Genomic DNA, 56244 nt, shown 5'->3' on the forward strand with positions numbered 1-56244 from the left:
CATCTGAGAATGACAACCCCATTTGGCCCCGCTGTGCTGTTTTGATTTGGCCCCACCCTCGTGATGGGTTGGGGGTGGGCGCGCCGGTGGTTGGCGTCCCGGGCGGTCAGGTGGTCGCGGGTTCCTTTCGGTGTTGGGCCGCGGTGGTGGCCAGTCGGTAGGAGGCGGTGCCGGTCTGGATGATGTGGGCGTTGTAGGTCAGGCGGTCGACCACGGCTGCGGCCAGTCGGGGGTCGGTGAAGGTGGTGCCCCATTCGCTGAACGGAGCGTTGGAGGCGCAGGCGATGGAGGCTCGTTCCTCTCGCGCGGTGATGATCTGGAAGAGGAGTTCGGCCCCACGTGGGTCGAGGTGGACGTAGCCGACCTCGTCGAGGCACAGCAGGTCCAGTCGGGCGTAGCGGCCGACCACGCGGGACAGTTGCTTGTCGTCGGCGGCTTCGACGAGCTCGTTTACCAGGGCCGCGGTGGTGATATACCGGACTCGGCGTCCTTGCTCGGCTGCCGCGGTACCCAGGGCGATGAGCAGGTGGGTTTTGCCGGTTCCGGAGTCGCCGAGCAGGACCAGTGGTTCTCCGGCGTCGATCCACGCCCCGCCGGCCAGGTGCGCCAACGTTGCTGGTGGTAGGTCGGGCAGGCGGGCGGGATCGAAGTCGGCGAGCCGTTTGGTCCGCGGGAACTTGGCCTCGTTGACCCTGCGCATCCGTCGGCGGGCATCGCGTTCGTCGCACTCGGCCGACAGCATCTCGGCCAAGAACGCCTTGTGGGTCAGACGCTGCTTGGCGGCCGCCTCGGCCATGGGTATCGCCTGGTCACGGATGGTGGGTAGGCACAGGGTCTTGGCTGCGGCACCAATGGCGGCTTCGGCGGCCGCGTCGGTCAGCGCAGTCATCGCCGGCGGGGTCTTGCTACTGCTCATGCGATGGCCTCCTCGAGCTGGCGCCCGCTTGAGGTCAGGAGTTGGTCGTAACCGGCCAGCGACGGGGCGGGCCTCTGATCGGCGGCCGCCGGAGCGGCCGTGGTCGGCAGTGCGATCGGCGGGGTGGCGGCCCGCCCGGTGGTGGCCCGGCGGGCGTGCACGGCGACCAGATCGGCATCGAACACCTCGTCGGCCACAGCGGCGGCCATCCCGGCGGCCACCGCCGAGGCGCTCATGGTGCGATGCAGCAGCAGGACCCCGATCAGGGCGCGGGTGCCGGCGCCGTCGCCCAACGCTTTGCGGGCGGCGGTCCAGAATCGCTGGTGGTTGGCGGTGAACGCCCCCGACGCTTTAGCGCTGGCCAGGGCGGTCGACCCGGCCAGGGCGCCGGGCTTGCGCACCAGCACCTCCAGGTAGTGGTCCAGGACCAGGTCTTCGGTGCCCTTGTGCAGTGAGCGGGTGTGCTGCGCGATGACCTTGCCGTGGGCGGCCGGGTCGAGCACGAGGATGCGCGTGGCGCCCAGGCGGACCTCGAGACGACGCCCGACGTGACGTGCGGGCACCGAGTAGTAGGACTGGCGCACGCACACTCGCGCTTTGGCATCGACCCGGCACGACAGGACGGCGTCCACATCGAAGACCTCGGCCGGTAGCGGCCGCAGCAGCGGCAGTTCCCGGGCCGCGGCCGCGCCGACGGTCTCGGCCCGGGCCCCGATACGCCGGGCATCATCGCGGGCATCGGCGGCGGCGATCAGCTCATTGAGCTCGGCCAGGGAGTCCACTTTCGGGACCGGGGTCAGGTGCCGGCGCCGGAACCGGCCGATCTCGCCCTCGACGCCGCCTTTCTCGTGGGCGCCGTCCTTGCCAGGGATGCAGTAGAACGAATCGAATCCGTAGTGCGAGCGCAACGCCACGAAGCGGGGGTGCTCGAACCGGTCCCGACCGAGCGCGACCCTGGTCACGGCGGGTTTGAGGTTGTCGTAGCGGATCATCCCCACCGGTACCCCGCCGAAGGCGGCGAACGCTCGGACGTGGCCGTCGAAGAACGATTCCTGGGCCTGGTTGGCGTAGGCGAAGTGGAACGCCTTGCCCGAGTGCGACAGGCGCATGCAGAACATGAATATCTTCATCACCACCCCGGCAATCGTGGCGGTGAATTCGCCGAAGTCGACCTCGGCCTCCTCGGCCGGCGGGTGGGTCTGCGGCACCATCACCTCTCTCGGGCCGCTGATCTCGGCACGGAGTGTGGCCACCAGGTTGCGCACGCTCGACTCGGCCACCTCCACTCCTTCCTCCTCCATCAGGCGCTGCCACACGCGGCGAGCGGTATGACGCTGCTTGCGAGGCGCTGTGAGGTCCTCGGTCAACCAGCGCCGGATCGTCGCCTCATGCGGGCCCAGTACCGGCGCGGTGCGTTGCGGGGTCTTACGTGGTGGCGGCACCGCATCGGCCAGCGCCGCGCGCACCGTGCGGCGGTGCACCTTGTGCCTCTCGGCGAGGGCCCGGATGGACAGGCCTTCGTCTCGGGCGTCTCGTCGGATACGTTCGAACTGCTCCACTCTCGATCTCTCCTTCAACCCCTTGCCTCTCGTGAACGTCTTTGGTCGGACGACACGAAACTTAGGGTCTGGTTGATCGAGGGTGGGGCCATTTCAGAGCAGCACTACGCCTCCAAGTGGGGCCAATTCAGACTGGCACACTCACCGGGTTCCTCCCCCTCTGCTAACCGAGCCTTCTTGTCGTACCACAGAGAACTCAGACCGCTCGCCATCTCGCGCATTCCGTCGAACGTCTCGTCGAGGTCCGCAGGACCACCGTTCGCTTCCTCGAACGAAGTTGCAATATCTGACCAGTACACGAGTTTGTGACGTTCCTCGTATGGGAAGTCCAAGAGCGTCGCGAGCATTCGAGCTGTCAGTTCGATCGAGACAGCCTGGACCCAATCGAACGGCTGATTCACCGGCAAGTCGTCTAGTACCTCGCGAACCCGAGACCGAATGAGCGTCTCCATCTCGCGCAGGTTCTTCGGCGCCACCACCCCCTGCACAGCTGCTCGCTGCACGTCGTGGCGCGGTGGGTCCATCGCGATGAACATCTCAATATCGAGAAAACGAGGCGGGGCCCCGATCACTATCATCGGCTCGGCGGAGAAGACCTCATGGTTCTTATCGACCGCGATGATGTCTTCATGTCGGGTCACTGACCAGAACGGCCCGAACGCACTGTTGGGCTGAAAGTGGACCGGAGCCTCGTTTCGCAGGCGCTCATAGTAGGACTGCCAGCGGCCTTGGCGATAGAGAAAGGGATTACTGAGGTCGATGTCGGCGAGCTCGACATCCTCGACGGGAGGAATGGGACTCTCTACGAAGAGCTTCTTCCCATTCGTCCTTGTCACCCAGCGCCGAGTCCTGTCGTACAGATGGGCGCCCCGGATCTGAAGATCCATCGGGATGGCCGACCGGATTCTGTCCCCGACTTCTACATGATTGCTTGACACGACTCTTGATCCCTTCGTCGTTACATCTGGAACTCTGGCACCTGGACGACCAGGCCGTCCCAATCCGCGGACGCGGTCATCTGGCACGACAGTCGAGAGGTCGGCAGCCTTTCCGGGTTCATTGCGAGCATTTCCTCTTCACTTGCTCCCGAGAGGCCGACCTGTTCGGACCACTGCGGATCAACGATGACATGACACGTGCCGCACGCGGCTTCGCCTCCGCAGTCAGCGTCAATCCCGGGCACCGCGTTGTTGACGGCGATCCGCATGAGTGACTGCCCCTCCTCTAAGGGCACCACGTGCTTCTCTCCGTCATGTGAGACGAAGGTTACGACTGTCATCGCTGGCTCCTGCATGGTTGTTCGGGTAATAGCTGCTCACAGCATTGCTAACAACGACGACTGCGGCTAGGTTGATTGAGGGCAGAAGCTTGTTAATTTGGCTCAGAAGGCGGGGGCGATGAATCTTGATCGCGAGGGCGTGCCACCGCTCGTGTTCGCGCAGTTACTTGAGAGCCCAGTTCTGGAGCAAGACGCCGTTGCACGGTTTCGCGAGATCATGGATCGTGAGCGAAGCGACGTCGAGTCACTTCTCGCCATCAACGCCCAAGTTCCCCTGCGGTGGATCAGGGAAGCCTTGCCCGACCTCGACGTTGACCAAGCAACGACCCTCGGTTTGGCGTTCGCCCAGCATGCTCATCTGACGTCCTTCGGACCATTAAGCGTCCCACTAGTAAGCGCAGGTTCCGCAGGCGAGATATTGGAATTGCTTGTCTACCTGCCGCTAATAACCCCAGCCCTGAGTGCGCAGTTCTACGCAGGTGGACACGGAGTGTCTGTCGCGCTCAATGGGCAGACGGGCGATCGAGTCCTAGACTCCCTAGTGGTCACCTACTGTGGTGCGGTCCTGCTGAGGCTGCTGAATATACTCGTTGGCGATGCACCAGACATCACACTCTCACTGGGTTGGCCCGCTCCGGAAGGTCTGCCCGTGGATCAGGATCGGTTAGCTGGTCGCCTGGTATTTGACGCTTCACTGTCCATTCTGCATTTTCCCGTTGACGCGGTCAATCACGTCTGCCGGTTCTCTGACCCCGTGGCGTATCGACTCGCTATCAGTGACTTGCAGCGAAGGCTCGACGAGCGGAGTAAAATCGCCTCGTATTCGGACAAGGTGAGACGTCTGATAGAGAAGCGTCCCGCAGATTGTGGAAGTCAGTGGATTGCAGACGAACTCTCCATCTCTACGAGCACACTTAAGCGGCGCCTCTCTGAGGAAGGGATGACCTATCGCGGACTGCGCCAGTCGGTCATTCGTGAGTACGCGATTCTTCGTTTACTGGACGGATCTGTGTCCGCGAGCGAGATCGCCACGGACCTCGGATATAGTGACCTCGCCAGCTTTTCACACGCTTTCAAGCACTGGACCGGCCACCCGCCGACGGGGTTCCGTCGTAGGTAGCGCTGCCACTTGGTTGACTCGTACAGGGCAACTGGCAATGCACGGTGCCTTCAGCTTCGCCCTTTCTTTGGGCGTGGCGTTCAATAGCTTCAGGCTCCGCCGACACCCTCGACGTATTCGGGCCTGGTGCTCGCGGCGGTGAGTTTGGCCTAAGTCCTCGAGTTTCTCTGTGACTGCAAAAAGTGTTCAACCTCGACCACGATGAACAGGGCAGTGGCAGTAATAACAGTGCGGCCCTCTGCATCCTCCATCGTGGACTTGAGGTCCAATTTCCGGCCATCGCGAGACCGAACTGCAGCGCGCAGGATGTAGGGGGTGTCGAGTAGTGCTGGCGCAAGATAGTCGAGCTCGAGACGGCGCGTCACGGCGAGCTCGCCGACCGAATACAGCAAGAAGCCGAATAGGTCGTCAATCACGGTCGCTACCGCGCCGCCGTGTGCAATGCCCGGTGCCCCGACGTGGCGCTGGTCGAACTGGTGGTGTGCGACGACGCCGTCTCCGTCACGCCGTACCGAGAGGAAGTGACCATTCGGGTTCTCTGGTCCACAGCCAAGGCAGTTGGGGTGGTGGGGAGGAAGCTCGGAGGAACCGGATTCCATGCGCGTGAACGAGGCCACCCAGTTGTCGATATCGGTACCTATCGGCTCGCCGGCCTTGTCGCGAAATGTGTCCATGTCCAGACCTTCCTGTCGATGAAGTTGTACTGGGTGCGATACCTCGGCTTGTGGCGACGGAGATATCGCCGACACCCGCACGTCCGACCCGTGACCCAACCTTTGACCGGGACGTCCAAGGGGCCCTGAGGCCCGATGCGGGTGGCCTGAGCAACTGGCTGTCGACGGCACGATAGTCAGGTCGACAAGGCCGACTGAGCCGGGACACCTTGTACTGTACGAACATACAGTAAGCGGTACCGACGTATAGTCTAGTTTGGGGTCCGTAGGCTCGACCGCAACTGAAGGGGAACCGCGTGAATCGTTCCGCACCAGGCGCCGCGGGCCAGGATCTCACTGCCAAGGCGCGCATCCGCAACGCCGCACTGGATCTCTACGCCGCCAACGGCGAGGACGGCACTTCGTTGCGAACCGTGGCAACCGCGGCCGGAGTGACGGTGGGTCTCGTGGTCCATCACTACGGCACGAAGGACGGCCTTCGCGAGGCGGTCGAGCGACTGGTCGTAGAGCATTTCGCTACCGCACTTGCCTCGGCGCCCGTGGACATCCCAGGCGCCGACATCGCCCGGATCCGCAACGACGCGGTTGCCGACATGCTGGTCAGGCGTCCCGAGGTGGTGAACTACCTGCGCCGCGCGTTGCTAGATCCCGGCGGTCAGCGAGGTGAGTTACTCGAGCGACTCACCGAGCTGACACACCGGGAAGTGGCGGCTATGCGGGAATCTGGCGCGGCGTCTAGGGTCCGCGCCGATGCTGTTCAGGTGGTCGACGTCATCGTCACTCAGCTGGGCCGTTTGTTCCTCCAGCCGCTCGTGGACTCGATGTGGTCCCATCTCGGGACATACACCCACACCGAAGGCCACGACAAGCCGGAACTGAGTGTTCGCGTCACCGAGACATTGGCACCGCAAGGAACGCCGCAATGACCTTGGTCATGGAAAGTCGCTGGTTTCGAGGCCGGACGATGCCGCGAGCCGCCGAGAATCGTTGCCGCGTGACGGCCACAGTGGACTCCACTTTTAGGGGCAAGAAAACGAGATCCTGTGGCACGCCGTTGACTATCTGTCGCAGGCGAACCCGCCAGACGACGATATACCCGTGTGGGGCAAGAAGGTCGGCTGGGCGCTGATGATCGCGGGCCTGGCGTGGCTGATCGCGGTGCTGGTGGCGTGGCGATTCCGGCAGCTACGAACGTGGTGGCTCGGGGCCCCTCCGGCCCTTTTCGTGGCTGGTGTGGCCGTGGTGCTGGCGATTGGAGCAGCGGTCCCAAAAGGGTTCGATTCCTCTCGCTCAGAGATGGAGAATGCTGTTGCGCAGGCTCGCTCCCATCCGCCGGGTTGGTCGGAGCACTACGGCTTCGACACCCCACGGCAAGTAGGGCACGTGGAGGTCTGGAAGCTCAGCCACCGAGAGGACGGGGTGGTCGTGGTCAGCGATGCCGACTTCGTCTTCGGATTTCACATGCGCGGGTGGGCACATTCCCTATAGGGGCCTCCCACGTTCGAACCTGGAGTAAAAGATCTGCAGGTAGAGCACCTCGGAGGGCCGTGGTACTCCTACAGCTACGTGCTGTAGCCGCCGTCCGGAGCGGGCCGAACGAAATTCGTGCCGGTTCGCGGACGAGAGGAGTGGCGACCTTCCAGACGTGACTCAGCCTGGTCGGGTTGACATAAAACCTGGATATCGGCGGGTGGCCCAGCCTGGTCGATTGTCGTGCGACCGACCAGGCCGGGCAATGATCGTTAGCTGATCGCGGACAGGAGTTCGGTGCAGGCCTGTTCGCATTTGCGGCAGGCTTCGGCGCAGACTCGACAATGCTCATGCATGTCCTCGTGCTTCCTACACTCGGTAGCACATTCTGCGCATGCTGTCCGGCATGCCTCGAGCGCGGTCTTGACCGTGGCGAGGTTCTGCCCAGTGCGACGGCTGAGGATATTGCCGGTGGTTGCGCAGAGATCGGCGCAGTCAAGGTTGAGGCGAATGCAGTTCCGTAGGTCTGCGACCATCTCTTCGGCCAGGCAGGCATCAGCGCACGAGGTGCAAGTCTGTGCGCATTCGAAACACGCAGCGATGCAGTCGGCAAGCTTCTGCACGTCTATGCCGGAAGCGTCGTTGGGGTGGGTTTCGATCATTGAAGTGATGTGAGACATCGATGTGCTCCCTTCTTCTCCGAGTCGTCGCTGGAGGCGCCCAGCTGACGCCGACGCTACTGATGCGCAGTGCTGGCTACAGTCCCTCGGGCCGACCTTCGCAGAATCTTTGTAATAGCAAGCGTCCAGTACCCGTTGTAGCTGCTTTTGGCAGGGGGGCGGATCATTGTTCCGAGCGGTGACGCACGGTGAGCCACTGCGCTGCGATGATGACTAGGGCCACGATGGCGGTGATGCCCAGCGTGAGCGGGTCTGATTGCGCCTTGAGGAGGAGGAAGGGTACGAGCACTGCGACGTCGAGGACGATCGCGACCCACGGGATCCACGCCTTGGCATTGACGTCGTCCTTGAGGCGTCGGACGATCCCGTAATGGATGGCGATGTCCATTGCCAGGTACAAGATCGCCCCCAGGGAGGCGATCTGTGACAGGTCGAAGAAGGCTGCCATGAGGATCGCCAGGCCGGCTGTGATGTAGAGCGACTGGTGTCCGCCAGCCCCGGGTAGTCCCGGCACCTGGCCCATGTCGCGGAGCATGTCGTAGAGCTTGGAGACAGAGAACAAGCTCGCGATGAGTCCTGACAGCGTCGCCACCACCGCGATGATCACGGTCAGCGTGACGCCCCAGGATCCGAACATCGGCTTGGCAGCCTCGGCGAGGGCGTAGTCGCGGGCCCCGATGACCTGCGGAACGGTCAGGCTGGCGGTTACTGCGACGGTGATCAACAGGTAGAGGACGGTGCACAGGGCGATGGAGATCATGATGGAGCGGCCGATGTTGCGCTCCGGGTCCCGTAGGTCCGCGCCCTGGTTGGTGATCGTGGTGAAGCCCTTGTAGGCCAGGATGCACAGGGTCACCCCGGCCAGAAAGCCCATCCAGCCGTGCTCCGGTGGGGTGCGTTCGGCGACGGTGAACAGTCGGCCCAGCGAGGACACGCCCGCGGCCAGGATGCCGGCGATCGCCAGCACCGCGATGCCCACGATCTTGAGCGCCGCGGTGGCGGTGGCTGACCGCTCGACCCACTGGTTGCCCACCAGGTTGACCAGCGCGGCGGCGGCGATGGCGAACACTGCCAGCACCGGCACCCACAGGGAGGAGTCCTGCATGCCGAACGGCCGCAGCACGTAGGTGCCGAAGGTCCGCCCCAGCAGGGACTCGGCGAGGATCATCGACACGTACATGAACAGGGAGAACGTGCCGGCCGCCACCCCGGGCCCGTAGGCGGCTTTGAGCAGCATCGCGATCCCGCCCGAGGACGGGTTGGTGGCCGAGTACCGGATGTAGGAGTAGGAACTGAACGCCACCACCACCGCGCCGGCGAGGAACGCCCACGGCACCCAGCCGCCGGCCAATTCCGCGACCTGGCCCACCAGGGCGAAGATGCCGGCTCCGATCATTACCCCGGTTCCCAGCGCGACGGATCCGGTGAGAGTGAGCTTGTCTTGGGACTGTGTGCTGTGGTCCATGCTGACCGCACTACCTTCCTGCCGGTGGGTGGCCGCGTCGGTGGCGATATCGGCGCGAGTGGGGATGTCAGGCGAGTTGCATAGTGGTCAGGCAGGTGAGGTCGTCGTCGCCCGTGGAGATCGGAGCGGTGGCCGTTCTGCCGTCGTGGTCGATGGTGAGCGTGGCCGTGATGCCTCGCGGTAGCCAGAGCCCGAGGAAGCCGTTGTCGTAGGTGGTGCGCGGTTCGTCGATGAGGGTGTCACCGGAGGCGTTATCGGTGACTGTGACGTGCACCTGTTCGTTGGCGATCTCGCCGAGGCAAGTGGTCAGGCTGTGGAATCGGCAGGGGTGGGTGCTCGTGTAATACGGAGCCACTGACAGATAGAACTGGTCCTCTGGAATAGGAATCGTCTCGAGGCTCTCATCGCCACTGGTCAAGACCAGCTCTGTCGGCTGCACCGAGGCGATCAGATCGTTCGGCCTGTCGGCCACCGGCATGGTGTCGAGCGTGTTGATGATCTGGGGTGCGTCGAGGCCGGCGAGGTCGTAGTGCTCCAACGACGCGGGAGGCCAGTTGGGTACTGCATTTTCGGCGGGCCCGGGCGAGCAGCCGGTCAGGGTCAGGGCAGCGGCGGCAACGAGCGCGATCGCGGCTCGTCTCCGAGTGGAGTGGGTGGTGTTCATCGGATTCATCCTCGTTGCATCGCTGTGGTGACGGTGTCCGGGCGGAGGTCGAGACGGCGCAGCAGCTGCGCGTTGAGAGCAACGACGACGGTGGAGGCGGACATGAGGATGGCGCCGACGCCCATGGGCAGTACGAATCCGATCGGGGCCAGGACACCTGCGGCCAGGGGCACGGCGGCGAGGTTGTAGCCGGCGGCCCACCACAGGTTCTGCTTCATCTTGCGGTAGCTCGCCCGGGAGAGTTCGATGACCGAGAGCACAGAGCGGGGATCCGATGAGGCCAGGATGACGCCGGCGGAGCCGATCGCCACGTCGGTCCCGGCGCCGATGGCGATGCCGACGTCGGCTTGGGCCAGTGCGGGCGCGTCGTTGACCCCGTCGCCGACCATGGCGACCTTCTTGCCTTCGGACTGCAGTTCGGCGACTTTGGCGGCCTTGTCTTCTGGCCGGACCCCGGCGAAGACCCGGTCGATGCCGAGTTCGGCGGCGACGGTGTCGGCCACGGCGCGAGCATCGCCGGTGATCATGACGACTTGGGCTCCGGCGGCATGCAGGGCGTCGACGGCGTCCCGGGATTCCGGCCGGATCTCGTCGGCCAGCCGCAGCGCGCCGATCACCCGGCCCTCGGCGAGGATGTGCAGGATGATCGCGCCCTCGCCTCGCCACTGGTCGGCGATGGGGAGTTCATTGCGTCCGTGCTGATCGAGCAGGTGGGGGCCGCCGACTTCGACCACGGTGCCGTTCACCGTGGCCTTGACGCCCACGGCCGGGGAGGAGGAGAAGTCGGTCGCCTTCGACACGGTCAGGTCGCGGGTCTGTGCGGCCCCGACCACGGCTCTGGCCAGCGGGTGCTCACTGTCGGACTCGGCGGCTGCAGCCAGGGCAAGCACCTCGTTGGCGGTGTGCCCGTCTATTGATTCGATTCCGGTGACGGTGGGTTCGCCCTTGGTCAGGGTGCCGGTCTTGTCGAACAGGACGGCGTCGACGGTGCGCATCGACTCGAGCGCGAGGCGGTCCTTGATCAGTACGCCGCCGCGGGCGGCGCGTTCGGTGGCGATGGAGACCACCAGCGGGATCGCCAATCCCAGCGCGTGGGGGCAGGCGATGACCAGCACGGTGATCGTGCGCACCACACCCGCGTCCGGCAACCCGAGAGCGCTCCAGATGATCGCGGTGATCACGGCCGATGCGAGGGCGAACCAGAACAACCAGCCGGCCGCGGTGTCGGCGATGCGCTGGGCCCGCGAGGAGGATGCCTGTGCGTCGGCCACCAGCTTCTGAATTCCGGCCAGAGCGGTGTCGTCCCCTGTCGCCGAGACCTTCACGCGCAGGCCGGAGTCAGTGGCCACGGTGCCTGCGACGACCTGCTCGCCGATGCCGCGGCGGACCGCCTTGGATTCGCCGGTGACCATGGATTCGTCCATGCTGGCCGAGCCGTCGATGATCGTGCCGTCGGCGGGCACAGAAGCACCGGGGCGGACGATCACCACGTCGCCGACCACCAGGTCGGCCGGGGAGACGATGACGACGTCGTCATCGTCGACCTTCTCGGCCTCATCCGGCAGCAGCGCCGCCAGGGAGTCGAGCGCGGAGGTGGTCTGCGCCAGGGAGCGCATTTCGATCCAGTGGCCCAGCAGCATGATCACCACCAGCAGGGCCAGTTCCCACCAGAAGTTCAGCTCATGATCCAGGATGCGCAGGGTAGCGCCCCAGGAGGCGATGAACGCCACCGTGATCGCCAGGCCGATCAGGAGCATCATGCCGGGCTGGCGAGCGCGGAGCTCGGACAGCGCGCCGGTCAGGAACGGCCGACCGCCCCAGAGATAAATCACCGTGCCCAGGGCGGGGGAGACCCACCACACCCAGCCGGCCTCCGGCAGCTGGTAGCCGATGAGGTCGGCGAACATGTCATTGAAGCCGACCACCGGCACTGCCAAAACGAGCATGATCCAGAACAGCCGCCGGAACTGCCCGACGTGGTCTGCGTGCCCCGCATGACCGCCGTGGTCTTCATGACCGGAGTGATGCTGTCCGGTGTGGCCGTGGCCCGCCGCGTCGTCAGCTGCGCCCGGGTGATGATGTTCGGCTACCGAGGTGGCCATCTCGTCGGGGCGGCCGGCCGAACCGTCACCGGGTCCGCCGCGGCGATCATGGTGGTGGTGATCGTGTGGCTGACTCATTTGGCTACTTTCGTGTGAGCGCCGGCGGCCACGGCGGCGTCATCGTCAGCCTGCGGACGGCCGGTGGCGGCGATTCGTTCTAGGTCCGTGGGCGTGGAGCAGCACGAACACGCTTCCTTGACGGCCGTGAGCGGGAGCGCAGAGCGCGTTGTGGAGAACATGGATTTTCCTCTCCGCGTGGTGTGGTGTCTCGGGTGTCGTTCCGGGCCGGTGTGGCCCATGGCGATCGGGTGGTTAGAGCGAGGTGAGCAGGTCGCGCATGGTGTCGATCTCCTGCTGCTGGGTGTCGATGATGGTCTGGGCCAACTCGACCGCAGGCTGGTAGCGGCCACCTTCGACCTCCTCCTCGGCCATGGCGATGGCGCCCTGGTGATGGGCGATCATCTGCTCCAAAAACATCCGGGCGGCGTCGGCTCCCTGTGCGTCGGACAGCTGTTCTAGTTCGTCGTCGGAGAGCATTCCCTCCATCATGGACATGTCGTGACCGCCGTGACCATCCTGCGGTTCGGTCGCCTCGCCCCACTGCTCCAGCCAGTCGGTCAGCTGCGCGATCTCGGGGCCCTGGGCAGCCTTGATCTCCTCGGCGAGCGCCGCGACGTCGGCGGGGATGTCGTCCTTGGCCAGGATGATGTCGCTCATCTCGATCGCCTGCTGGTGGTGCGGGAGCATCATCTGCGCGAACATCACGTCGGCCTGCGAATGCTCCTCGTCCTGGCCAGAGGCAACGGTGCCGGCCACGGATGTGGTGGCGCCGGCCACGGTGGTGGGCGCGGCGGGCGAGGCTTCGGTGCTGTCGGTGCTGTCGGTGCAGGCGGACAGCGTCAGGGCAACGGCGGTCAGGGCTGCGGGCAGGAGCAGAGTGGTGCGGGTCATCGTGGTCGATGTCCTTTCGGGTCGGCGTCAAGATCGGGTGGTGTGTCGATCGGGTGGTGGTCAGGCGAGGTAGGACAAGGTGGTCATCATTCCGGCTTCCTGGTGGTAGGCGTTGTGGCAGTGGAAGGCCCATTGGCCGGGGTTGTTCGCGTCGAACTCGATCTCGATAGTCCGCATGGGGCGGATCGTGACGGTGTCTTTGCGCAGCCCGCTGTCGGCGAGGGCGAAGGTGTGACCGTGAAGGTGCATCGGGTGGGCCATGTCGGACATGTTGCGCAGCCGCATCCGGACCCGGTCGCCGCGGGAGACCTCCAACGGCGTGGTGTCGGGGTGGGTTTGCCCGTTGAGTGTCCAGCGATACGGCATCATGCTGCCGCCCATGTCGACGCTGAGGTAGCGGTCGTGCCCTCGGCCGGGCAGTCGAGAGTCCGGCGCTGGGGTCAGATCCGCGGCCAGCAGCACCGGTCCGTCGAGTTCGCCGGGGCGCGGGTCGGCGGGTAGCTCGCCGGCCCCGGTGCGCACGAGGGCGTACCCGTACCCGTTCTTGCCTTCTGCCTCGGCGAAGAGGGGAAACACCCCGTCTGTCAGCGTGACCACGGCGTCGACCCTCTCGCCCATCCCGAGCAGGATCGCCTCCGTCTCCTGGGGAGCGGTGGGAAAGCCGTCGGTGTCGGTGACGGTCATCGTGTGTCCGCCGAGGGCGACGCGGAAGAACGTGTCCGCCCCGGCGTTGATGATCCGGATCTTCGCGCGTTGGCCCGGGCTGGCAGTCCACGAGACCGGATCGGCCGGGACTCGGCCGTTGACCAAGTAGTGCGGATAGTGGACGTCCCCGGCGACACCGAGCAACCGGGAGGTCATCATCGGGTTGCTGGACCGTGCGCCCCCCATCTGGCCGTGCCCCATTCCGGCCATCGGCCGGCCCCGAGCGCCGGGGGCATCCATGCCCACTCGCCCGGCGGCGTCCTCGGGCGTGCCGTCGATGCCGTCGATCCAGTCGTCGAGGACGACGATCCATTCGTGGTCATAGTCCCCGGGGTCGGCGGGATCGTCGATGATCAGCGGACCGTACAGGCCCCGGTCGAGCTGCAGCCCGGAGTGTGAGTGGTACCAATGAGTCCCGGCGTGGGGGACTGTGAAGTCGTAGGTGAACCGGGCGCCCGGATGGATCGGGTCCTGGGTCAGACCGGGCACTCCGTCCATATCGTTGCGCAGGGCGATGCCGTGCCAGTGCACGCTCGTCTCCTGGTCGAGCTGGTTATCCACCTCGACTTGCAGCAGATCTCCTGCCCGGGCCCGCAGGACCGGACCCGGAACAGTGTCAGCAAATGCCCAGGTCGACACCACGAGACCACCGAGATCGACCTCCACCGGGCGCGGGGACAGCCGAGCGTTCACCACCTGCTGGCCTGGTCGCTGGCGCTCGGCCTCCAGGTCCCGGATCGCCGGATCCGACGCCGACACCGGCACCCCCGAGGGCGCCGGCTCGCTGCAGGCGGTCACCGCACCCGCGCCGGCCAGGACCGAACCGATGAGAAATGCCCGCCGTGACAACTCCTTCACCGGTCGTCCGCCGAGGGCGACGGCCCGAACAGGGCAGTGACCAGGAGCAGGGTCGACGCCCACAGTGCGGTGACGACCACGGCGCCGACCGACAATGCGACCCATCCGAGCATGAGGTACCTCCCGTGTCCGACTCGACCGCCCATGGTGACCGGCCACCCGAGCGTTCTGGATGGAGATCGTGTGAAGATTCGGTCAAGGCGCCCACTCGGGTGAAGGATTTCCAGGAGTTGCGGCGAAGATGGCCTGCATGCCCCCTTCCGTTTCTGGCGCTCGCAGTTCGCATCCCCAGCAGCACGCCGGTCCGCGGGCGCTGGTGGTCGATGACGAGGAGCCCCTCGCCGACCTGGTCGGGTCCTATCTCGAGCGCGACGGGTTCGATGTCACGATCACCGGGGACGGACAGGAGGCGGTGGGTCTGGCTCGTCGAATCGATCCCGATGTCATCGTTCTCGACCTGGGGCTGCCCGGGCTGGACGGGATCGAGGTATGCCGTCAGGTCAGGACGCACTCCGACGCCTACATCGTCATGCTTACGGCCCGGACCGAGGAGGTCGACACGCTGATCGGCCTGTCCGTCGGCGCGGATGACTACATGACCAAACCGTTCAGCCCGCGCGAGCTCTCGGCCAGGATCCAGGCGATGATGCGCAGACCTCGAACCGGCGCCACCGAAATCGACCACGGCAGGTCGCCGGAGCAGGTACGGACCGTCGGCGACCTGACTATTGACACCGCGGGCCGAGAGGTCACCGTCGGCGGCGCCGATGTCGCGCTGACCCGCACCGAGTTCGACATCCTCGCCGCGCTCGCCCGCGACCCTGGGGTCGTCTTCAGCCGAGCCCAGCTGATGGCCGCCGTGTGGGGCCCGAACTGGGTGGGTGATGACCACTTGGTAGACGTCCACATCGGTCACCTTCGCCGCAAGCTGGGCGACGATGCCTCCCGAGGCCGTTTCGTACGCACGGTCAGAGGAGTTGGTTACCGCATGGGAACCGGCCAGTGAACGACATACCATCGCCGGACGCGACTGAAACTCGGCCCCGCACCAGCCGACGCGTCGCTGGGTTCAGCTTCGGAACCCGCCTGCTTCTGGCCATGTCCAGCGTGGTCGTCGGGTGCGCGGTCAGCGCGTGGCTCGTCGCCTCCGCCCTGGCCCCGGGCATTTTCCACGACCACCTCGGTCAAGCCGGCATCGACCACGATTCGAACGAAGCAGCCCACGTCGAAGAAGCCTTCACGGTCGCCATAGTCCTTGCTTGGGGGCTGGCGGTGGCCATCGCGGTCCTGGTGGCCTTGCTCACCAGTTGGTACCTCACCCGCCGGGTCCAGCGCTCGGTCACCATGGTTACCACTTCGACGGCAGACATAGCGCGTGGGCACTACGAGACCCGGATGGCGAGTCCGAAACTTGGCCGGGAGTTCGACGATCTGGCGACCAGCGTCAACGAACTGGCCAGGCGTCTCGATGCGACAGACGCCACCAGGCGAAGGATGCTCGCGGATCTGGGCCACGAGCTGCGCACCCCGCTGGCCACCATCGACTCCTACCTCGAGGCCGTGGACGACGGAGTCCGTACCTTCGACGACTCCACAAGGCAGGTGTTGTGGGCGGCCACCCGGCGGCTCGAACGCCTCGCGTCGGACATTGTCGACGTCTCCGATGCAGAAGAACACCTCACACGACTGCAACCAGCCCGAACCACCACTAAAGCTCTGGTGGAAACGGCAGTCAACGCAGCACGCGAACGCTACTCGGACAAAGGTGTCCAGCTGCACATGGGTGAGATCGAACCAACCGACGTCACTGTGGACGTCGAGCGAATAGGACAGGTACTGGGAAACCTCCTCGACAACGCCCTACGACACACACCGACCGGAGGGACCGTCACCCTCAGCGCTGTTCGTTCGAGAACGAACACAGCCGCGATCACCGTCTCCGACACCGGGGAAGGGATCGCCGCACAGCACCTAGATCATCTCTTCGACCGCTTCTACCGAGCCGATCCCGCCCGAGGCCGAAACGCGGGCGGCACCGGAATCGGCCTGGCGATCACCCGAGCACTGGTCGAAGCACACGGAGGACGAATCCGAGTAAGCAGCCGCGGCACAGGCCACGGAGCACAATTCACCCTCGAACTCCCCTGCACGGCAGAGACGCCAGGAACGAAACTGCTTTAGCAAACTTGCACCTCCCCGTCATCTGTCCGCCCAACCCCGCTGCACTCCCCGCGCACGTCAGTGCTTGAGTGGTCGGTCTAGTCCCAGGGTGTCAGTCTCGCGGCCGCGGACAGCGATTCTCCGGTGTGGTGGCAGCAATCAAGCTGAGCCTGCGGCGGCGCTGCGGAGCGGGAGTGCGGAATGGTTGGTCAGCTCGAGAACGGTCTCGCCGCTGGTGTCGGCGAGTTCTGCGGTTATGGTGACTTTCGCATCGCCGCGTTCGGGTCGTGGAGTCGTTTCTTGCATTGTCAGGTGTCCGGTCAATGTGGTGTCCGGCCGCACCGGCCGACGGAACTGAATCTCGAAACTGCGTCCCACCCCTCCCGTGAAACGGGACCAGAAGGCGGGCACGGCCAAGCGCTGGTAGATCGCCAAGGTGTGTAGTCCACTGGCGATGACGCCACCGAGCGGGGTTGTCGCGGCCGCGGTCGGGTCGGTGTGGATGAACACCGGATCCCACTGTCGTGCGTAGGTGACGATCTCCTCCTCGGTGATGGTGTAGCTCCCGAGTGGGATTAGTTGGCCGGGTTCGAGATCGTCCGCGTAGTAGATGTCGGTCATGTCGCCCTCCCAAGTAGTCGGCCCAAACCGGCCTCAGATCGCGGGAGGCCTCCATGACTTCCGAGCTTTGGCGAGCCAATACTGGCTTCGGGTCTAGCCGATGCCCGAGTGATCAGAGTTCACGACGTCACAAACCTCGGACTCCACACGCGTCCCGACTCCGTGACCCGGGTCCCAGAGGCGCCCACGATGAGCAGGCACTTCATGTCGACGGAGTCGCAGTCGAGGTCGGCGAGAGTCGTCACGGTGAGGGATTCCTCGGTTCGCCCAACATCACGGCCCACGATCACCGGCGTGGTCGGGGAGCGGTGGCGGAGCAGGACCTCGCGGGCGTCGGCGACCTGACGGGTGCGCGAGCGCGAGGCCGGGTTGTAGACGGCCAGCACCAGGTCGGCCGCCGCGATCGCGTCGAGGCGGCGCTCGATGACCTCCCACGGCTTGAGCCGGTCGGACAGGCTCATGACGGCGAAGTCCGCGCCGATGGGGGCCCCGGCCCGCGCAGCGACCGCCTGCACGGCCGAGACGCCGGGCGCGACGCGGATGTCGATGTCGGCGAAGCGGGGATCGTCTGCGGCCTCGAAGACCGCCGAGGCCATACCGAACACCCCGGCGTCGCCGCCCGAGACCACGGCCACTTGCTCACCCGCGCGGGCCACCTCCAGTGCCAATGCAGCCCGGTCGACTTCCACGGTGTTGCCCGAGCAATGGCGACGCAGCCCGGGCCGCTGCGGAACCCTGGCGACGTACGGCGCGTAGCCGACCACGTGGTCGACCTCGGACAGGATCTGCGAAGCCTCCGGGGTCAGCCACTCTGTCGGGCCCGGGCCCAGACCGACGACGTGCACGACGCCGCGCGATGCTGGGGACTGCTCCTCAACCGAGCCGGCGGTACGCCCCGGGGAGGGCTCCTCGGGTGCAGAGAGCTGCGCGGGCCGGCGGCCGGTGGGGTCGGAGTGCTGAGAGTCGCCGGGGACGACGATGAGCGAGAAGTACGGCACGGAGTCCGGGTCGACCTCGCTGACCGGGTGATGTGCCTCCGCGTCGGTTGACGCCCGCTCCACATAGACCGCGCCGTCGAGCCGACCGGCCGCCTCGAGGGCCCGCCGGACGGCGGGGAAGTTGCGGCCGAGCTTCATGATGATCGCGCCGTCGGTGTCTGCAAGTCGTCGGGCGAGCTCGGGCTCGGGCAGGGTGCCGGGCAGGACGGTAAGGACGTCGGTCTGCCGGACCAGGGGAGTGGCGGCCGCGGCAGTGGCGGCGGCGAACGCGGGGATGCCCGGGACGATCTCGGTCTCGAACCTCGGCGAGAGCCGGTCGTGCATGTACATGAAGGACCCGTAGAACAGCGGGTCTCCCTCCGAGAGCAGGACCACGTCCCGGCCGGCGGCCAGATGCTCGCCCAGCCGCTGCGCGCTGCGCTCGTAGAAGTCCGCGATCGCGCCCGCGTACCCGCCCGGGTGGTCGGTGACGCCCGTGGTCACGGGGTACTCCAGCCGCTCCTGGATCGCGCCAGAAGGGATGAGGTCGGCGGCGATCCGGCGAGCGTTGGACTCCTTGCCGCGGCCGGCGTGAAAAGCCACGACGTCGGCGGCGCCGACGAGCCGGGCGGCCTTGAGCGTGAGCAACTCGGGATCGCCCGGTCCCACGCCGACGCCGTAGAGCCGACCGGGGGCCACACCGGCCGCGGGCGATCCGGCGCTCACTCCGCGTCCTGGGCCAGGGCGTTGACGGCAGAGGCGGTCATCGCGGACCCGCCGCGCCGGCCGTGCACGGTGACAAAGGGGATGTCGATGCCGTGGTCGTCGGCGAACTCGGCGAGCGCTGCCTTGGACTCGGCGGCTCCGATGAAACCCACGGGGCAGCCGACGATCGCGGCGGGCCGGGGAGCACCGTCGAGCAGCATCTCCAGGAGGTGGAACAGGGCGGTGGGGGCGTTGCCGATCGCGACGACGGCGCCGTCGAGACGATCGCCCCACAACGCCAGCGCCGCAGCGGATCGGGTCGTGCCCATTCGCGCGGCCAGGTCGCGAACGTCGGGATCGGACAGGGTGCACACCACGTCGTTGTCGCGGGGGAGCCGGGCCCGGGTGATCCCCGAGGCGACCATGTGGGCGTCGCACAAGATCGGCGCGCCGGCGTCGAGCGCCGACCTCGCCGCGATGACCAGGCCGGGATGCACCTGCAAGTCGTCGACGAGGTCCGTCTGGCCGGTGCCGTGGACCATCCGCACGGCGAGTCGCTCGGCGTCGGCCGGAACGCGGGACAGGTCGGTCTCGCCGCGGATGGTCGCGAAGGAGTCGACGTAGATGGCGGGCCCGTCGTCGACGTAGTCGTAGCGACGCGGCGGCCTCAGGGCAGCACTCATGGGGTCCTCCTCGGGGTTCTCGCCCCGGTGTGAGAAGTCGCAGCGACGCGGTGGGAGCGCGCTGATCCCCGGTGAGTATCTGGCTGGGCCCATCGGCTCGACGGGCCTCACAGTGGCGGAACCGCCCCGGACTTGCACCGGGTTCCTCGCCGTGGGACAGCCCGCAGCCTACTCGCGGACGGCCAGCACCCCGCGCCACGGGGTCACGATGAGCTCGTCGACGTCGCCGCCGGTGAGCCGGGCGATGAGGTGGCGGTCGAGGATCCCGTCCGGCGCTTCGACGTGCTCGATCCGCCCCGCCGACCCCGCGACCGGCCCATACGGGAGCGCCGGGGCCGGGCTCGGGAGCCGGTCGTCCACGGGGTGGGCGGCGGCGAGGGGGGTTGGCAGTTCCCGCACGTGCCACGGGGCGTCCGGCCCGGTGCCGCGGGCGTCGACGAACTCGCGGGCCAGCTCGACCAGCCGCTCGGCGGCGTCAGTCAGCGGCACGACGTCCGACCACTGCTCACCCACCCGCAGCTGCGCGATGTCGGCATCCAAGGCGACCAGGCCCAGATCGCAGGAGCGCTCGAGCAGGTCCCCGCGGCCGTCGTCCAGGACGAACAAGAACCGGCCCGGCAAGCCGCCGAGCGCGGGATCGGCCAGCAGCCCGGCGTCCAGCGCCTCGGTCACCGGCCGCAGGTCCGCGCGGCCCCGGGCCTGCCCGCCGAACGACTCGCCCAGGCCCGTCAGCGGCGAGACGAGGACGTTGCGCACCAGCTCGTGCCCGGGCGCGGGGAGCAGGCCCGTCTCCGCGATCGCCGCCACCACCTCGCCGGGCAGCTGCCCGTCCGGACCGATCGGCAGAGCCCGCAGTTGCAGGTTCGCGCGTGTCGTGACGTGCACGTTGTCGTCGTCGCCATATCTCACGGCGACCCCGTGCAGGCCGGCCAGTGCCGCCGGTGACACGCGGCCGCCCGGCACGCGCAAACGGACCAGGGCGCCGTCGGAAGCCGGCCACGGCCGCAGGACGCCCGGGCACAGGTCGCCACGGGTCCGGCGGGTGGGTTCGCTGATGCTCACGGGGGCCATTGTGGCAGCCCGTCGCCGGTGTACTTTTCCCAGACGGCAGAGGGTAAGTTTTTTCTTCACAACTGAAGAAACGGAGCTCCACCGTGATACCTCGCCGCGTACCCACCCTTCTCGCCTCCGCCCTCACCGCAGTCGCACTGGTCGCGGCCGGGTGCTCGTCGGACGCCGCCACCGAACCCGCCGCCGCCGAAGCGGCCGCCACTACCACGGCATCACCGGCCGCCGGGTCCGTCGCCGGGGTGACCGTCCCGGACGCGTTCACCGCGCTGACGATGATTCCCATCGGCAACCCGCCGCTGCCGTTCAAGGGCACCGACGGCAAGTACCACGTGGCCTACGACCTGCAGCTCACCAACGCCACCAAGGTGCCGGCGAGCGTGGACAAGATCGACGTGGTGGACGGCACCGACCCCACCAAGGTCATCGCCAGCTTCTCCGCCGCCGCTCTCGTGGACCCGGACTGCGTCTTCGGTGACTGCAACCGGCTGCGCGACCTGCCCGCCGGGTACGTCGACACCGCGCAGATCCCGCCGCAGGAGAGCCGGGTCGTGTTCATCGACTTCACCCTCGACTCGCTCGACCAGGCCCCGGACGCGGTGCTGCACCACCTCTACGGGACCGGTGCCGCCTCGCCGGCGTTCGGCGAACCCGGGCCCATCGACTACCTCACGACACCGGTCGTCTTCTCCACCCGGACCGTGCCGGTCATCGCGCCGCCCGTGCGGGGCGAGAACTGGGTGGCCCTCAACGGGTGTTGCGAACCGGGCTTCCCGCACCGCAGCTCGGTGATGTCGGTCAACGGCAAACTCAACAACAGTCAGCGCTTTGCGATCGACTGGAAACGCACCAACGACGAGGGCGAGTTCTTCACGGGCGACAGGAACCACAACGAGAGCTACGTGGACTACGGCGCCGAGATCCTCGCCGTCGCCGACGCCACCGTCGTCTCGGTCCTCGACGGGATGGACGCCAACGCGCCGGGCGTCCTGCCCGCCAGCAACCCGGAACTGGCCTCCAAGCTCACCGTCGAGAACGTGGACGGCAACCACGTGGTGCTCGACCTCGGCGACGGCGTGTACGCGATGTACGCACACATGATCTCCGGCTCGGTCACGGTGAAACCCGGCGACACGGTGACCGAGGGCCAGGTGCTGGGCAAGCTCGGGAACACCGGCAACGCCAACGCCTCGCACCTGCACTTCCAGCTCATGGACGGGCCGAGCCTGCTCGAGGCCGACTCGCTGCCGTACGAGCTGAAGGGGTTCGACTACGCGGGGCAGGTCCCGCCGGAGCGGATCGCCGACGCCGACGACTTCCTGTCCGGCACTTTCGTCGACGAGGCGACCCTCTCGCCGGAACCGCGGATGAACGAGCTGCCGCTCAACCTCGCGGTGGTGGACTTCCCCTGACCGGGACGGCCGTCCCCGGCTGACGCGAGGCAGCCAGGTAAGTCGCTCCTGACCCTCGCGCGACGGCCGGGCGGCCACTGGCGGGGTCCGCCGGATAGGCTCGCCGGTGCCGTGGTGTTCGGGAAGCCGGAGGAAAAGCCGGCGCGGCCCTCGCCACTGTAGTCGCGGAGTCACGCGGCCCTCGTCCGTCCCTCACGGGTCGGAGACCACTGGATCCACGGGTCCGGGAAGGTCGGTCGCACGGCGTTGATGCGGAAGCCAGGAGACCGGCCACGGCGACATGTTCCACGAGGGTTTGGAGAAGAACATGCGCCCCACCCGGCGTTTGGCGTCCCCTGATGGCGCCTCGGCACAGCACGACGTGCCCCGCATCACCCTGTTGTCCACCTCCGACACGGACCTGCTCTCCGCGCGCGAATCCGGCGCGGCGTTCACGCTCGGCAACCCGTCTCGACTCGACGTCGAGGCGAATCTGCCCGAACTGCTCGACGGCGCCGACCTGGTGGTGGTCCGCATCCTCGGCTCGCGGCGATCGTGGGACGCCGGGTTCGCCGCCGTGCTCGGCGCGGGCGTTCCGGTGGTGGTCCTGGGTGGCGAGCAGACCCCCGACGCCGACCTTATGGAGCTGTCCACCGTCCCGATCGGCACCGCGGCCGAGGCACACCGCTATCTCGCCGAGGGCGGCCCGGGCAACCTGGCGCAGCTGCACGCGTTCCTGGCCGACACCGTGTTGCTCACCGGCGCCGGGTTCGAGCCGCCGGAGAACGTGCCGGTGTGGGGTATGCCGCCGCGGCCGGACACGACGGAAGCCCCCGGCCTGCCCCGCGTGGGCGTGCTCTACTACCGCGCCCACGAGGTGAGCGGGAACTCCGGGTTCGCCCACGCGCTGGCCGACGCGATCGACGCCGCTGGCGCGGTGGGAGTGCCGGTCTTCGCCGGCTCCCTGCGCTCGGCCCCCGACGAGTTGTTCGACGCCCTTGGCACTCTCGATGCGCTGGTCGTGACGGTTCTCGCCGCCGGCGGCACCACTCCCGGCACGGTGAGCGCGGGCGGCGAGGACGAGACGTGGGACGTCGAGCGCATCGCCGCGCTCGACATTCCCGTATTGCAGGGCCTGTGCCTGACGTGGAGCCGCGAGGACTGGGCGGCCTCCGACGACGGCGTCAACCCGCTGGACTCCGCCAACCAGATCGCGATCCCCGAGTTCGACGGCCGGATCATCACTGCGCCGTTCTCGTTCAAGGAGATCGACGCCGACGGACTGCCCCGCTACGTGGCCGATCCCGAGCGGTGCGCGCGTGTCGCCGGGATCGCCGTGGCCCACGCGCGGCTGCGCCATGTGGCGCCCGCCGACCGCAAGGTCGCGCTGGTCCTGTCGGCCTATCCGACCAAGCACTCCCGCATCGGCAACGCCGTCGGTCTGGACACCCCGGTCTCGACCATCCGCCTGCTGCGCCGGATGCGCGACGAGGGTTACGACCTGGGCCCGGACGACGGCCCCATCGCGCGCTTTCTCGATCGACCGGGCCTCGACCTCACCGAGCCGGGGGCGGATGGCACCGTCGCGGAGGGCGGTTTCCCCGACGACACCGCCGCCGGCGACGCCCTCATCCACGCGCTCATCGCCGCGGGCGGGCAGGACGAGGAGTGGCTCACCAGCGCCCAGCTCACCGACAGCCACGTCCGGATCTCCACCGACGACTACCTGCGCTGGACCGCGGACCTGCCCGAGGCGCTGCGTGCGGAGATGGTCGAGGCGTGGGGGCCCGCGCCGGGCGAGCTGTTCGTCAACGACGCCGGAGAGATCGTCCTGGCCACCATCCAGGCCGGCAACGTCGTCCTGTTGATCCAGCCGCCCCGCGGGTTCGGCGAGAACCCGGTCGCCATCTATCACGACCCCGAGCTCGCGCCGTCCCATCACTACCTGGCCGCCTACCGCTGGCTCGCCCGCGGCTTCGGCGCGCACGCGCTGGTGCACATCGGCAAGCACGGCTCGCTCGAATGGCTGCCGGGCAAGAACGCCGCGCTCTCGGCGGACTGCGCCACCGACGCGGCGATCGCCAACCTTCCGCTGATCTACCCCTTCCTCGTCAACGACCCCGGCGAGGGCGCCCAGGCCAAGCGCCGCGCGCACGCGACGATCGTCGACCACCTGGTCCCGCCGATGGCCCGCGCGGAGTCGTACGGGGACATCGCCCGCCTGGAGCAGCTGCTCGACGAGTACGGGAACATCGCGTCGATGGACCCGGCCAAGCTCCCGGCCATCCGCGCGCAGATCTGGACGCTCATGCAGTCCGCGCACATGCACGAGGACCTGGGCCTCGAGCAACGGCCCGGGGACGAGGAGTTCGACGACTTCCTGCTCCACGTCGACGGCTGGCTCTGCGAGATCAAGGACGTCCAGATCCGCGACGGCCTGCACGTCCTGGGCCAGGCGCCCGCGGGCGAGGCGCGCGTCAACCTGGTGCTGGCGATCCTGCGGGCCTCGCAGGTGTGGGGCGGCGAGTCCGGGGCGGTTCCGGGCCTGCGTCGCGCACTCGGGCTGGCCGAGGGCGCGCCGACCGAGGAGGTCGACCGGGTCGAGGCGCTCGCCAAGGCGCTGGTCGAGGGGATGGACGCGCGGGAGTGGGACGTCGCCGCGGTGCCCGACGTCCTCGCCGCCGCGGGCCTCACCGCGGGTGAGGCGGGCGACGGCGCGTCCGAGGGCGATGACGACAACGACGACGACAACGACGACGACGAGGTCGCGCAGGTGCTCGAGTTCGCCGCCCGTGAGGTGGTGCCGCGACTGGCCGCCACTGTCGATGAGCTGGACGCCGTCATGCACGCCCTGGACGGCGGGTTCATCCCGGCCGGGCCCTCGGGATCCCCCCTTCGGGGCCTGGTCAATGTGCTGCCCACGGGCCGGAACTTCTACACGGTGGACCCGCGCGCCGTCCCGTCGCGGCTGGCGTGGGAGACCGGTCAGGCCATGGCGGACTCGCTGCTCGACCGGCACGTCGCCGAGACCGGTGAGTACCCGAGCTCGGTGGGGCTGTCGATCTGGGGTACCTCGGCCATGCGCACCTCCGGGGACGACATCGCCGAGGTCCTGGCCCTGCTGGGCGTCCGCCCCGAGTGGGACGAGGCCTCCCGCCGGGTCACGGGCCTGGAGGTGGTCCCGTCCGAGGAACTGGGCCGCCCGCGCGTCGACGTGACCGTGCGCATCTCCGGCTTCTTCCGCGATGCGTTCCCGCACGTCATCGGGATGCTCGACGACGCCGTGCGGATGGTCGCCGAGCTGGACGAGCCCGACGAACACAACTTCGTCGCCGCCCACACGCGGGCCGACCTCGCCGAGCACTCGGATCAACGCCGCGCCACCACCCGGATCTTCGGCTCCGCGCCCGGCTCGTACGGGGCGGGAATCCTGCAGACCATCGAGGCGGGCAACTGGCGCGACGACCGAGACCTGGCCGAGGTCTACACCCGCTGGGGCGGGTACGCCTACGGCCGCGACCTCGACGGAGTCCCCGCGGCCGACGACATGCGCACCAACTACCGGCGCATTGCGGTGGCGGCCAAGAACATCGACACCCGCGAGCACGACATCGCCGACTCGGACGACTACTTCCAGTACCACGGCGGGATGATCGCCACCGTCCGCGCCCTCACCGGCGCCGAGCCGCGCGCCTATGTGGGCGACTCGACCACGCCCGACGCCGTCCGCACCCGGTCGCTGGCGGAGGAGACCACGCGGGTGTTCCGCGCGCGAGTGGTGAACCCGCGGTGGATCGCGGCCATGCAGCGGCACGGCTACAAGGGGGCGTTCGAGCTGGCGGCCACGGTGGACTACCTCTTCGGGTTCGATGCGACCGCCGGCGTGGTCCACGACTGGATGTACGACTCGCTCGCCCGCGAGTACGTCCTGGACGAGACCAACCAGGAGTTCCTGCGCCGGTCCAACCCGTGGGCGCTGCGCGGGATGATCGAGCGGCTCTCCGAGGCCGCCGACCGCGGGATGTGGGCCGAGCCCGATGCGGGCATCATGGACCGGATGCGGCAGGTCTACCTCGATGTGGAGGGCGATCTCGAGGAGTCCCACGGTGACTGAGTTCCCCACCGGCCGCAGGCGGGTGCGGGTCGTGGGCATCGGCTCGGGCGGGCTCGACCAGATCACGGTCGAGGCCGCCCGGGCCCTGCGCGCCAGCGACTACGCCCTCGCGGCCGTCAAAGGCCCGGCCGACCCGTTGGTCGATCTCCGCGCGCAGCTGCTCGCCCGCCACGCGCCGGGCGTCGAGTTGGTGGGTGTGCCCGATCCGGAGAGGGACCGCTCGTCGTCGTCGACCTCCTCCGACGCCGGGTATCGCGGGGTGGTGACGGACTGGCACGAGGCCCGCTCCCTGGCCTGGGAACGCGTCGTGGCCTCCCGGCCCGGCGATGTGGCGATCCCCGTGTGGGGCGACCCGGCGTTCTACGACTCCACGCTGAGGATCCTCGACCGGATCGCCGAGCGCGGTGCGCTGGACCTGGAGGTGGAGGTCGTGCCCGGGATCTCCGCGCTCCAGGTTCTGGCCGCGCGCCACCGTCTGGTCCTGCACGAGATCGGCGGCACGGTCACCGTGACCACCGGCCGCCGGCTGCGCGAGGTCGTGGCCGCCGGCGCCGACAACGTGGTGGTGATGCTCAACGGCGATCTGCCGCTCGATGACCTGGCCGACTGGCACATCTGGTGGGGCGGGAACCTCGGCGACGCCGGCGAGACGCTCGTCGCGGGCCGCGTGGGCGACGTCCTGCCGGACCTGCGCGCGCACCGCGAGCGGCTGCGCGACGAGCACGGCTGGGTGATGGACGTGTATCTACTGCGACGCGGAGAAGGGACGACGGCCCGATGACGGCTGAGAAGGACACCGCCGGGGCGACGGCCGGGACGACCGGCGGGAAGGACAGCGCCGGCGCCACGGTCGCGCGGGACTGCGCGGGCCGGGTCGTGCTGGTCGGCGGCGGGCCGGGGGACCCGGGGCTGATGACCGTGGCCGGCCTCGACGCAGTCCGCACCGCCGACGTGGTGGTGACCGACCGCCTGGGACCGGTGTCGATCCTCGACGAGCTCGACCCCGGCATCGAGGTGATCGACGTGGGCAAGGTGCCCTTCGGTCCGGCGACCCCGCAGGAGGAGATCAACCGGATCCTCGTCGAGCACGCGCGGCGCGGGCGCACCGTCGTCCGACTCAAGGGCGGCGACAGCTTCCTGTTCGGCCGCGGCGCCGAGGAGCACCTCGCGTGCACCGCGGCCGGGGTGCCCGTCACCGTGATCCCGGGCGTCACCTCGGCCCTGTCGGTTCCGGCCCTCGCCGGCGTCCCGGCCACCCACCGCGGACTCTCGCAGGGCGTGTCGGTGATCTCCGGGCACGTCCCGCCCGACAGCCCGCACTCGACCCTCGACTACGGCGCGCTCGCCAGGTCCGGGACCACGCTGGTGTTGCTCATGGCGGTCACGACCCTGCCCGCCATCACCGCGGAACTCCTGGCCGAGGGGATGCCCGGGGACACCCCGGCTGTGCTGGTCGAGAACGGCTCCACCCCGGCGGAGCGCGTCCTGCACGGGACGCTGGCGACGATCGCGCGGCAGGCGGCCGAGGCTCAGGTCGCGCCGCCCGCGATCACCGTGATCGGGGCGGTCGCCGGGCTGGCAGGGCAGCTGTCCGCCGGAGCGAGCTGTGGGTAGTCGGCCGGCCGGGTCCGCCCTCGACGAGTGGTCGCGGATGCGCGGATCGCGAAACTACGTCCGACGGACGAGCTCGGCTCGGCGGTCCTCCGGGGCACGGCGCGGGCAGCTCGCGCACGTGCCGCCGTCGGTGGCCAGATAGATGAGGCAGCAGGAGCTGCGGCGGACGAACCGGCGGGTCCGCTCGGGGCCCTCCACATCGATGTACCGAGCCGGTAGCAGCGGCGGGCGGCACACGGCGTGTGCGAGCTCGGAGCCGCGATTCGGGTCGCCCGCCGCGCGACCCGCCTCGAGCGCGCGGTTCGCGATGGAGTCGGTCGCGATCGCCCACAGCGCCCGCGGTGCTGCGCCCGAGACCTCCGCGAGGGCGGCGATCACCTCGCCGTGGGCCTCCAGCAGCGCGTCGGCGTAGGCCGCGGTCGACGGCAGGAGGTGTTCCGACAGCGCCGAGTGGAGATAGCCGTTCGGCTGCAGCGAGACGGAGAGCCGCTGCGGTCGGGGATCGGGCGCGCGGCCGATCGCGAGCAGCATGACCAGCGGCGCGGCCACCAGCGTCGAACTGGCCGAGTACCACCACAGCGTGCCATTCACCCGCGGATCGCCATGGTTCCAGCGCCGGCCGGTGTCCTCCACCCGCCGGGCCAGCCACCGCGGGTCCGTCAGCACCGATCCGGGCAGGACCTCCGGGCCGTGTTCGATGGTGCGGACGAAGTCGCCGAGGAGGTCCGAGACGCCCGAGTACGCGGCTGTCACGGTCTCGGGGGCGCGGAGCTCGTCGTCGTCGCCGTCGTCACCCACGGTCCCGTCACGCATCGGCGAGCCCCGCCACGTCGAGCGTGCGGCGGCCGTCCGGCCCCGCCCGCACCTCGCCACGCACCCCGAACACCTCCCGCAGCACCGCGGCGTCCAGGACCTGCTCCGGCGCACCGGTCGCGACGAGGTGACCGCGGTGCAGGACCGCGATGACGTCGCAGTACTCGGTGGCCATCCGCAGATCGTGGATCGTGAGCAGCACCGCCAGCCCGTCGGCCGCCAACTCGCGGAGCAGGCGTAGAACCGACAATTGCTGGTGCAGGTCGAGGTGATTGGTCGGCTCGTCCAGCAGGAGCACCTCGGGCCGCTGGGCGAGGGTGCGCGCGATCGACACGCGTTGCTTCTCGCCGCCCGACAGTGCCACCACGTCTCGCTCGGCCAGCTCGGTCAACCCGACCCGGGCGAGGACATCCTCCACGACCGCCGCGTCGTCGGCGCCGAAGGGCTCGAGAAGTCCCCGTGTGACCGTCCGGCCCAGGCGCACCGACTCGCGGACCGTGATGCCGCCCAACGAGACCGGTTCCTGCGTACTGGCCCCCACCGCGCGGGCCAGCGTGCGGCGACGCAGCGAGGCGATGTCGGCGTCGTCGAGCGTCACCATCCCCGCGGCGGACGGCAGCGCGCGATAGCAGGTGCGCAGCAGCGTGGTCTTGCCGCTGCCGTTCGGGCCGACGAGTGCGGTGACCCGCCCGGGCGCGACCGTGAGGTCGACACCGTGGAGGATCAGCCGACCGCCGAGCCGGGCGGAGACGCCGTGCGCGGAGAGGGTGCTCATCGCGACGCCTTCCCGTAGCGGTGCCACAACATCAGCAGGAACACCGGGCCGCCCACGACGCCGGTGACCACGCCCACCGGCAGCTCGGTGCCCTCGCTCACCGCGCGGGCGGCGAGGTCGGCCAGCACCAACGCGACCGCGCCGAGCAGGGCCGCCGCGGGAAGCAGGCGCGCCGCGGTGCGGCCCGTGAAGAACCCCGCGAGGTGGGGGATGAGCAGGCCGATGAAGCCGATCGTCCCGGAGACCGCCACCGCGCCCGCGGTGAGCAGGGAGACGAGCAGCAGCATGAGCACCCGGAACCGGGGCACGTTCACGCCCATCGCGGTGGCGCCGTCGTCACCGGTGAGAAGCAGGTCGAGGTGGCGGCTGCACAGGATCACCACCGTGCCGGCGACGGCGAGGATAGCAACGGGCGCCCACAGCATGGTCCACCCGGCGTCACCGAACCCGCCCGCGAGCCAACGCATGACGGTACCGAGTTGATGGTCGTCGCCGAGGACCAGCAACGTGAACGTGTTGAGCGCACCGAACACCATCGTCATGGCCGCCCCGACCAGCACGATGGCGGTCGTGTCATGGGCGCGGCGGGCCACCAGGACGACGCCCGCCAGCGGGAGCAGCGCGCCGAGGAACGCCGCGATCGGCAGGGTGAACACGCCCCACATCCCGGCGCCCACGCCGAGGACCGTGAGCACCACGACGCCGAAGCCCGCGCCCGAGGAGACGCCGAGCAGATACGGGTCGGCGAGAGGATTTCGGGTGACCGCCTGGGCGACGCCACCCGCCACGGCCAGCGACGCGCCCACGGCCGCCGCCATGAGCGCCCGGGGCAGTCGCGACTCGAGGACGATCGCCTCGCGGGCGTCGGTCCACCACGGGTCGAAGACCCCCGGCGCCAGGCGGTGCGCGACGATCGCCCACACGTCCCCGATCGGGATGGACACCGAGCCCAGGGAGACCCCGGCCGCGATCGTCATCGCGAGCACCGCCACGAGCGGGAGACAGATGAGCCACAGCGACCGCCGCCCGGTGGGCGGGGCATCGGCGATGCGCCCGGAGCCGGGGCGGGGATCGATGCCCGTGCCGGCGCGGTCAACGCGCCCGCCGGTGTTCTCGGCGACGGTCGTCATGTCACTGCCCGAACGCGTGCGGGTGCAGCTCACGGGCGATGGTCTCGGTGGAGGTCGTCATCCGCGAGCTCTCGAAGAAGTCGGACAGCGGGACCACCACGATGCGGTTCTCACGGATCGCCGGCGTCGTGGACATGATGGGCTGCGCGCGCAGGTAGGCGATCTTGTCCTCCGCGCTGGTGGCGCCGTAGTCGAGTACCACGATCGCCTCGGGCTGACGCTCGCCCAGGATCTCCCATGTGGACGTGAGATAGGGGCGGTCGCCCTCGGAGAAGATGTTGTCCGCGCCCGCGTACTCGCCGATCAGTTGTCCGATGCCCACGCCGCCGATCGTCGTCGGTTCTGATTCGCCGCCGTCGTAGAAGAACGTGGGGGTGCCGGTGACACCCGACGCATCGAGCGTCTCTCGGATCTCCCTCATCTCGCCGGTGATCCGGTCGGTCAGGTCCCGTGCCCCCGGCTCGACGTCGAGGATCCGGCCGAGCTGGGAGAAGTCGGTCTCGAGCATCGACAGGTCGCCGAAGCCTTCTCCGCAGTACTCGGAGAACAGGAAGGTGTGGATCCCCGCGGTCTCGAGGGCGTCGCGGCTGCGGCCTTCCTTGTCGTCGAAGGCGCTGCGCATCCCGGCCACCACGAGGTCCGGCTCGAGGTCCACGATCTGCTCCCAGGTGGGGTACTCCTCCGAGAGGGACGGAATGGCCTCGAACTGCTCGGCGACCTCCGGCAGGACATCGTCCTGCTCGCCGTAGCCCATGCCGACGATCCGGTCGCCGGCCCCCATCTGGATGAGGGTCTCGGTGACGTGGTCATTCATCGAGATGATGCGCCGGGGCGCAGCGGTGTAGGTGGTCTCGCGCTCACAGTTGGTGACGGTCACAGGGTCGGCGAACGACTCGACCGGGCCGCCTTCCGCGAGCGCCTCGCCGCGGGAGCAGCCGGTGAGGGCGACCCCCGCGACGAGGAGGGTGGCGAGCGTGATTCTGGGGTGGCGACGGAACATGATCAGTCCTCGGATCGTGTCGTGCGGTCGACGACACGTGAGACCCGCAGGAGGGTAGGAGTCGACGACGACACCACGTCACCTGACAGGACCCCGGATCGCAGACCTCGGCGATGTACTCGGAGTCGCGAACATCCGGGCAGGTAATCGGGCTCGCGGTCACGAAAGTGGCCACACACCGTTGCGGGTCAGCGCCGGATTCCCACCGGTCTTCCCCTGCTCGTTCCGGATGTCAGCAGTACGCCCTCAGGATAGGCACACCGCGTCCGCGTGCGGTGCAGGTACCCCGGCTCGGCGGAGCCGACCACCCGCGCTTCGTGGCCCGGCTACGCCCGAGGACGGCGCGACGCACGACCACGCCCAGCACGGCCAGCGCGACGGTGCCCACCTGGACGCGGTCGTGCAGGAGGATCGCGCGGCGGATGTCGTCGTCCCGGACCGACCGGCCGTCACCGAGGACCGCCCGGTCCTCCACGCCGTACGGGTACGGCGTGGGCCCGCCAAGCCGGACCCCCAGGGCGCCCGCGCACACGGCTTCGACGACCCCGGCGTTCGGGCTCGGGTGCGCCGGTGCGTCACGGAGCCACGCCCGCAGGGCCCCGGCGGGACTCCCGCCCACGGTCGGGGCGCAGACCACCCCGAGCGCGCCGGCCACCCGGGCCGGCAGGAACCCCAGCACGTCGTCGAACCGCGCCGCGGCGGTGCCGAAGTGGCGGTACCGCTCCGAACGGTGACCCACCATCGCGTCGAGCGTGTTGGCCGCGCGGTGGACGGCGGCGCCGGGCGAACCCGCCACCGCGGCCCAGAACAGCGTCGCCACCGCCGCATCGGAGGTGTTCTCCGCGACGGATTCGACGACAGCCCGCGCGAGATCCTCCGGGCCGAGCGCGGCCGGATCCCGTCCGCACAACCACGGCAACAGGTCCCGGGAACCCGCGTGATCGCCCCGGGCGAGCAGGTCACCCTGCCGCCCCGCGACCGCGAGCAACGAGGACCCGCCCAGGCACGACCACACCACGGCCGCGTCCCACGCCACTGCCGCGACGCGGTTCCGTCCGGCGAGACGTCCGACGCCCGTCACTGCAGCGGCGGTGCCCCCCACGAGGACGCCGGTGAACAGCAGGCCCGCCGCCCGCTGCGCGTTGGGCGTCCGGCCGGGCCGGAGGAGCCGCGACTCCACGGCGAGCGCGACCCGGCCGAAGCCCGCGACGGGGTGGAACCGTCGCGGGTCGCCGACGAGGCGATCGAGGGCGAACCCGGCCGCGATGCCCGCCGCGCGGGCGGCAAGCGCGTACCCGTCACCGCGGCGGCGCGTGCACGACGCGCGGTGCGGGTGGGGGTCAGCGCGCGAGATAGCGGACATGCGCCCCCCGCCCGTCGTGGGTCACCTCGGCCTCCACTCCGTACACCTCCCGGATCAGGTCGGCGGTGAGCACCTCGTGGGGCGCGCCGCCGGTCACGAGTCGCCCACCGGACAATACGATCAGATGGTCGCAGAACGTGGCCGCCAGGGTGAGATCGTGTAGGGCCGCGATCACCGTGGTGTCGGTGGCGCGGACCAGGGCCAGCAGGTCGAGTTGGTGGCGGATGTCGAGGTGGTTGGTCGGTTCGTCGAGGACCAGCACACCGGGTTCCTGGGCCAGGGCCCGCGCGATCTGCACCCGCTGCCGCTCGCCGCCGGACAGGGTCGCGTACCGCTGGTCCAGGCGGTCGCCGAGGCCGGTCGTGGCCGCCGCGCGCCGCACCACCCCGTCGTCCCCGGGACCTGGACCCGACCAGGCCGCGCGATGGGGGATGCGGCCGAGTTCGATGACCTCCCGGACCGTGGGGTTCTGGTCGGTGGTCGCCTCCTGCGCCACCAGTGCCAGGCGCCGGGACAGGCGTTTGCGGGGGAGTGATCGGATGTCCGTGCCGTCGAGGTGCACCGATCCGGTGTCGGGCCGGAGCACGCCCGTCAGGATGCGCAGGAGCGTCGACTTGCCGGATCCGTTCGGCCCCAGCACCCCGACCATTGTGCCGGGGGCGGGAGCTACGGTGACGTCGTCGAGGATGGTCCGGCCGCGCACGGACCACGAGACGCCTCGAGCCTCGAGGGTCGACGGGGCGGCGGTCATCGGCCGTGTCCCCGGCGGAGGAGGAGCCCGACGAAGGCCGGGACGCCGATGAGTGCGGTGGCCACCCCGATCGGCAACTCCTGGGGCGCGATCACGGTGCGGGAGACCGCGTCGATCCACACGACGAACACGGCGCCCATCAGCGCCGCCGTCGGGACGAGGACCCGGTGCCGGCCGCCGACCAGGGCTCGCGCGGCGTGTGGCAGCACCAGACCCACGAAGCCGATCGCCCCGCAGGTGCTCACGATGACGGCCGTGACGAGCGCCGTCACCACCATGAGCACCAGCCGGGTGCGGGCCACGTTGACGCCGAGGGCGGCCGCGGCGTCCTGGCCGAAGGTGAACGCGTCGAGGCTGGAGGTGTGCAGCAGGCACGCCACCAGCCCGAGCAGGACCACGACGCCGCACACCGCCACGTCCGACCAGCGGACGGAGGCCAGCGAGCCGAGCAGCCAGAACAGCACGCCGCGGGTCTGCTCGGCGTCGGCGGCGATGTAGACGACGAACGAGGTCACCGCGGAGAACAGCTGGGTCGCCGCGACCCCCGCCAGCACCACCCGGTCGGGCGTCCCGCCGGACGCGAAGGCCAGGACCAGGACGAAGCCGAACGCGGTGAGCGCCCCGACGAACGCCCCCGTGGTGAGCCCGACCGCGCCCGCGCCGACCCCGAGCACCACCACGAGGACCGCCCCGGTGGATGCGCCCGAGGAGATGCCGAGGATGTACGGGTCGGCCAGGGGGTTGCGCAGCAGCGACTGCAGGATGACGCCGCACAGTGCGAGCCCCGCCCCGGCCAGGGCCGCCATGAGAGTGCGCGGAAGCCGCAGGTTCCAGATGATCCCCTCCTCGATCCGCGTGAGCCCGGAGTCGGCTCCCGTGAGTCGGGCCAGCGCGGACTGGATAACGTCGGCGGCGGTGAGTCCGGACGGGCCGATGGTGATGACGAGCGCCGTCGACACCGCCAGCAGCCCCAGGCCACCGAGCCACAGGGTGACCAGTGCGGACGGTCGCCGCAGAGCCGGCCGCCGGCGCGGTGGCGCCGGGACCACCGGGGCGGTGGTCCTCTCGGGTGCGAGGGTCATCGGGTCAGTTGGCCGGGTCCGGCGCGCCGGCCCCCGGCGTGATGAGGCCCAGCTCGGTGAGCCCCGCCGCGACGGTCTCCACCCCGTAGATCGTGCGCAGCGACGGGTTCATCTCGGCGCCGGTGATGTCGATGAACCGCTTCTCCCGGACCGCCGCCATCTCCCGGGTGACGGGGTTGGACTCGAGGTAGGCGATCTTGGCCTCCGCGGTCTCGGCGGTCTGGCTCTTGCGGGTCAGGTCGCCCACGACGATGACGTCCGGGTCGCGCTCGGCCACGACCTCCCAGCTGATCTGCGGCCACTCCTGGGTGGTGTCGTCGAAGGCGTTCTCCAGGCCCAGGGTGATCGAGATGAGGCCGGGGGCACCGCAGCAGCCGGCCAGGTACGGGGACTCGGAGTTGGCGAACCAGTACATCGCGGAGACACCGCGGGCATCGACGCTCTCGGCGGCCTCATCGAGCCTGCGCTGGAGGTCCGCCACCAGCTCGTCACCGGCCTGCTCCACGTCGAAGATCCGGGCGAGCTCGGTGATCTCGCGGTAGAGCAGGTCCGGGGTGAGCGGGGTCTCGCGGACGCCGTCCCCGGAGTCGGCGACCTTGCCCACGCAGTCGGTGGGGGAGAGGTACGTACCCACGCCGAGTTCGTGGAACTGCTCGCGGGCGGCGACCCCGCCCTCCCCGAGGGTGCTGCCGAAGGAGGCGGTGACGAAGTCCGGTTCCACGTCGAGGACGGCCTCCATCGACGGCGCGTTGTCGGCCAGGCGGGGGACCGACCTGTTCACCTCGGCGAACTCGGGCAGGACCGGGTCTGTCCAGGTGGCGGTGCCGACCATCCGGTCGCCGAGGCCGAGGGCGTACAGGATCTCGGTGGAGCCCTGGTTGAGCGAGACGACCCGTTCGGGCGGGGCGTCGAGCTGGACCTGCTCCCCGCAGTTCTCGATCGGATCGGTGCCCGGGCCGGCGATCGCAGCCGGGTCGTGGGCGGTGCAGGAGGTCAGGGTGAGAAGGGTGACGCCGGCGAGGGCGACCAGGGTGGAAGAACGCATGGGTGTGCTCCGAGGTCGCGGGCCTGGAACGCGAAGCCCGGTGATGACCTGGCGGTTGTCACCGCGAGGGCCAGCCGGTATTCGGACTCGGGATCACCTGGACGGAAGCGCCTTCCCAGACCTCGCGGCCCAGTGGCATAGTGCCCCGCCATCACCCTCACCGCTGCGCGTCAGTTCCGGATTCGCACCGGATTCCCGCGACCGATCGGTCTCGCTGGCGATCACAAGGTAACACGCGCTCCGGGGTCAGTACGCCAGCCCCATCCGCATCGCGCCCACCGCCTCGGACAGCGCCGAGCGCGCGAGCGGGGTGGCCCCGACGGCGTTGACGAACGGGTGGACCAGCGTCTCGTGGCGGCGCAGCGAGACCGGGACACCGGCATCGGCCATCTTCCGGGCGTAGGCCTCGCCCTCGTCGCGCAGCGGGTCGAACCCGCCCGTGGCCACGTGGGCGGGCGGCAGTCCCGAGAAGTCCTCCGCAAGCAGGGGGGAGGCGCGGGGGTCGAGCCGGTCCTCGTCGGACCGGATGTAGGTCTCCTCGTACCAGTCCATGTTGGCCCGGGTGAGGAAGAAGCCGTCGCCGAACAGCTCGTACGAGCGGGTCCGCGCGGACATGTTGGTGGCGGGGACGAACAGCAGTTGGAAGTCCGGCATCTTCTCCCCGGCGTCGCGCGTCTGCTGGCAGACCACCGCCGCCAGGTTGCCGCCGGCGCTGTCACCGCCCACCGCGATGCGCGCCGGGTCCACGCCGAGCTCTTCGGCGTGGTCGCGGACGTACCGGAACGCGGCGATCGCGTCCTCGACCGCGGTGGGGAACCGGAACTCGGGTGCCAGCCGGTAGTCCACGCTGATCACCTTGAGCCGGCCCGTCTCGGCGATGTAGCGGCAGGTCGCGTCGTGCGAGTCGACGCTGCCCAGCACCCATCCGCCGCCGTGGAAGAACACCAGTGCGGGCAGCGTCTCGTCACCGTGGACCGGCGAGTACAGGCGCGCGGGCAGGTCGGCCCGGTCCGGGTCGGTGCCGCCGAGCGGGAGGACGATGTCGGTGACGACGGCGAGGTCGATCTTCTTCCCCGAGACGGTGAACGCCGACCGCTCGACGGCCGAACGTGCCTTCTCGACGGTCAGATCCTCGTATTCGCCCTCGGACGTCATCGAGATGACCCGGAGCCCGGCCTGGAAGTGCGGGTCGAGGACCTGGCCGTCCATCCGTCGCGGGGTCCCGCCCACGAGTCGGAGTAGCGGGCCGGGCAGGAACCCGGCAGCGGTCATGACGGCCTTGGTCAGGCGATCCGGGATCGACGGGGAAAAGTCACGGTGGCCGGACATGGGAGAGCGCATGGCCACATTGTGACGCGGATCCCTGGGATGATCGGGGTAATCGGACGAAGGAGCTGATCATGCGTTCAGAACACGACAGCGTGGTGCGGGTCGAGGGCCTGGTCAAGACCTTCGGCCGCGCCCGGGCCCTGGACGAGTTGGACCTCGACGTGCGCCGCGGGGAGGTCCACGGGTTCCTCGGACCCAACGGGTCGGGTAAATCCACCACCATCCGGATCCTGCTCGGGCTCATGCGCGCCGACTCCGGCCAGGCGACGGTGTTCGGCGGCGACCCGTGGCGCGACGCGGTCGAACTCCACGCCCGGCTCGCCTACGTCCCCGGCGAGGTGACCCTGTGGCCGCGGCTGACGGGCGGCCAGTGCATCGACCTGCTCGGCCGGGCACTCGGGGGACTGGACCCGGGCCGTCGAGACGAGCTGATCGAACGTTTCCGGTTGGACCCGACCAAACGCACACGTGACTACTCCAAGGGCAACCGACAGAAGGTGTCGCTGATCGCCGCGCTGGCCTCCGACGCCGAACTGCTCGTGCTGGACGAGCCCACGTCCGGCCTGGACCCGCTCATGGAGCAGACGTTCCAGGAGTGCGTCCGCGAGGCCGTCGACGGCGGCGCCACCGTGCTGCTGTCCAGCCACATCATGGGCGAGGTCGAGACCCTCGCCGACCGCGTGAGCATCATCCGCGACGGCCGCACCGTCACCTCGGGGACGCTGGCCGACCTGCGGCGTCACACGACGACCGAGGTCCACGCCGTCACCGACGCCGATCCGGGTTCACTCGGGCGCGTGACGGGGGTCGACGGCCTGCGGATCGAGGAGGCCGCCGACGGTCGGTTCGAGGTCCGCTGCCACGTGCCGGCCCCGCAGCTGGGGGAGGTCACCGGCCTCCTTCACGCGGCCGGCATCCACACGCTCACCGCGACCCCGCCCAGCCTGGACGACCTGTTCCTCAACGCCTACTCCGGTGCCGGTGCGGCCACCGGGCGCGAGGAGCGGACAGGGGACCGGCGATGACCTCGCCGTTCGCCGGCACCGGCCTGCTGGCACGCATCGCCCTGCGCACCGGGTGGCGGGCCGCGGCCGCCTGGGTCCTCGGCCTGGCCGCGCTGTACCTCGTCACCGGGCTGTCGATCGCAGCCCTCTACGACACCCCGCAGGAACTCGCCACGTACGGCGCCTCGGTCGGCGAGTCGATGATCATGCTCACCGGCCGGGTGGCCGGGCTCGACACCCTCGGCGGCGTGATGATGAACGAGTACTCGTTCATGGTCGCCTTCGGCATCCCCGTCATGGCGATCGCCCTGACCGCGCGCGCCACCCGCAAGGAGGAGGAGTCCAGACGGTCCGAACTGCTCCTGGCGGGCCGGGTCGGCCGGCTCGCCCCGACGGCGGCCGCCCTCGTCGTCGTCGTCGGGGTCTTCACCGTCCTCGGCCTTGCGCTGTGGGCGGCGACCCTCACCGTCGACCTCGACCGCGCGGGCGCGGCGCTGTACGTGGCCTCCATCGTCGCCGCCGGCTGGGTGTACGCGGCCGGCACCGCCGTCCTCGCGCAGGTGTTCGCCCACAGCCGGACCGTGTGGGCGGCGGCGATGTCCGTGGCCGGACTGACCCTGATCACCCGCGGGATCGGCGACGTCAACCGCAACTGGTTGAGCTGGACCTCGCCGCTGGGCTGGCACGGCCTGACCCGGCCGTTCGGCGAGTCCTCCGTGGTGCCCCTGATCGTCGCCGTCGTCGCCGCGGCCGGGCTCGCCGCGGCCGCACTGTGGCTCGCCGCGCGCCGCGACGTGGGCCAGGGGATGGTCCCGGCCCGGACCGGCCCCGCCACCGCGTCCCGGTGGCGGGCGTCCCGGACCGGGACCGCCGTACACCAGCACCTGGGCGCGCTGACGGGCTGGACGATCGGCGTGGTGGCACTGATGGCCATGTACGGCGCGCTGATGAACGTGGTGGTCGAGACGATGATGTCCAACCCCGACCTCGCCGTGTTCCTCGGCGATTCGGGCACCGTGGTCGATTCCATCGTGCAGATGCTGGTGGCGTTCAGCGGATTCCTCGGGGCCGGGTTCGCGTTGCAGACCCTGACCGGGTTGCGCGGCGAGGAGACCGCCGGGCGACTCGAGATGGAACTGTCCACGGGGCGTTCGCGGTGGTCGTGGCTCGCCGCCCACACCGCGGTCGTCACCGTCGGCACCGTCGTCGTGGTCCTCGCCGGCGCCGCCGCGTTCGGGATCACCGCCGCCGCCGTGCTCGACGACCCGGACCTGGCGGGACGCATCATCGGCGCCGGGGCGTGGTATGTGCCCGCCGCGCTGGTTTTCGGCGCGATCTCGATCGGCCTGTTCGGCGCATCCCCGAGACTGCAGGTCCTGGCCTGGGCGCCGTTCGCCCTCGCCGTCGTCGTCACCCTCATGGGACCCACGCTCCGGCTCGACGAGGACCAGATGCGCCTGTCCCCGTTCGGCGCGGTGGGCACCGCGCCCGTCGGCCCCGTCAACGCGATCGGCGTGGCCGTGCTCCTCACGGTGACGGTCGTGCTGGTCGCCGTGGGGCTGGCCGGCTTTCGGCGTCGCGACGTGCCGCGGACCTGACCGCGGCACCCGACACGACCTGACAGACTGGCTCGCACGGCCGCCACGCCTCACCGGCGCGGCCGTCACGGACACCGGCGCCGCCGGTCGCAGGCGAACCAGGGAGGAACCGATGTCGGACGAGTTCGATCGAGACAGGCTCTCCACCGCGCTGTCGGTGGTCACGGACTGGCCGGTGGGCACCGTCTCGGCCGCGGTGGTCGGCCCCGACGGCGCCCTCGCGGTCCACGGCGACGACACCCGCGTGTACCGCCTGGCCTCGGTGACCAAGCCCCTCGTCGCGGTGGCCGCGCTCCTGGCCGTCGAGGAGGAGGCCATCGGCCTCGATGACCCCGCGGGGCCCGAGGGGTCCACGGTGCGTCACCTGCTCGCCCACTCCTCGGGGCTGGACTTCGCCGACCGCGACAAGGTCCGCGCGGAGCCGGGGGAACGGCGGATCTACTCCTCGGCCGGGTTCGAGGTGCTGGCCGACCACATCGCCGACGCCACCGGGATCGCGTTCGGCGACTACCTCCACGAGGCTGTGTGTCAGCCGCTGGGCATGGAGTCCACCACGCTCGAGGGCTCCGCCGGGCACGGGGCCTCCGCCAGCCTGGCCGACCTCATCGCGTTCGCCCGCGAGCTCGTGGCCCCGCGGCTGCTCGCGACCGAGACCCTCGAGGAGGCCGTGACCGAACAGTTCCGCGGCCTCGACGGGATCGTGCCCGGGTACGGCATGCACAAGCCGTGCCCCTGGGGGCTGGGCTTCGAACTCCGCGACGCCAAGCATCCCCACTGGACCGGGCAGCACAACTCGCCCGCGACCTTCGGGCACTTCGGGCAGTCCGGGACCCTGCTGTGGGTCGAACCGGAGATCTCCACGGCGCTGATCGTGCTCACCGACCGCGACTTCGGCGACTGGGCCAAGCCGCTGTGGCCGGAACTGTCCGACAGGGTGGTCGATGCGGCAACCCGGCGTTCGCGCGAAGAGGACTCGCTCGGCGGGTGAGTCCGCCACCCGCGACACGCCCGCACTCGTGCCGGGCGCGGGAATCACCGTGCTGTAACTTTGCTGAGAGTCGAGAAGTGTCGCTGGTGTAATTCGATCACTTCAGGCACAGTGTTAACTACAAGCAACAGAAGCAACATCATTCACACGATTTCGTGAGGTCGTTGGGGAAGACGTCCCTCAGTGAGTCGGGAGTGAAGTGATGTCTGACCATAACTATCTCGCGGATACGACGACCGGCGTGGTGTTCATCCATGCCGCGCCTACCGCGTTATGCCCTCACGTCGAGTGGGCTCTCGCAGCCACGCTCGACGCCAACTCAGCCATGCGCTGGGAGGACCAGCCGGCCCAGCCGGGCGCTCGCAAAGCGATCGTCGACTGGATCGGCCCGGTCGGCACCGGCGCGCGTCTGGCCGATTCGCTGGCCAAGTGGTCGATGCTGTCCTTCGAAGTGACCGAGGACCCGAGCGACCTCGTCGACGGCGAACGCTTCTCCCACACACCCGAACTCGGGATGTGGCGGGGGCAGACGGGCGCCAGTGGCGACGTAGTGCTCAGCGAGAACCGTCTCCGGCATCTCATGAAGGCCGGCCCCGCCGCCTTCCACGCCTTGGTGGAGGACGAGCTCGGCACCGCCTGGGACCGCGCCCTCGAACCGCTGCGCGGCCACCCGGCCGCCGCCGAGGTCACCTGGCTCTCCCGGGTCGGCTGACCCGCCAGACCTCCGCACTCCCGCGCTCCGGACAGCGCCCGCCCCAGTTCTCGGGGCGGGCGCTGACTCGTGTGCGCGACACGCTGGCGGCACCCTGCACCGGCTGCGGGTGGCCACCGCGTCCTCCCGGGACACGACTGCGCCCCCTCCCGTCAGATCGGGGAGGGGGCGCAGTCGTCGGGTGCGGATCCTGCCGGAGGTGTTCCGGCCGGATTCAGGTCACAGCGGGATGTTCTTGTGCTGGCCGCGGGTGTGCGCGGCCGCGTCCAGCGCCTCGGCGATGCGTCGGCGGGTGTCGGTGGGCTCGATGACCTCGTCGACCACACCGATGGAGACCGCGCGACCCACGCCACCGGCGATGGCCGCGTGCTCATCGGCCAGACGGTCGTGCAGGGCCTCCCGCTCGTCCTCGGGTGCCGCCGCGAGGGTCCGCTTGTGGAGGATGCCGACGGCGGCCTTGGCGCCCATCACCGCGACCTCGGCGTCGGGCCAGGCGAACACGGCGGAGGCGCCGAGAGCACGCGAGTTCATCGCGATGTAGGCACCGCCGTAGATCTTGCGGGTGACGAGCGTGACGCGGGCGACCGAGGCCTCGGCGAACGCGTGCAGCAGCTTGGCGCCGCGGCGCACCACGCCGTCCCACTCCTGCGAGACGCCGGGCAGGTAACCGGGGACGTCCACGATCACGACCAGCGGCACGCCGAAGGCGTTGCAGAGCCGGACGAACCGCGAGGCCTTCTCCGCGGACTCCGAGTTGAGGCAACCGCCCAACCGCAGCGGATTGTTGGCGATGACACCCACGGTGCGGCCGGACATCCGTCCGAAGCCCACCACGATGCTGGGCGCCCACTTGGCCTGCAGCTCCTCGAAGGTGGTGCTGCCATCGAGCTCCGAGGAGTCGAGCAGTCCGTGGACGAGAGGACGGACGTCATACGCGCGCTTCGGTGAGTCGGGGAGCAGGCCCGCAAGATCGGTGTGATCACCCTCGAGGGCACGCGGGTCGAACTCACCCTGCGCGGACAGTAGGGTCACGAGACGACGCGCCCGGTGCAGGGCATCACGCTCGTCGGTCGCGGCAATGTGGCACACCCCCGACTTGCGGTGGTGCACGTCCTGGCCGCCCAGGCCCTCCATGTCGACCTGCTCGCCGGTGACTGAGCGGACCACGTCGGGACCGGTGACGAAGATCTTGCCGGCCGGCGCCATGATGACGACGTCGGTCAGCGCGGGGCCGTAGGCGGCGCCGCCGGCGGCGGGCCCGAGCACGACGGAGATCTGGGGCACGTGGCCCGATGCGCGGACCATGGCCTCGAATACGAGGCCGACCGCGTGCAGCGCCTCGACGCCCTCCGCGAGTCGCGCCCCACCCGAGTGCCAGACGCCGACGACGGGCAGATGCTCGTCGATCGCCACGTCGATGGCGTGCACGATGTGCCGGCACCCGTCCAGGCCCATGGCGCCACCCATGACAGTGGCGTCCGTCGCGTACGCGATGGTGGGTTCGCCGTCGATCAGGCCGCGTGCGGCCATGGCGCCGGAGGCGTCGGGCTCGGTGATGAACTCGAGCGAAGCCGGGTCGAAAAGGTTCTCGAGCCGGACGACGGGATCTCGAGGGTCGATCTGGGTGTTCTGGTCAACAGGGCTGGTGATGGTCATATGTGCAGTCCTTTCCTCGGCGCGCGTCCCTGGGAGGGAGAGCGCGCCTGCGATGGACCCCCGGACTGGCTTGTGGGCGATCGGCGTTCGGATCGGGACCCCCGTCCCGGTCCGGACCTCTCGCCCGGCACCCCGCGGTGAGCGGGGTGATCATTGCTGGGCCCTGTGTGGGGGAGGGGACGCGGGCTCGACGTGGTGCACCGACCGCACCTTCGGCCCTGACTGCGTCCCCGCCCCGGCACACGGGGCCGGATGTCAGCTCTGGTCGAGCTTCTGGATGTAGTCGACCGCATCCTGAACAGTACGCAACTTGGCGAGGTCCTCGTCGGGGATCTCCACCCCGTAGCGGTCCTCGGTCTGCACGGCGATCTCCACCATGGAGAGCGAATCGATGTCGAGATCGTCGACGAAGGACTTCTCCGGGGTCACCTCGGAGGGTTCGATCCCGGTGACCTCCTCGACGATCTCCGCCAGTCCTGCGATGATCTCGGCCTCGGTGCGTGCCATGTGGTGTCCCTTTCTGATGGGTGGTGTCGTGCCCGGCGGGCGCGACGGATGGTCTGGTCGCGATCGCCGGCCGGGGCCGACGATCGGGGGTGGGAGGAGCGGTCAGGCGCCGCTGAGTGCGGGGACCGACTCGAGGGCGAGTTCGAGGTCCTCGGGTGTGGTCACGCCGTACCGGGGAACGTCACGCATCATGCGCTTGGCCAACCCGACGAGTGAGCCGGAGGGCGGCAGCTCGATGAACGCATCGACGCCCAACTTGAGCATCGTCTGCGTACAGAGGTCCCACCGGACGGGATGGGTGATCTGGGAGACGACCCTGTCGAGGGCGTCGCGACCGGAGGTGACGACCATGCCGTCGGCGTTGGAGACCAGCGTCAGCTCCGGGTCGTTGACCTCGATCGTGTCGGCCAGGTCGCGGACCTCGTCGACGGCGGAGGCCATGTGGTGGGTGTGGAACGCCCCGGCGACCTCCAGCCGGCGCAGTCGCGCCCGGCTCGGTGGATTCTGCTCCAGGGCGTCGCAGGCCTCGAGCGGGCCGGCGGCCACGATCTGGCCCGCGCCGTTGCGGTTGGCGGGCTGCAGCCCGGCGGTGTCCAGCGACAGCAGGACATCGGCCTCGACCCCGCCCAGTACCGCGATCATGCCGGTGGGGCGCTCGGCACACGCCCGGGACATCGCGGCACCACGGACGGACGCCAGGCGCAGGGCGTCGGCTTCCGACACCACGCCGGCTATCGCCAGTGCGGCGATCTCGCCGATCGAGTGGCCGGCCACCATCGTGTCGCAGGGCACCTGGCCGCGACGGCGCAACTCGGCGGCACCGAGCAGGGCCGAGGCGACGACGAGTGGCTGGGTCACCGCGGTGTCGGTGATCTCCTGCAGGGTCGCAGTCGTGCCGAGACGCTCGAGGTCGAGTCCGCTCGATGCGGACCACTCGTCGAGACGGTCCGAGGCACCGGGCAACTCGAGCCAGGGCGCGAGCATCCCGGCTTTCTGAGACCCTTGTCCAGGGGCAGTAAGGCAAAGCACGGGTATCAGAGAACACGCCCCGCCGCTCTTAGGATGATGTTCCCCAAGCCAGAAACACAGCCGGGATTTTGTGCGCTTCCCACAAATGACGAGCTGGCTGGTCGTCCATCTCCGGTCGGTTCGGTTTCGTTACACCTTGTTACGGGAGTGATTTATTACGACTCCTGAGTGCTTCGGTCGGCGAACTTCCCGAGGACGAGGGCGATTCTCAGGACAAAAGCGTCCCTCGCGTTAAGTGGGTCGAAATTGGTGATTTGACTCACTCTCTTGAGGCGGTACCGCACGGTGTTGGGATGGACGTACAACTCGCGGGCACACGCCTCGACGTGCCCACCGGAGTCCAGATAGGCCCGGAGGGTGTTCTCCACTGAGGTGTCTGCGCCCCTCAGCGGTGTGACGACCCGGTCGACCAACATCGTCGCCGCGCCCCGGTCGCCGGCGAGGACCCGCTCGGGCAGGAGGTCGATCGCCGCGACCGGTCGGGGGGCGCCGGGCCAGCCACAGACCGCCGCCACGCCGGAGAGCGCCTCGGTCGCGCTGTCCGGGGCCTCGGCGAGGGAGCTCACCGTGTGCCCGACGACGACCGGCGCGTCGGGTGAGAAGGAGTCGAGGACCTCGGCCGGGACGGCGGAGGAGGACTCGAGCTCCCCGGAGAGGATGACGACGAGGCGCGCGCCCTGCACCACGGCCAGTGCGTGGCGGCCGGCCGCGACCGCGGCTTTGTGCGCGGCGGGCACCGACGCCAGTCCGAGTTCCTCACGGGGCCTGCCGACGATCACCGTCGCCGCGGTGGTCGGGTCCCAGTTCAGGGCCGAGGCACCGGAGGCGAGGTCGGCATGACGATCACCGCGGACCACGGCGTCGACCAGCATCGCCTCCATTCGGGTATCCCAGGCTCCCCGGTTCTCCGCGGCGGCGGCGTAGACCGCCGCCGCGGTGAAGCCGAGTTCACGGCCGAACTTGAGCACCGCGGTGATCATGAGTCCGCGTTGGCGCTCGTTGTGGGTGATCCGTGGCATCACCAGCTCGAAGTACTCACACGTCGACCGGACGAGCTGGACCGTCTGCTGCAGGGTCAGCCCCTGGCCGAGCCCCTTGGGGAGCAACTTGAACCCCGCGATGGTGTCCGTGTGCGGGGCCTCGGGGTTGCGCATCCAGGTGACGAAGTCGCGCACCGCGCTCTGGATGATCAGCTGGATCTCGGCCCGCTGGTCGGCGGACAACTCGGCGAAGAACGCCAGATCCTGTTCCAAAGCGCGGACCGCCTCGGTCGACAGGGTCCCCGAGTACCGGGTGATGCGCTTGAGCAGGGCATCGGAGACGGGACGATCGTCCGGCGGCGTCGCGGAGCGCCGCCGGACGGGATGTGCGTCCCTCTCCCCGGTCCCGGGGTCGGCCATGTCTGTCACGCCACTCCGGGGTCCGTCGTCGGCTCGGGGGCGGCCATGACGTCGTCTATCCGGTACAGACGCGCCGCCTCGAGCAGGGTGGTCTTGTCGATGGTCCCCTCGCGGGCCAGGCCCGCGAGGACGGCCACGACGATCGACTCGGCGTCCGTGTTGAAGAAGCGGCGGGCCGCGGGCCGGGTGTCGGAGAACCCGAAGCCGTCACATCCGAGGACGGTGAAGTCCCCGGGGACCCAGGCCCGGATCTGGTCCGGAACCGCCTTCTGGAAGTCGCTCACCGCGACCTTCGGCCCCTCGGCCGACGCCAGTGCCGCGGTGACGAACGGGATGCGCGGCTGCTGATCGGGGTGGCGGAGCTCGTGGCGTTCGCACTCGAAGCCGTCACGGGCGAGCTCCGTCCACGAGGTCGCCGACCACAGGTCGGCCGCGACGTCCCACTTGTCGGCGAGCATCTTCTGCGCCTCGACCGCCGCATACATCGCCACGCCGGACGCGAGGATGGAGGCCTTGTGGCTCCCGGCCTCCGCCGCGCGGAAGCGGTACAGACCGCGCAGGAGGGCGTCGACGTCCATGTCCTCGGGCTCGGCCGGCTGCGGGACGGGCTCGTTGTACAGGGTGATGTAGTACGACACGTTGCGGTCGATGCCGTCGGTCTCGGTCTCGTGGGCCGCGCCAGGGCCGTACATGCGCTCGATGCCCGCGCGCATGATGTGGGCGACCTCGTACGCCCACGCCGGGTCGTAGGAGATGATCCCCGGGTTGGTCGCGGCCAACAGCGGGGAGTGGCCGTCCATGTGCTGCAGGCCCTCGCCGGTGAGCGTCGTGCGGCCGGCGGTGGCGCCCAGCAGGAACCCCCGGGCGAGCTGGTCGGCGGCGGCCCAGATGCCGTCGCCGGTGCGCTGGAACCCGAACATGGAATAGAAGATGTACAGAGGGATCATCGGCTGGCCGTGGGTCGCGTACGCGGTCCCGGCGGCGGTGAACTCGGCGACGGACCCCGCCTCGCTGATGCCCTCGTGCATAATCTGGCCGTCCTTGGCCTCCTTGTAGCTCAGCATGAGGTCGTGGTCCACCGAGGTGTAGTTCTGTCCGTGCGGGTTGTAGATCTTCAGGGTGGGGAACCACGAGTCCATGCCGAAGGTGCGGGCCTCGTCGGGGATGATCGGCACGAAACGGTCGCGCAGGGACTCGTCGCGCATGAGCTCCTTGGCCGTCCGCACGAGCGCCATGGTGGTGGCGACGGCCTGCTTACCCGACCCCTTGCGGAGTGACTTCAGGGCGTCGATGCCCGGCACGGCCAGGGGTGTGAAGGTCTGGCGCCGCTCGGGGACGTGCCCGCCGAGGGCGGACCTGCGGTCCAGCATGTAGCGGATCTCCGGCGAGTTCGGCCCCGGGTTGTAGTAGGGCGGCTGGGTCGGATCGGCCTCCAGCTCCTCGTCGGTGATGGGGATCTGCTGCTTGTCGCGGAACAGTTTGAGGTCGTCGAGCGTCAACTTCTTCATCTGGTGGGTCGCGTTGCGTCCCTCGAAGTTCTGGCCCAGCCCGAAGCCCTTGATGGTGTGGGCCAGGATGACCGTCGGTCGGCCGGTGTGCTCGAGCGACGCCTTGTACGCGGCGTGGATCTTGCGGTAGTCGTGCCCGCCGCGGCGCAGCGCCCAGATCTCGTCGTCCGTCATGTCCTCGACGAGCTTGGCGGTGCGAGGGTCGCGTCCGAAGAAGTGCTCGCGGATCCAGGCGCCGTCGTTGGCGCGGAAGGTCTGGTAGTCGCCGTCGGAGACCGAGTTCATCAGCGAGACGAGCGCGCCCTCGGTGTCCTTGTCGAACAGGGCGTCCCATTCGCGACCCCAGACCACCTTGATGACGTTCCAGCCGGCGCCGCTGAAGTACGACTCCAGCTCCTGGACGATCTGGCCGTTCCCGCGGACCGGCCCGTCGAGACGCTGGAGGTTGCAGTTGATGACGAAGGTGAGGTTGTCGAGGGCGTCGTTCGCGGCGATCTGCAGCGCGCCGCGCGACTCGACCTCGTCCATCTCACCGTCACCCAGGAACGCCCACACATGCTGCTGCGACGTGTCCTTGATACCGCGGTTGTGGAGGTAGCGGTTGAACCGTGCCTGGTAGATGGCGTTGATCGGCCCCAGACCCATCGAGACCGTGGGGAACTCCCAGAACTCGGGCAGCGAACGGGGGTGGGGGTAGGAGGGGAGTGAACGCCCCGGATGGCTCTTCTCCTGCCGGAACCCGTCGAGGTCCTGCTCCCGCAACCGGCCCTCGAGGTAGGCCCGGGCGTACATGCCCGGGGAGGCGTGGCCCTGGAAGTAGATGTGGTCGCCGCCGCCGGGATGGTCCTTGCCGCGGAAGAAATGGTTGTACCCCACCTCGTAGAGCGGGGCCGCCCCGGCGTAGGTGGAGATGTGACCGCCCACGCCGATCCCGGGCCGCTGGGCGCGGTGGACCATGATGGCGGCGTTCCACCGGATCCATCGACGGTAGGTCCGCTCCACCGCCTCGTCGCCGGGGAACTCCGGCTCAAGGCTCGTGGGGATGGTGTTGACATAGTCGGTGGACGTGAGGGCGGGCAGCGGAACACGCTGCTTGGAGGCCCGCTCGAGGAGACGCAGCATGAGGTAACGGGCGCGCTCGGGCCCGGCCTCGGCGAGCAGGCCGTCGAGCGAGTCCATCCACTCCTGGGTCTCCTCGGGGTCGGAGTCCGCCAGGTAGGAGGCGACCCCTTCCCGGAGAATCGGCACGTTGGTGGGTGCGGTCCCGTCCCGTGGGCCTTCGTTTCCGCTCATGCGTATCGTCCTCACTTCTGTGATTCGTACCGTGGACGCCCGGTGGGGCCACCACATGTCGTGGTACATCGTCGGGCCCGGGCCGCGGCCCGCAGGTGTGGGCGGATCGCGTCGGGCTCGGGGCGGGCCACCGTAGGCCCACCGGTTCCGATTGTGCCCCAAAGCGTGACGCGCGACACCGTCGCCTGAGCCGACACACCGACAAATGGGCGGTAGTCGTTTCCCCGGCGGGTGTGCGCGGGTAGTGTTCCTGGTCAGCGAAAGACCCGAGAAGTAGCACGACGGAGTAGAGGGAGGAACACCACGGTGGTCGCCGCGGCGAACCAGCAGGACGGAGCGGACCAGGTAGCTGGTCAGCTCGAACTGACGGAGGGCATGCTCGTTCAGGAGGTCGGATGGGATTCCGACTGTGACGAGTCGATCAGCGAGGCCGTCGAGGACGCCGTCGGATCAGAGCTGCTGGAAGAGGACACCGATGAGGTGGTCGACGCGGTGTTGCTCTGGTGGAGGGACGGTGACGGCGATCTGGTCGACCGACTCATGGACGTCATGACGCCCCTGGCGGACGACGGTTCGGTGTGGGTCCTCACCCCCAAGACGGGGCTCGACGGGCATGTGGTGCCCGCTGTGATCGCGGAGTCCGCCCAGACCGCGGGAATGCTGCAGACGCGCACCGCCGCACTCGGGGACTGGGCCGGCAGCCGGCTCGCCCTGCGGAAGAACAGCATGCCGCGCAAGTGATCGCGGCACCCCGGACCTCTCGTGCGCCCCGGGGTGGGGCGCGGTTCCGGGTGGGTTAATCTGACCGCACCGGCGCGATCGACGCGTCGGTGCGCACGCGCGCGTAGCTCAGCGGTTAGAGCTCTGGTCTTACACACCAGCGGTCGGGGGTTCGATTCCCTCCGCGCGCACCGATGAAGACCGACCGATGACGACCGACCGCACCCGGTGCCGAGGGCTCGGCGTAGGTGGTCAGGTCCGGAGGCGGTCCGCTCGGCGGAAAGCCCTGCGCTGCTCGGCGTCGTTGCGATCGCCGTAACGGGCCCGCATCGCGCGGTCACGGGCGGACGCCTCGTCGAGCTCGGGGGTGCCCCGGTCGCCGCCGCCCGAGTCACCGCCCGCCGTGTCACCGCCCGTCGTGTCGCCTCCAGCGGCGCCGCCGCTGTCGCGGCCGAGGTCGTCGGTGTCGCCACCCCGGGCGTCGACCCCCGCGGTGGGCGTGGCGTCGTCATCTCGTGTCCCGGCCCCCTGGTCGGCGTCGGCGGCCGCGACCTCGGCGTCGCGACGCCGGGCCCGGATCTCCGCCCAGGCGAAGTAGATGAGCGCGGCCGGGGCGAGCACGCCGAAGGCCAGCCACTGCAGTCCGTAGGACAGGTACGGGCCGTTCTCGATGCCGGGGATCGGGGCGGGGGAGAGCGATCCTGGCTGGCCCCCGGCCAGCTGCAGGTAGCCCTCCGACACGAGGTCGTGTCCGAGGGTGTCGCCGATGACGACCGGGTCCACCACGCGCACGGCGGGCAGTCCGGCCATCGGGACGGGCTCGGCCTCGCCCGGCTCGGTGACCCGCAGCCGGGCGGTGATCTCGACCTCGCCGCCGGGGGCGGCGGGATAGTCCGGTACCGCGTTGTTCTCCCCGACGAGCACGTATCCGCGGTTGACCAGCATGTCCGCGCCGTCCACGGGGTCGAACACCGTGAGAACCTGGTAGACCAGCTCGCCGTCCACCGACCGGAGTCGCAGCAGTGCCTCGGAGTCCGGTCGCCACTCCCCGGTGAGGGTGACCAGGCGCCATTCGCGCTCGGCGTAGGCCTGCGGGCCGTCCACCACCTGCGCCAGCGGCGCGGGTTCGGCCTCGACGGATTCGGCCAGGCGGGCGTTGCGGGCGTCGAGATCGTCGCTCTTGTCCAGCTGCCACGGGGCGAGCAGCGCGAAGCACGCCCAGGCGAACAGGGCCGCGGCGAGGACGCCGATCACCCATCCCGGGGTCAGGAAACGCCGCAGTATCCGCATGCTCCCAGGGTATCCGTCCCGGCGCGGCGGGTCCCGGGGCAGGTGTGCCCGCTACCCCGTGAGCTCGCGCACCTCGGCGACCAGCCCGGGCAGGGCCGCGGTGATCTGCAGGCGGGTGCGGGTGAAGCCGCTGTCGTCTCCGTAGTAGGGGTCGGCCACGTCCGCGCCGTCGGCGCCGTGCTCGTGTGCGCGGGGGTCGTACGACCGCAGCAGCCGGATCCGGGCCGGGTCGACCCCTGCCCGGTGCAGGTGGTCGCGGTGGCCGGTGTCGAGGGCCACCACCAGGTCGGCGTCGTGGTCGCCGGGGGACAGCTGCGAGGCCACGTGCCCGGTGTCGTAGCCGTGGGCTGCGAGCTCTGCCGCGGCGCGCGCGTCCATGCCGTTGCCGACGTGCCAGTCGCCGGTGCCGACGCTGGAGACGGTCACCCGGTCGCCGAGCCCGGCGTCGTGGAACGCCCGGCGGGCCATGACCTCGGCCATGGGGGAGCGGCAGATGTTCCCGGTGCAGACGAACACCACCCGCACCCGCGACTCACCACCCACGGATGATCTCCTCGAGCGCCGCGGTGTCGACGGCCGACCAGTGGGCGCGGTCCCACTCCTCGGGCCGCCCGTAGCCCCAGCGCACGATCGCGGTCGGGACGCCGTAGCGGGCGGCGCCCTCGATGTCGTGTTCGCGGTCGCCGATCATGAGTACCTGCCCGGTCCCGCCGCCGTCGACGGGCGTGGGGTCGACGCCCATCGCGGAGAGCGAGTGCGCGATGACGTCGGCCTTGGCCATCCGGCCGACGGAGATGTCCGCCCCACCGATGAACTCGAAGGGGGCGGCCAGGTCGAAGTGCCCGAGGATCCGGCGCGCGGCGACCTGGTCCTTGCTCGTGGCGACCGCCATCCGGTAACCGTCGACGGCGAGTCGGTCGAGCAGCGCGTCCATCCCCGTGAAGACGGCGTTCTCCAGCCACCCCACCTCGTCGTAGCGCTCCCGGTAGGCGGCCACGGCCCGGTCCAGGTCGGACCCGGCGAGGCCGAGCGAGGTCAACGTGTCGACCATGGGCGGGCCGGCGATGGAACGGATGTCGCGGGTGTCGTCCCAGCGCGTGCCCACCACGCCGAGCGCGTGGTGGAGGGACTTGGCGATGCCGTCGAGGGAGTCGGTGATGGTGCCGTCGAGGTCCACCAGGAGGATCGGGCGGTCGGTCATGCCGCCATCCTCCCAGAGTCCGCCGGGCGGGCCCCTCCGCCCGTCCGGCGCCGCGCGGCGCGCGCGGTCGTCCTACGCTTCCGGGAATGAGTGAACAACCCGGAGAGGGCCCCGACCAGGCGTCGTGGGCGGCGCTGCGACACCACGGTGACGCCGAGCTGGTCCCCGGCGCCCTGGACTTCGCCGTCAACGTGCGCGGGTCCGGGCCGCCGGGCTGGCTCCGCGACAGGTTGGCGGCCCGCCTCGCCGACCTGGGGGGATATCCGGGGGTCGACGACGACGACGCCGCGGTGGCCGCCGTGGCCGCCCGTCACGGGGTCGGACGCGACCGCGTCCTGCTGCTGGGCGGCGCCTCGGAGGGGTTCCACCTGCTCGCCGCGCACGCGGCCCGGAACCTGCTGCGAGCGGCGGTGGTGCACCCGTCCTTCACCGAACCGGAGCTCGAGCTGCGACGGGCCGGCGTTCCGGTGGAGCGGGTCCTCCTGCCGGTTCCGTTCGACCTCGATCCCGGCCTCGTCCCCGAGGAGGCGGACCTCGTCGTCGTCGGCAATCCCACCAACCCCACCTCGGTGGTGCACCCCCGGTCCGCCGTGGCGGCGCTGTCCCGGCCCGGACGGGTGACGGTCGTCGACGAGGCGTTCTGCGACATCCTCCCGGACGAGGCGGCCCACACCCTGGCCGGCGCCGACCTGCCGGGCCTCGTGGTGCTGCGGTCGTTGACCAAGACGTGGGCGCTGGCCGGCCTGCGAGTGGGGTACGCCGTCGGGGACCCGTCGGTGTTGGCCGATCTGGCCGCGCACCGGCCGCACTGGCCCCTGGGCACCCTCCAGCTGGAGGCCGTCCGGGCATGCGTCGGTCCGGAGGCGGACCCGGAGCTCGACGCCGCGCGGGTGCAGGTCGCGGCCGAGCGGGATGAGATGGTCCGCGCACTCGGCGCCGCGGGGATCGAGGTGGTGGTGCCGCCGGCCGCGCCGTTCGTCCTGGTCCGCACCCCGGCCGGGATCGATCCGGTCGCGTTCCGAACCGGGCTCGTGCGCCGGGGGATCGTCACCCGTCGCTGCGACACGTTCCCCGGCCTCGATGCCACCTACCTGCGACTGGCCGTGCGGCCGGGCACGATGGTGGACGAACTCGTCGGAGCCTGGCACGGACAGATGGCGGCACGGGCAGATCGCGGCACGGACTGATCGCGGCGCGGCGGGTGAACAGGAAGGGGAGCGACCATGACCACCGGCAGGCCCACCCTGGCCGACGTGATCGACCTGTTGGAGCACGCCTACCCGCCGCGGCTGGCCGAATCGTGGGACCGCGTGGGACTGGTCGCCGGTGACCCGGCGGTCGAGGTGGAGCGGGTCGTGGTGGCGGTGGACGCCACCGACGCAGTGGTCGACCACGCGCTCGCCGAGGGCGCCGACCTGCTACTGGTCCACCACCCGCCGCTGATGCGCGGCGTGCACTCCGTGGCCGCCGACACCCCCAAGGGTCGATTGCTCCACCGGCTCATCGCGGGCGGCTGTGCGCTGTACTCCGCACACACCAACGCCGATTCCGCCCGACCCGGCGTCAACGACGCCCTCGCCGACGCGCTCGGTCTGACCCCCGGCCGCCCCCTGGCCCCCACCGGCGACGGAACAGTCGACCGGTGGGTGGTGACCGTGCCCGACGACGACCTCGACGACCTGCTGAACGCGGTCTTCGCCGCCGGCGCCGGGCGGATGAGCGGCTACACCGAGTGCTCGTTCTCCGTCCGGGGCACGGGCCGGTTCCGCCCCGGCGACGGCACCGACCCGACCATCGGCAGCATCGGGGAGCCCGAGCAGGTCTCCGAGACCCGGGTGGAGTTCGTCGCGCCGCCGGAACTGCGGTCCGCGGTGCGGCGCGCCGTCCTGGCCGGGCACCCGTACGAGGTGCCCGCGATGGACGTGTTCGTCAACCACGCCGGACCCGGACCCGGATTCGAGGACACCGGGCTCGGGCGGATCTGCGAACTCGACGCACCGATGACTCTGGCGCGGTTCACCGAGCTCGTGGCCGAGCGCCTGCCCACCACCGAGTGGGGGGTCCGCGCCGCGGGCGATCCCGACGCCGAGATCCGGCGCGTCGCGCTGTGCGGCGGGTCCGGAGATTCCCTGCTGGGCGCGGCCCGCGCCGCGGGCGCCGACGTCTACCTCACCGGGGACCTGCGCCACCACGTCGTGGACGAGCACCTTCGTGAGGGCGGGCCGATGCTCGTGGACGCCGCGCACTGGGCGCTGGAGTTCCCGTGGTGCGCACAGGCCGCGGCCCTGCTCGAGGAGGGGGCGGATCTCACCGCGACGGTCTGCGAGCAGCGGACCGACCCCTGGACGGTGGCCGCCGGGGGAGCGCGCGGGCAGCGGTAGTCTTGGCAACCATGAAGGCCGATCCCCACGACCAGCGTCGACTCGTCGACATCGCCGACCTCGACCTGCGACTGGCGAGTCTCGAGCACCGGCGGTCGCAGCTACCCGAGCAGACGACCCTGGACGAGCTGGAGGCCGAGCGGCGGGCCGCCACCGAGTCCGTCGCCCGTGCCCGGATCCACCTCGAGGATCTCGACCGCGCCCTCACCAAGCTGCGCTCCGATCTGGAGGCCGTGCGCCGGCGCCGGGCCGCCGACTCCGACCTGCTGGCCAAGGGCGGCCTGTCCGAGCGGCAGGCCACCGAACTGGACTACGAGCTGCGTTCGCTGGCCCGTCGCCAGGAGGCCCTCGAGGGCGAGCTGGGCGAGCTGGGCGAACGCCACGAGGCCATGGAGGCCGACGTCCGCCACTCCGGGGCGATCGTCACCGACCTGGACGCGCGGATCGGGATGGCCGCGACGCTGCGGGACACCGCTCTCGCCGAGCTCGAGGACGCGGTGACCGAGACGATGGCCGAGCGGGCCCGCGACGCGGAGACCGTTCCCGCCGACCTCCTCGATCACTACACCCGTAGCGCCGCGGAGGCGGGTCGGGGCGCGGCGATCCTCAACGGGGGCCGCTGCTCGGCCTGCGCCATGGACCTCGACCGGAGCACCGTCTCGGCGTTCCGCTCCGCCCCCGCGGACGAGGTCCTGAATTGCCCCGAGTGCGGCGTGATTGTCGTCCGCACCGACAACTCGTGAGCGGCGGACCGGGCTCCGGCGGCGGGCCGGGTTCGACCGGCGGACCGGGTTCCACCGGCGGACCGGGCTGGACCGGCGCCACCGGGCGCCCCACCCGGATCGTCCTGGCCCGTCACGGCCAGACCCCGCTGTCGGTGGACCGGCGCTATTCCGGTCAGGGCGACCCCGAGCTCACCGAGTTGGGCGTCACCCAGGCCGAGCGCACCGCAGCCCGGCTCGCGGCACTGCCGGATCTCGCCGCGGTGGTCTCCTCCCCGCTGCGCCGGTGCCTGGGCACCGCCGAGCGGGCCGCCGACGCCACCGGCGTGCCCCTCGTGGTGGACGAGGACCTCATCGAGACCGACTTCGGGGGGTGGGAGGGGCTCACCTTCCGGGAGGCCGCCGAGCGGGATCCAGACCTCCACTCGCAATGGCTGAGCGACACCGCCACCGCGCCCCCGGGCGGCGAGAGCTTCGCCGTGGTGCGGGCGCGCGTCGAGCGGGGACTGCGGCGCATCGTCGCCGACCGCCCCGGCGGCGTGGTCGCCGTCGTCAGCCACGTCACCCCCATCAAACTGGCGATCCGGGCGGGCCTGGGCGCCGGTGACGAGCTGCTGTTCCGGCTGCACCTGGACCTCGCCTCCGTCTCCGACGTGCGTTTCTACTCCGACGGGCCGACCTCGGTGCACCTGGTCAACGACACCTCCCACCTCGTCTGAGCCCGCACCCCGACCGGCCCGCGCGGGCGACTAGACTCCCTGGGGCGAACGAGTCGGCCGGACGGCCGCGGACAGGGGAACCGGCGCTATCGGTGGCCAGGCCCCGGCCCGAGGAAAGTCCGGACTCCACAGAGCAGGGCGGTTGCTAACGGCAACCCGGGGTGACCCGCGGGACAGTGCCACAGAAAACAGACCGCCGCGCCTGCGGGCGCGGTAAGGGTGAAACGGTGCGGTAAGAGCGCACCAGCGCCCCGGGTGACCGGGGCGGCTTGGTAAACCCCGCCCGGAGCAAGGTCGAAGGTCGCACCGCTCGCGGTGCGGCTGCGCGGATGGTGTGCAGCGATGCACGGGAGGGCTGCTCGCCCGAGTCCGCGGGTGGACCGCTCGAGGTACCCGGTGACGGAGTGCCCAGATGGATGGTCGTCGCCCTCCGCCCGCGGAGGGCACAGGAT

At 69.9% G+C, this 56244-nt stretch carries 49 protein-coding genes, 1 tRNA gene, 1 other RNA gene, 2 pseudogenes and 4 riboswitches (1 of these 57 only partly in view); of the genes and pseudogenes, 21 read left to right on the top strand and 32 right to left on the bottom strand.

Translation table 11 applies throughout. The features are described from left to right. Positions 1 to 106: 106 nt before the first annotated feature. From istB to J1M64_RS06390, 4 genes and pseudogenes are all read right to left on the bottom strand, one after another. Positions 107 to 916: an IS21-like element helper ATPase IstB gene (istB, locus tag J1M64_RS06375; RefSeq protein WP_206473580.1), complete on the bottom strand. Its 810-nt coding sequence runs from the start codon at positions 914 to 916 to the stop codon at positions 107 to 109. After that, positions 913 to 2493, bottom strand: a complete 1581-nt coding sequence (gene istA / locus J1M64_RS06380; RefSeq protein ID WP_067718656.1) for an IS21 family transposase — start codon at positions 2491 to 2493, stop codon at positions 913 to 915. The genes istB and istA overlap by 4 nt, the downstream gene beginning before the upstream one ends. 125 nt (positions 2494 to 2618) lie before the next feature. Then, positions 2619 to 3362 (bottom strand): annotated as a pseudogene (locus tag J1M64_RS06385) (cytochrome P450); the annotation flags it as partial. 71 nt (positions 3363 to 3433) lie between these two features. Further along, positions 3434 to 3754, bottom strand: a complete 321-nt coding sequence (locus tag J1M64_RS06390; protein WP_206473582.1) for a 2Fe-2S iron-sulfur cluster-binding protein — start codon at positions 3752 to 3754, stop codon at positions 3434 to 3436. A gap of 118 nt (positions 3755 to 3872) precedes the next feature. On the opposite strand from J1M64_RS06390, the gene J1M64_RS06395 reads away from it, so the two are divergent. After that, the gene (locus tag J1M64_RS06395) at positions 3873 to 4874 is read left to right on the top strand and encodes an AraC family transcriptional regulator (RefSeq protein WP_120283061.1); all 1002 of its coding nucleotides are present in this window, start codon (positions 3873 to 3875) and stop codon (positions 4872 to 4874) included. A 149-nt stretch (positions 4875 to 5023) separates the two neighbouring features. On the opposite strand, the gene J1M64_RS06400 is transcribed toward J1M64_RS06395, so the two are convergent. Then, complete coding sequence (locus J1M64_RS06400; protein WP_120283049.1) at positions 5024 to 5548, bottom strand: PaaI family thioesterase; 525 nt, start codon at positions 5546 to 5548, stop codon at positions 5024 to 5026. Between the two features lie 296 nt (positions 5549 to 5844). Between J1M64_RS06400 and J1M64_RS06405 the strand changes: the two genes are divergently transcribed. Then, the gene (locus J1M64_RS06405; RefSeq protein ID WP_120283047.1) at positions 5845 to 6474 is read left to right on the top strand and encodes a TetR/AcrR family transcriptional regulator; all 630 of its coding nucleotides are present in this window, start codon (positions 5845 to 5847) and stop codon (positions 6472 to 6474) included. A gap of 172 nt (positions 6475 to 6646) precedes the next feature. Beyond that, positions 6647 to 7036, top strand: coding sequence for a hypothetical protein (locus tag J1M64_RS06410; RefSeq protein WP_120283045.1), 390 nt, complete (start codon positions 6647 to 6649; stop codon positions 7034 to 7036). A 254-nt stretch (positions 7037 to 7290) separates the two neighbouring features. Here J1M64_RS06410 and J1M64_RS06415 read toward each other — a convergent pair whose 3' ends face one another. The 4 genes from J1M64_RS06415 to J1M64_RS06430 all read right to left on the bottom strand — a co-directional run bounded on the left by J1M64_RS06415 (position 7291) and on the right by J1M64_RS06430 (position 11773). After that, positions 7291 to 7698 carry a four-helix bundle copper-binding protein gene (locus J1M64_RS06415; protein WP_131886705.1) on the bottom strand — a complete coding sequence of 136 codons (408 nt, stop codon included), beginning with the start codon at positions 7696 to 7698 and terminating at the stop codon, positions 7291 to 7293. Between the two features lie 163 nt (positions 7699 to 7861). Continuing rightward, complete coding sequence (locus J1M64_RS06420) at positions 7862 to 9163, bottom strand: APC family permease (RefSeq protein ID WP_131886704.1); 1302 nt, start codon at positions 9161 to 9163, stop codon at positions 7862 to 7864. Positions 9164 to 9230: 67 nt separating this feature from the next. Further along, entirely contained in the window at positions 9231 to 9827 is a 597-nt protein-coding gene (locus tag J1M64_RS06425; protein ID WP_206473584.1) for a CueP family metal-binding protein, read from the bottom strand. A 5-nt stretch (positions 9828 to 9832) separates the two neighbouring features. Then, a complete protein-coding gene (locus J1M64_RS06430; RefSeq protein WP_096905717.1) occupies positions 9833 to 11773 on the bottom strand; it encodes a heavy metal translocating P-type ATPase in 1941 nt (646 codons plus the stop codon). Between the two features lie 39 nt (positions 11774 to 11812). On the opposite strand from J1M64_RS06430, the gene J1M64_RS20350 reads away from it, so the two are divergent. Continuing rightward, the gene (locus J1M64_RS20350) at positions 11813 to 12025 is read left to right on the top strand and encodes a hypothetical protein (RefSeq protein ID WP_143337690.1); all 213 of its coding nucleotides are present in this window, start codon (positions 11813 to 11815) and stop codon (positions 12023 to 12025) included. Positions 12026 to 12241: 216 nt separating this feature from the next. Here J1M64_RS20350 and J1M64_RS06440 read toward each other — a convergent pair whose 3' ends face one another. Together J1M64_RS06440 and J1M64_RS06445 are read right to left on the bottom strand one after the other, a co-directional pair. After that, positions 12242 to 12880, bottom strand: coding sequence for a DUF305 domain-containing protein (locus J1M64_RS06440; protein ID WP_120285756.1), 639 nt, complete (start codon positions 12878 to 12880; stop codon positions 12242 to 12244). Between the two features lie 60 nt (positions 12881 to 12940). Further along, the gene (locus tag J1M64_RS06445) at positions 12941 to 14443 is read right to left on the bottom strand and encodes a multicopper oxidase family protein (RefSeq protein ID WP_120285757.1); all 1503 of its coding nucleotides are present in this window, start codon (positions 14441 to 14443) and stop codon (positions 12941 to 12943) included. 313 nt (positions 14444 to 14756) lie between these two features. Here J1M64_RS06445 and J1M64_RS06450 point away from each other — a divergent pair, with 313 nt between their 5' ends. After that, a complete protein-coding gene (locus J1M64_RS06450; protein WP_096907287.1) occupies positions 14757 to 15449 on the top strand; it encodes a response regulator transcription factor in 693 nt (230 codons plus the stop codon). A 92-nt stretch (positions 15450 to 15541) separates the two neighbouring features. Further along, positions 15542 to 16624: a cell wall metabolism sensor histidine kinase WalK gene (locus tag J1M64_RS06455; protein WP_120285758.1), complete on the top strand. Its 1083-nt coding sequence runs from the start codon at positions 15542 to 15544 to the stop codon at positions 16622 to 16624. Positions 16625 to 16762: 138 nt separating this feature from the next. Here J1M64_RS06455 and J1M64_RS06460 read toward each other — a convergent pair whose 3' ends face one another. From J1M64_RS06460 to J1M64_RS06475, 4 genes are all read right to left on the bottom strand, one after another. Beyond that, positions 16763 to 17224, bottom strand: coding sequence for a MaoC/PaaZ C-terminal domain-containing protein (locus tag J1M64_RS06460; protein WP_120285759.1), 462 nt, complete (start codon positions 17222 to 17224; stop codon positions 16763 to 16765). A 119-nt stretch (positions 17225 to 17343) separates the two neighbouring features. Further along, positions 17344 to 18927 carry a precorrin-2 C(20)-methyltransferase gene (locus J1M64_RS06465; RefSeq protein WP_244200845.1) on the bottom strand — a complete coding sequence of 528 codons (1584 nt, stop codon included), beginning with the start codon at positions 18925 to 18927 and terminating at the stop codon, positions 17344 to 17346. Beyond that, positions 18924 to 19589, bottom strand: coding sequence for a precorrin-8X methylmutase (locus J1M64_RS06470; protein WP_120285760.1), 666 nt, complete (start codon positions 19587 to 19589; stop codon positions 18924 to 18926). Before J1M64_RS06470 ends, J1M64_RS06465 begins: the two co-directional genes overlap by 4 nt. Positions 19590 to 19662: 73 nt before the next feature. Next, positions 19663 to 19737, bottom strand: a riboswitch (cobalamin riboswitch). Between the two features lie 20 nt (positions 19738 to 19757). Next, the gene (locus tag J1M64_RS06475) at positions 19758 to 20651 is read right to left on the bottom strand and encodes a nitrite reductase (protein ID WP_206473586.1); all 894 of its coding nucleotides are present in this window, start codon (positions 20649 to 20651) and stop codon (positions 19758 to 19760) included. 92 nt (positions 20652 to 20743) lie between these two features. Here J1M64_RS06475 and J1M64_RS06480 point away from each other — a divergent pair, with 92 nt between their 5' ends. The 4 genes from J1M64_RS06480 to cobA all read left to right on the top strand — a co-directional run bounded on the left by J1M64_RS06480 (position 20744) and on the right by cobA (position 27776). Then, positions 20744 to 22069, top strand: coding sequence for a M23 family metallopeptidase (locus tag J1M64_RS06480; protein WP_206473588.1), 1326 nt, complete (start codon positions 20744 to 20746; stop codon positions 22067 to 22069). A 95-nt stretch (positions 22070 to 22164) separates the two neighbouring features. Next, positions 22165 to 22359, top strand: a riboswitch (cobalamin riboswitch). Between the two features lie 17 nt (positions 22360 to 22376). Then, a complete protein-coding gene (gene cobN / locus J1M64_RS06485) occupies positions 22377 to 26162 on the top strand; it encodes a cobaltochelatase subunit CobN (RefSeq protein WP_241261246.1) in 3786 nt (1261 codons plus the stop codon). Continuing rightward, positions 26155 to 26943 (top strand): precorrin-6A synthase (deacetylating), encoded by a 789-nt coding sequence (cobF, locus tag J1M64_RS06490; protein ID WP_256821482.1) that lies wholly within the window; start codon positions 26155 to 26157, stop codon positions 26941 to 26943. Before cobN ends, cobF begins: the two co-directional genes overlap by 8 nt. After that, positions 26940 to 27776: a uroporphyrinogen-III C-methyltransferase gene (gene cobA / locus J1M64_RS06495; protein WP_241261238.1), complete on the top strand. Its 837-nt coding sequence runs from the start codon at positions 26940 to 26942 to the stop codon at positions 27774 to 27776. Before cobF ends, cobA begins: the two co-directional genes overlap by 4 nt. A 54-nt stretch (positions 27777 to 27830) precedes the next feature. Here the strand turns inward: cobA and J1M64_RS06500 are convergent, their stop codons facing one another. The 9 genes from J1M64_RS06500 to J1M64_RS06540 form a co-directional block, all read right to left on the bottom strand. After that, complete coding sequence (locus tag J1M64_RS06500) at positions 27831 to 28589, bottom strand: (2Fe-2S)-binding protein (protein ID WP_206473592.1); 759 nt, start codon at positions 28587 to 28589, stop codon at positions 27831 to 27833. Next, positions 28582 to 29364 carry an ABC transporter ATP-binding protein gene (locus J1M64_RS06505; protein WP_206473594.1) on the bottom strand — a complete coding sequence of 261 codons (783 nt, stop codon included), beginning with the start codon at positions 29362 to 29364 and terminating at the stop codon, positions 28582 to 28584. Before J1M64_RS06505 ends, J1M64_RS06500 begins: the two co-directional genes overlap by 8 nt. After that, positions 29361 to 30494, bottom strand: a complete 1134-nt coding sequence (locus J1M64_RS06510; protein ID WP_374210750.1) for a FecCD family ABC transporter permease — start codon at positions 30492 to 30494, stop codon at positions 29361 to 29363. The genes J1M64_RS06505 and J1M64_RS06510 overlap by 4 nt, the downstream gene beginning before the upstream one ends. Before the next feature lies 1 nt (position 30495). Further along, positions 30496 to 31494: an ABC transporter substrate-binding protein gene (locus J1M64_RS06515; RefSeq protein WP_206473596.1), complete on the bottom strand. Its 999-nt coding sequence runs from the start codon at positions 31492 to 31494 to the stop codon at positions 30496 to 30498. A gap of 120 nt (positions 31495 to 31614) precedes the next feature. Next, positions 31615 to 31757: riboswitch (cobalamin riboswitch) on the bottom strand. Further along, positions 31727 to 32857 (bottom strand): cobalamin biosynthesis protein, encoded by a 1131-nt coding sequence (locus J1M64_RS06520; protein WP_206473598.1) that lies wholly within the window; start codon positions 32855 to 32857, stop codon positions 31727 to 31729. (Overlaps the previous riboswitch by 31 nt.) Continuing rightward, the gene (locus J1M64_RS06525) at positions 32835 to 33608 is read right to left on the bottom strand and encodes an ABC transporter ATP-binding protein (protein ID WP_206473600.1); all 774 of its coding nucleotides are present in this window, start codon (positions 33606 to 33608) and stop codon (positions 32835 to 32837) included. The genes J1M64_RS06520 and J1M64_RS06525 overlap by 23 nt, the downstream gene beginning before the upstream one ends. Then, positions 33605 to 34690: an iron ABC transporter permease gene (locus tag J1M64_RS06530; RefSeq protein ID WP_206473601.1), complete on the bottom strand. Its 1086-nt coding sequence runs from the start codon at positions 34688 to 34690 to the stop codon at positions 33605 to 33607. Before J1M64_RS06530 ends, J1M64_RS06525 begins: the two co-directional genes overlap by 4 nt. 4 nt (positions 34691 to 34694) lie before the next feature. Then, on the bottom strand, positions 34695 to 35735 hold the full coding sequence (locus tag J1M64_RS06535; RefSeq protein WP_206473602.1) for an ABC transporter substrate-binding protein: 1041 nt from the start codon (positions 35733 to 35735) through the stop codon (positions 34695 to 34697). Between the two features lie 54 nt (positions 35736 to 35789). Further along, a riboswitch (cobalamin riboswitch) is annotated at positions 35790 to 35969 on the bottom strand. A 12-nt stretch (positions 35970 to 35981) separates the two neighbouring features. Further along, complete coding sequence (locus J1M64_RS06540) at positions 35982 to 37076, bottom strand: alpha/beta hydrolase (protein ID WP_241261239.1); 1095 nt, start codon at positions 37074 to 37076, stop codon at positions 35982 to 35984. A 59-nt stretch (positions 37077 to 37135) separates the two neighbouring features. Between J1M64_RS06540 and J1M64_RS06545 the strand changes: the two genes are divergently transcribed. From J1M64_RS06545 to J1M64_RS06560, 4 genes are all read left to right on the top strand, one after another. Further along, positions 37136 to 38089, top strand: a complete 954-nt coding sequence (locus J1M64_RS06545) for an ABC transporter ATP-binding protein (RefSeq protein WP_206473603.1) — start codon at positions 37136 to 37138, stop codon at positions 38087 to 38089. Beyond that, positions 38086 to 39666, top strand: a complete 1581-nt coding sequence (locus J1M64_RS06550) for an ABC transporter permease (RefSeq protein ID WP_206473604.1) — start codon at positions 38086 to 38088, stop codon at positions 39664 to 39666. The genes J1M64_RS06545 and J1M64_RS06550 overlap by 4 nt, the downstream gene beginning before the upstream one ends. Positions 39667 to 39778: 112 nt before the next feature. Continuing rightward, the gene (locus J1M64_RS06555) at positions 39779 to 40654 is read left to right on the top strand and encodes a serine hydrolase (protein ID WP_206473605.1); all 876 of its coding nucleotides are present in this window, start codon (positions 39779 to 39781) and stop codon (positions 40652 to 40654) included. Between the two features lie 202 nt (positions 40655 to 40856). Beyond that, complete coding sequence (locus tag J1M64_RS06560) at positions 40857 to 41366, top strand: DUF3145 domain-containing protein (RefSeq protein WP_206473607.1); 510 nt, start codon at positions 40857 to 40859, stop codon at positions 41364 to 41366. A 219-nt stretch (positions 41367 to 41585) separates the two neighbouring features. Here the strand turns inward: J1M64_RS06560 and J1M64_RS06565 are convergent, their stop codons facing one another. The 5 genes from J1M64_RS06565 to aceE form a co-directional block, all read right to left on the bottom strand. Further along, positions 41586 to 43022, bottom strand: a complete 1437-nt coding sequence (locus tag J1M64_RS06565; RefSeq protein ID WP_120285770.1) for an acyl-CoA carboxylase subunit beta — start codon at positions 43020 to 43022, stop codon at positions 41586 to 41588. A gap of 255 nt (positions 43023 to 43277) precedes the next feature. Next, positions 43278 to 43529, bottom strand: coding sequence for a meromycolate extension acyl carrier protein AcpM (acpM, locus tag J1M64_RS06570; protein WP_067714230.1), 252 nt, complete (start codon positions 43527 to 43529; stop codon positions 43278 to 43280). Between the two features lie 102 nt (positions 43530 to 43631). After that, on the bottom strand, positions 43632 to 44558 hold the full coding sequence (locus J1M64_RS06575) for an ACP S-malonyltransferase (protein WP_096905694.1): 927 nt from the start codon (positions 44556 to 44558) through the stop codon (positions 43632 to 43634). A 155-nt stretch (positions 44559 to 44713) separates the two neighbouring features. Further along, positions 44714 to 45958, bottom strand: a complete 1245-nt coding sequence (locus J1M64_RS06580) for a CdaR family transcriptional regulator (protein WP_241261240.1) — start codon at positions 45956 to 45958, stop codon at positions 44714 to 44716. Between the two features lie 5 nt (positions 45959 to 45963). Next, positions 45964 to 48759, bottom strand: coding sequence for a pyruvate dehydrogenase (acetyl-transferring), homodimeric type (aceE, locus tag J1M64_RS06585; protein WP_206473609.1), 2796 nt, complete (start codon positions 48757 to 48759; stop codon positions 45964 to 45966). Positions 48760 to 49065: 306 nt separating this feature from the next. Here aceE and J1M64_RS06590 point away from each other — a divergent pair, with 306 nt between their 5' ends. Together J1M64_RS06590 and J1M64_RS06595 are read left to right on the top strand one after the other, a co-directional pair. Then, entirely contained in the window at positions 49066 to 49500 is a 435-nt protein-coding gene (locus tag J1M64_RS06590) for a DUF3052 domain-containing protein (RefSeq protein ID WP_096905691.1), read from the top strand. Between the two features lie 97 nt (positions 49501 to 49597). After that, positions 49598 to 49670: transfer RNA gene (locus tag J1M64_RS06595), tRNA-Val, on the top strand. 61 nt (positions 49671 to 49731) lie between these two features. On the opposite strand, the gene J1M64_RS06600 is transcribed toward J1M64_RS06595, so the two are convergent. The 3 genes from J1M64_RS06600 to J1M64_RS06610 are packed head-to-tail and all read right to left on the bottom strand — an operon-like array spanning position 49732 to position 51970. Beyond that, complete coding sequence (locus tag J1M64_RS06600) at positions 49732 to 50769, bottom strand: SURF1 family protein (protein ID WP_241261241.1); 1038 nt, start codon at positions 50767 to 50769, stop codon at positions 49732 to 49734. 51 nt (positions 50770 to 50820) lie between these two features. Further along, positions 50821 to 51312, bottom strand: a complete 492-nt coding sequence (locus J1M64_RS06605) for a low molecular weight protein-tyrosine-phosphatase (protein WP_256821474.1) — start codon at positions 51310 to 51312, stop codon at positions 50821 to 50823. Beyond that, the gene (locus J1M64_RS06610) at positions 51302 to 51970 is read right to left on the bottom strand and encodes an HAD hydrolase-like protein (RefSeq protein ID WP_206473610.1); all 669 of its coding nucleotides are present in this window, start codon (positions 51968 to 51970) and stop codon (positions 51302 to 51304) included. The genes J1M64_RS06605 and J1M64_RS06610 overlap by 11 nt, the downstream gene beginning before the upstream one ends. Before the next feature lie 86 nt (positions 51971 to 52056). On the opposite strand from J1M64_RS06610, the gene cobC reads away from it, so the two are divergent. The 5 genes and pseudogenes from cobC to rnpB form a co-directional block, all read left to right on the top strand. Further along, the gene (gene cobC, locus J1M64_RS06615) at positions 52057 to 53157 is read left to right on the top strand and encodes an Rv2231c family pyridoxal phosphate-dependent protein CobC (RefSeq protein ID WP_206473611.1); all 1101 of its coding nucleotides are present in this window, start codon (positions 52057 to 52059) and stop codon (positions 53155 to 53157) included. 36 nt (positions 53158 to 53193) lie between these two features. Beyond that, positions 53194 to 54351, top strand: coding sequence for a Nif3-like dinuclear metal center hexameric protein (locus J1M64_RS06620; RefSeq protein ID WP_206473618.1), 1158 nt, complete (start codon positions 53194 to 53196; stop codon positions 54349 to 54351). Between the two features lie 11 nt (positions 54352 to 54362). Beyond that, positions 54363 to 55094, top strand: coding sequence for a zinc ribbon domain-containing protein (locus J1M64_RS06625; protein WP_206473620.1), 732 nt, complete (start codon positions 54363 to 54365; stop codon positions 55092 to 55094). 62 nt (positions 55095 to 55156) lie between these two features. Further along, positions 55157 to 55792, top strand: a pseudogene (locus tag J1M64_RS06630) (histidine phosphatase family protein); the annotation flags it as partial. A gap of 49 nt (positions 55793 to 55841) precedes the next feature. Next, positions 55842 to 56244, top strand: an RNA gene (gene rnpB / locus J1M64_RS06635) — RNase P RNA component class A; it runs 24 nt beyond the window's last position.

This window comes from Dietzia sp. KRD202, from assembly GCF_017168155.1.
Classification (GTDB): domain Bacteria; phylum Actinomycetota; class Actinomycetes; order Mycobacteriales; family Mycobacteriaceae; genus Dietzia; species Dietzia kunjamensis.

Excerpts from the sequence above, each read along its gene's own strand:
- istB (WP_206473580.1), bottom strand. The coding sequence starts at position 916 with ATGAGCAGTAGCAAGACCCCGCCGGCGATGACTGCGCTGACCGACGCG.
- J1M64_RS06390 (WP_206473582.1), bottom strand. The coding sequence starts at position 3,754 with ATGACAGTCGTAACCTTCGTCTCACATGACGGAGAGAAGCACGTGGTG.
- J1M64_RS06395 (WP_120283061.1), top strand. The coding sequence starts at position 3,873 with ATGAATCTTGATCGCGAGGGCGTGCCACCGCTCGTGTTCGCGCAGTTA.
- J1M64_RS06400 (WP_120283049.1), bottom strand. The coding sequence starts at position 5,548 with ATGGACACATTTCGCGACAAGGCCGGCGAGCCGATAGGTACCGATATC.
- J1M64_RS06415 (WP_131886705.1), bottom strand. The coding sequence starts at position 7,698 with ATGTCTCACATCACTTCAATGATCGAAACCCACCCCAACGACGCTTCC.
- J1M64_RS06420 (WP_131886704.1), bottom strand. The coding sequence starts at position 9,163 with ATGGACCACAGCACACAGTCCCAAGACAAGCTCACTCTCACCGGATCC.
- J1M64_RS06425 (WP_206473584.1), bottom strand. The coding sequence starts at position 9,827 with ATGAACACCACCCACTCCACTCGGAGACGAGCCGCGATCGCGCTCGTT.
- J1M64_RS06430 (WP_096905717.1), bottom strand. The coding sequence starts at position 11,773 with ATGCTCGTTTTGGCAGTGCCGGTGGTCGGCTTCAATGACATGTTCGCC.
- J1M64_RS06440 (WP_120285756.1), bottom strand. The coding sequence starts at position 12,880 with ATGACCCGCACCACTCTGCTCCTGCCCGCAGCCCTGACCGCCGTTGCC.
- J1M64_RS06455 (WP_120285758.1), top strand. The coding sequence starts at position 15,542 with ATGTCCAGCGTGGTCGTCGGGTGCGCGGTCAGCGCGTGGCTCGTCGCC.
- J1M64_RS06460 (WP_120285759.1), bottom strand. The coding sequence starts at position 17,224 with ATGACCGACATCTACTACGCGGACGATCTCGAACCCGGCCAACTAATC.
- J1M64_RS06470 (WP_120285760.1), bottom strand. The coding sequence starts at position 19,589 with ATGAGTGCTGCCCTGAGGCCGCCGCGTCGCTACGACTACGTCGACGAC.
- cobN (WP_241261246.1), top strand. The coding sequence starts at position 22,377 with ATGCGCCCCACCCGGCGTTTGGCGTCCCCTGATGGCGCCTCGGCACAG.
- cobA (WP_241261238.1), top strand. The coding sequence starts at position 26,940 with ATGACGGCTGAGAAGGACACCGCCGGGGCGACGGCCGGGACGACCGGC.
- J1M64_RS06500 (WP_206473592.1), bottom strand. The coding sequence starts at position 28,589 with ATGCGTGACGGGACCGTGGGTGACGACGGCGACGACGACGAGCTCCGC.
- J1M64_RS06505 (WP_206473594.1), bottom strand. The coding sequence starts at position 29,364 with ATGAGCACCCTCTCCGCGCACGGCGTCTCCGCCCGGCTCGGCGGTCGG.
- J1M64_RS06510 (WP_374210750.1), bottom strand. The coding sequence starts at position 30,494 with ATGACGACCGTCGCCGAGAACACCGGCGGGCGCGTTGACCGCGCCGGC.
- J1M64_RS06515 (WP_206473596.1), bottom strand. The coding sequence starts at position 31,494 with ATGTTCCGTCGCCACCCCAGAATCACGCTCGCCACCCTCCTCGTCGCG.
- J1M64_RS06520 (WP_206473598.1), bottom strand. The coding sequence starts at position 32,857 with ATGTCCGCTATCTCGCGCGCTGACCCCCACCCGCACCGCGCGTCGTGC.
- J1M64_RS06525 (WP_206473600.1), bottom strand. The coding sequence starts at position 33,608 with ATGACCGCCGCCCCGTCGACCCTCGAGGCTCGAGGCGTCTCGTGGTCC.
- J1M64_RS06530 (WP_206473601.1), bottom strand. The coding sequence starts at position 34,690 with ATGACCCTCGCACCCGAGAGGACCACCGCCCCGGTGGTCCCGGCGCCA.
- J1M64_RS06535 (WP_206473602.1), bottom strand. The coding sequence starts at position 35,735 with ATGCGTTCTTCCACCCTGGTCGCCCTCGCCGGCGTCACCCTTCTCACC.
- J1M64_RS06540 (WP_241261239.1), bottom strand. The coding sequence starts at position 37,076 with ATGCGCTCTCCCATGTCCGGCCACCGTGACTTTTCCCCGTCGATCCCG.
- J1M64_RS06545 (WP_206473603.1), top strand. The coding sequence starts at position 37,136 with ATGCGTTCAGAACACGACAGCGTGGTGCGGGTCGAGGGCCTGGTCAAG.
- J1M64_RS06550 (WP_206473604.1), top strand. The coding sequence starts at position 38,086 with ATGACCTCGCCGTTCGCCGGCACCGGCCTGCTGGCACGCATCGCCCTG.
- J1M64_RS06555 (WP_206473605.1), top strand. The coding sequence starts at position 39,779 with ATGTCGGACGAGTTCGATCGAGACAGGCTCTCCACCGCGCTGTCGGTG.
- J1M64_RS06560 (WP_206473607.1), top strand. The coding sequence starts at position 40,857 with ATGTCTGACCATAACTATCTCGCGGATACGACGACCGGCGTGGTGTTC.
- J1M64_RS06565 (WP_120285770.1), bottom strand. The coding sequence starts at position 43,022 with ATGACCATCACCAGCCCTGTTGACCAGAACACCCAGATCGACCCTCGA.
- acpM (WP_067714230.1), bottom strand. The coding sequence starts at position 43,529 with ATGGCACGCACCGAGGCCGAGATCATCGCAGGACTGGCGGAGATCGTC.
- J1M64_RS06580 (WP_241261240.1), bottom strand. The coding sequence starts at position 45,958 with ATGGCCGACCCCGGGACCGGGGAGAGGGACGCACATCCCGTCCGGCGG.
- aceE (WP_206473609.1), bottom strand. The coding sequence starts at position 48,759 with ATGAGCGGAAACGAAGGCCCACGGGACGGGACCGCACCCACCAACGTG.
- J1M64_RS06600 (WP_241261241.1), bottom strand. The coding sequence starts at position 50,769 with ATGCGGATACTGCGGCGTTTCCTGACCCCGGGATGGGTGATCGGCGTC.
- J1M64_RS06610 (WP_206473610.1), bottom strand. The coding sequence starts at position 51,970 with ATGACCGACCGCCCGATCCTCCTGGTGGACCTCGACGGCACCATCACC.
- cobC (WP_206473611.1), top strand. The coding sequence starts at position 52,057 with ATGAGTGAACAACCCGGAGAGGGCCCCGACCAGGCGTCGTGGGCGGCG.
- J1M64_RS06620 (WP_206473618.1), top strand. The coding sequence starts at position 53,194 with ATGACCACCGGCAGGCCCACCCTGGCCGACGTGATCGACCTGTTGGAG.
- J1M64_RS06625 (WP_206473620.1), top strand. The coding sequence starts at position 54,363 with ATGAAGGCCGATCCCCACGACCAGCGTCGACTCGTCGACATCGCCGAC.